A 57,671-nucleotide genomic window follows, 5' to 3' on the forward strand; every position below is an offset into this window, starting at 1 on the left:
AAAAATATAAAAAATAACATTCAAAAAAAAGGTGATATTATGCTACCAGTTGTCGCCATTGTAGGCAGACCAAACGTAGGCAAATCAACAATTTTTAATCGAATTGTTGGTGAAAGAATTGCCATAACTGACGATACTCCAGGAGTCACAAGAGATCGCATTTATGGAAAAGCTGATTGGCTTGGCAGAAAATTTAGTGTAATTGATACAGGGGGCATCGAGATTAGCGATGCACCTTTTTTGACTGAAATCAAAGCTCAAGCAGAAATCGCCATTGAAGAGAGTCATGTTATTGTATTTATTGTTGATGTAAGGACAGGTTTACTCTCAGATGATAGAGAAGTTATGCAAATGTTATATATGTCAAAAAAACCAGTGATTATTGCAGTTAATAAAGTTGATAATCAAAAGTTTTTAGAAAACATCTATGATTTTTATGAACTTGGAAGCGAAGACGTAGTATCCGTTTCAGGAACGCATGGAATAGGCATGGGAGATCTTTTAGATAAGATCGTCTCTAAACTACCACTAGATTTAGAAGACGATTATACGGAAGAATACTTGCGTTTATCCATTATTGGTAGACCCAATGTAGGAAAATCTTCTTTAACAAACGCTATATTAGGTTTTGAACGAGTCATCGTAAGCGATATTGTAGGTACCACAACTGATTCCATTGACACTGTTTTTATGAAAGATGGACAAAAGTATGTAGTAATTGATACAGCTGGTCTAAAAAAACGTGGAAAAATATTCGAATCTGTCGATAAGTATAGTGCATTAAGAGCCATGCAAGCAATTGAAAGAAGTGATGTTTGTTTACTTGTTATTGATGCACAATCAGGAATTCAAGAACAAGACAAACATGTGGCAGGTTATGCTTTAGAAAACGGAAAAGCCATGGTGATTGTCGTTAACAAATGGGATACTCTTGAAAAAGATGATAAAACCATGCAAGAATGGACAAAAAAAGTCAGACAAGAGTTTCAATTTATTACTTATATGCCAGTTGTTTTTCTTTCGGCAAAAACAAAAGCTAGAATTCATACGCTTTTTCCAATTGTTGAAAAAGCTTTTGAAAACTATCAAAGAAGAGTTTCGACAAGCGTTTTAAATGAAGTGATTTCAGAAGCTATGCTCTTAAATCCGCCAAAAGAACACAATCAAGCAAAAGTAAAAGTATACTATGCAACTCAAGTAAAAAGCAAGTGTCCAACCTTCATTTTGTTTGTCAATGATAGTGATTGTATGCACTTCAGTTACTACCGCTATTTGGAGAATCGACTACGTGAACGCTTTGATTTTGAAGGCACTCCAATCAAAATGATTCTTCGAAAAAGACAGTAATGGCTAAATATAGAAAAAAAAACGTTTTTTTTTAGCACATCCCTTGCAATTTATAAATAATGAACTTATAATAAAATTAATAATAAATAGGAGGATATAAGATATGAACAAATCTGAATTAGTAGCCCGTATTGCTGAATTAGCTGATTTAACAAAAAAAGATGCCGAAAAAGCTCTTAACTCTACAGTGTTTGCCGTTCAAGAAGCTTTGGTAAAAGGTGAAAAAGTTGTCTTAACTGGTTTTGGTACTTTCGAAGTTAAAGAACGCAAAGCTCGTTCTGGACATGACCCAAGAACTGGCGCAATTATCGCTATCCCTGCTTTAAAAGCACCTACTTTCAAAGCTGGTAAAGTCTTAAAAGATTCTGTACGTTAAATAATATTTATAAAAAAAACTGATTATTTTTCATAATCAGTTTTTTATTTGTATTTTTATTTATAAATTAAGAAAGCCAAATACCATTAATACATAGAGCGAGTAAGAAATAAAGTTATTTATAAAATGGACGGCAATTGGAACATAAATATTTTTATTTGCTCGAAAGTATATATAGCCAAATACTATGCCCATTCCAACATAAGGAATGGCCTGAATAAAATCACCATAAGAAATTACATGCATCAATCCAAAAATCACACCACTAGATATAATAGCTAAAATAGATCCAAATCTTTTTTCTACAAAATTAAATAGTACTTTTCGGAAGACCAACTCTTCAACAATCGGAGTAAAGACACAAAGCAATAAGAATAATAATACAAGATTTAGTATGTCCGTAGAAAACATAGAACCAATCATTACTTCGTTTTCTGATGTGGATGCTTGACCTAGAAATTCTAATAAATATTGTGAAGAAATGGAAACAGTATAGACAATGAGTATTCCTACGACAATTTGGAGGGTATACTTTTTAAGATTTAATTTAAAATTAGTCCAGTCTTTTTTAAAATTAGTTTTATCAATTACTAAAAAGATTATTCCAGTTATAAAAACTTGACTTAAATTAATTAAAATATAAAAAAGAGGTAGTTCATCAAACCCATAGGATAGTTCGTAAGAAATAGGGATATCATTTGAAGCGAATTCTCCAGTAAAAGTCCAAATTTCATTTTCAATTACATCTTCAGTTTCATCTGAAATAGAACCAATAAGGGTTTCGTTTCCGTCGTAAAAGTCGATGGTAGCCCACAAATAGGGAAGGGTGAATTGGTTTTCGTTTTTCATTACTACTGTGACTTCAGTCAAATAAGGAATTGAATTTAACCCTTGATCTGGTATTTCTGTCACAATGTATTCTGGCTCTGAAACTAATGTAATATTATCTAATATTATCTTTGTGTCAGGATATTTTACTGCAAAAAACAAAAATGAAAATATAGAGACAACCATTAATACAATAACATAGATTAAAATAAGATTTCGATTAATTATTTGTTGATTAATCGAATGAGATACCCAATCATTAGAGTCTTTTGGAGCAGGTGATTTGTCTAAATCATTTTTATTATCATCTTTAAATAAATCATCATATTCTGTCATAAATTCACCTCTTATTTAACTATTATACTAAAATTATACTAATTTCGATAAAATATTTTGATTTTTCTATAAAGAAATGCTAGTTAAGAGATACAACAATTGACAAATAGAGGATTTTAGGTATAATAATTGTATAGTATTTGACTGAAAGGAAGATTACAGATGGTAAAAAAGTCATTTGCAGTTATTGGTGTTGGCCGTTTTGGTCTTGCCTTAATTGAAGAATTAGTTAGTTTAGAAGCTGATGTTTTAGTTATAGATAAAAATTATGATAAAATTGAAAAAGTAGCAAAATTAGTTACAAATGCGATTTGTCTTGACTCTACTGATATTGAAGCACTACGAGAAATTGGCATCACAAATTATGACATCGTTATCGTTGCTACCGGAATTAATGTTGATAATTCAATTTTGACTACGTTAATTTTAAAAGATTTAGGTGTCAAAGAAGTATTTGTTAAAGTGCAAAGTGAATACCATGCAAAAGTAGTGGAAAAATTAGGCGTTGAATACGATCATTTAATTTGGCCAGAACAAGCTACTGGTAAACGTTTAGCAAAAATTCTCGTTTCAGGGAACTTTTTAGAATATTTAGAGCTCGACCAACAATATAGTTTTGTATCAATCACTGCAACAAAGAAAATAATTGGCAAGCATTTATTAGAACTTGAGATTCGATCTCGTTTTGGTGTAAATATTGTCGCAATCAGAAGAAACGATAAAATAATTATTCCCTCAAGTACAACCCCTTTTGAATTGTTAGATGAAATTTTATTAGTAGGACATAATGATTTTATTTCTAAGTTTACTTCTTGGTTAAAGAAATAAACATAATTACATTGAATTAAGTCATGAATTTCAATAAATTCTTGACTTTTTTTTATAGAAAAAATGCATGGAGTAAAAAATTATGATATACTTTATTTGGTGAAATAATGAAAAAAATTCTAATAGCCTCTAAAAATCAAGGTAAAATTAATGAGTACAAAGAAATGTTAAAACCACTTCAAATCGAGGTGATTTCTTTATTAGACTTAAATAGTTCCTTGGATGTAGAAGAAACGGGTACATCCTTCTTTGAAAATGCCTTGTTGAAGGCAAAATCTGCTTGGAATCAATATCATTTGCCTTGTATCGCAGATGATTCTGGACTTGAAGTAGAGGCTTTGCATGGAGAACCTGGCATCTATTCTCAAAGGTATTCTCCTCTTCAAACGGATGAAGCAAATAATCTGTTTTTACTTGAAAAATTAAAATATGTACGCAATCGAAATGCTAGATTTGTCTGTCAAATTGTATATTATAAAGATTTAAATCATTATTCAACTTACGAAGGGATTTTAAAAGGAAACATTCTTAAAAAAGGGATTTTTCAAAATGGTTTTGGATATGATCCTTATTTTTATATTCCAACTTTAGAGAAAACATTATCCCAATGTACGATAAAGGAAAAAAACGATGTAAGTCATAGAGGATTGGCTATGAAAAACCTATTAATAAATTTACAAAAGGAAACCGTATGAAACTTGTTGTATTTAGCGATAATCATCGCGATCGAAAAATCGTACAAAACATTTTGCTTTTAAATCCAAATGCAGATCGTTATATTTCTCTTGGAGATTCAGAAATGTCTGAAGCGGAGCTTTCAAGCATGAATGTGTTTGGTGTAAAAGGAAATTATCCATTTGAGCCAAAATTTCCCTATGATTTAATGTTTGAATTTGAAGGATGGAAAACATTACTTACTCACGGACACCGTTATTTTGTAAAAAATGGGCTCTATACGTTATATCAACATGCTGAGGAAAATCAATGTCAACTAGTTTTATTTGGTCACACGCATCAATGTTTTGTGGAAGAAAAAAACAATATTTTATTTGTAAACCCAGGTTCTGCAACTTTTCCAAAAGGTTCAGTTCATCCAACGTATGCTGTCCTTTCTATTTTAAGGGATAAAATAGATGTTCAAATTTTAGATTGTATAACAAATGAAATTCTTTTATCATTTATAAAAACGTCAAAAGGGTGATTACATGAATTATCGTGAAATGTATTTAGAATATCTAAACGAAGAACAAAACGAAGAACTAGTCAATAAATTAATTGAGCTACAAAACGATTCGAAATCAAGTGAAGACCCATCGGTTTTTTTAGATGTGACTCATTTACTTCTAAATACTTACTTATCATTACAAGATTTCGAAGCGTACATTAGTACCATTAAATCAATTTTGGAAAAACAAATTTATGAAGATTACAAAATTATTGTTGATTTTGTTGATAAATTGATTAGTGTTTTGTTAAAAATAGAAGACTTTTCTGAACTAGATGCAACCCTCAATTACCGAGATCGTTTTATCAGTCAAAATAAGCAACAAATCATGATGCAAAAGTTTTATAGGGCTGTATGTTATGAAGGATTAAAGGAAAATAAAAAAGCAATCTCTGCTTTGCTTGAAATACCTGATTCCATTTCCAATAATAATGTCATCAGTAAGTATTTAAAACTAGCTATGCTTTATCTAAAAGAAAACAACATTTTAGAAGCTAAAAGCATGTATAATCATGCCCTTATTTTTGATAAATCCGAGAAAAACACGATGTTTTCTTTGGTATGGTCTGACATTTTATTTCAAGAAGGGTTTTATCAACAATCCTTAGATAAATACCAAGAATATTTCATTAAATCAAAAATTAAAAATCGCTATTTAGACCGATATATCTATATAAACATTGCCTTAGGCCATTTAGAAGAGGCTTGGAAATTTTATTTAGAATACGAACCAAAGATTTCAGCATCTTTGTCTAAAAATTATCGTAAAGAATTTTATGATGCTTCCGTTCTTCTTGCAAACGAGTTAAGAAAATATGACGAAGCCGCTAAAATTCAGGAAAAAATAAATTTGCTTGATAACAAAGATATGCAAATAATCGATCAATTTGATGGGTTTTTCCATTTAATTTCTGAAATTGGAGATAAAAAAATTTTTATAAATCCAAGAGACATTGTGTTAGAAAGCTTCCGATCTCTTGATAAATTATGCAAGTTTCAACGAATAATATTTGTTAGTTTGACTGAGGATGGTTATAAAGTACAAACTTATAAAAAAGGGCTATTAATGGATAAACAATATTCTCATTTGGAAATCAAGGATTCCATTTTAGATCTTGTTTTTTTGTCAGAAGATAGTTACCAGGTCTATTCAAAAGAACAACTTCAATCCACATTTGATTATTTAAATCATCAAGAACTAAATTGTGAATTTGTTATCTCGCTGAAAGTTCAAAATAATCATTTTGGAATTCAGTTTGTTGTTGCTTTTTTGAGTAATGCCATCCATTTTGATTATGCGCATAAATTGCTTTTGGTAACGACAAAATTCATTTCTCAAAAGCAATCTGATTTAGTCTATTTAAAACTAGAAACCGACCATTATAAAATATATTCAACCTTTTTTGATAATGCCAATAGCGGCATTATGAAAATTGAAAAAGGCATCGTAACGCTTTTAGATAGTAATGTTAAATCATTACTTGATATGGAAAACGATATTTTTTCTTTTGAAGAATTGCAATCTAATTTTTCTCTTGAAAACAAATTATATTTAGACGATTTTTTAAAACAACAAACCATGGTGTTACTCTATCATTCTCCAAAACATGTTGATAAATGGCTTCAATTATCCGTTATTGTTCAAGAAACCATCATATTCCTTGCGGTTGAGGACGTCACATCATTGAAAAGACTTGATTTATTACATGATACTTCAATCCATTCACAAAATGTAAATTCTTTAGGAAATGTAAGCGCCTTAGAAACAGATTTTAATAAATTACTTGAAGCATCTACTTTAATTTACTTTCAGTTAATTGATCATGATACTTATCTTTCACATTACTCATTTGAAACGCTTGAACCATTATCGTACCAAATGAAAGAAGTGTTTGAAGAGATTTCAAAAGTTTATTTTATTAATCTCTATGAAGGAGATACTCAAGGATGGTATCTTTTACTTAAAACAATTGATAAACGCGTGATTTCTCGTATTTTAAACGATTTCTATGATAAGATTAACAAAAATAATATAATCGAAATTCCATTGCTTTTTCATTCTTTTGTACTTGTATTACAAAAAAAGCATCATTTCAATGAAGTGAAAAATCAAATCATTTCTCTTTTTTACAAAACAATGGATAAAGGAAATATTGTTTTCTATGATAAATCCATTACTTCAGAAACACATCTAATGAAAACGATCGAAATCAACATTGAAACACTTATATCCAAAGATGAATTGCTTCTTGAATATCATCCTATTGGTTTATGGAAAAATCAAGAAATTGATTTATATGAAGTAACTCTTCATCGCTCTTTGTTATTGGGAGAACCTCAATTATTTCAAAAGGCATTGCAAAATCACAATTTACAAAAAAAATGGGATGAGTTTTTTGTCAAAGCATTTATAAAGCAATGGAAATCAACTTTCTTAATCTCTACAAAAAGCCCGAAATTTGTTATTAATCTCTCTAGTGCATCTTTTTCGGATCAAACGTTTCTTTTTGAGTTGATAAAACGAATGAAGAAAGCGAAAATTCCTCTTCAAAAAATCGTATTTGTTTATGAATATGATTCTTGGCTTTATGAATTTGTACATACAAGCATTAAACGTTTTCAACAAATGGAGGTTTCTTTTGGAATCAAACATTGGTCTGAATTAGAATTAAGTAATTTAAATTCTTTGCAACTATACGATTATGCTTGGCTTTTCCCAAAAGAAATGGATTGTTTCACTTTATTTAGTATAAAGGATCTTGAATCAATAAATCGTTGTAATATCATTTACAATCACATGGATACAACTGTAACCAAATCCTTTTTAGAAGAAAAAGAAGTTTCTTACCTTGAAGGTTCCTTTTTTAAAACATGTGAATCCATTGAGGCGATTCATTCATCTTTAAATTAGTATTCATTAAACGGTTCCATAGTTGTTATATGAATAAAAACGTAAAGGATGTTATATAATGGATTTGATAAATGGAGGTTTGAAAAATGAAGAAAAAATGGTGGCAACAACAAAATATTTATCAAATCTATTTAAGAAGTTTTTTGGATACAAACAACGATGGAATAGGTGATATCAAAGGCATTACAAAAAAACTAACCTATTTAAAAGAATTAGGAATTGGAATTATATGGATTTCGCCTCACTATGATTCTCCAATGGATGATAATGGGTATGATGTAAGAGATTTCTATAAAATCAGTCCTGATTATGGCACCATTGAAGACTTTAAACAATTACTTTTTGAAGCTCATAAGCTTCAAATGCATGTAATAACTGATTTAGTATTAAATCACACTTCGGACGAACATGAGTGGTTTAAAGCTGCTAAAAATCCAAACGATGCTTTTCATCAAAAATATCATGATTATTATATTTGGCAAAATCCTATTATTGATAATCAAGGCAACAAACAAAAACCTACTCGTTGGATTGGCTGGTTCGGTAGTTCAACTTGGGAATATAACCTAGCAACAAATGAATATTACCTTCATATCTTTAGCAAGAAAATGCCGGATTTAAATTGGCGAAACCCGAATCTAAGGTCCGATATGAAAAAAATGATTAAATGGTGGTTGGATTTAGGAATAGATGGATTTAGAGTAGATGCTTCTAATCATTTAGAGAAAAACTGGGACTTCCCTGATACTTTTCCTGGATACGAAAATTTTTCTTCCCTTCCAAAGCATCATGAATATTTGAAAGAATTAGGAACTGATATTTTTGTTCCTTACGATATTTTGACCATAGGAGAATCAGGTGGAGCCACAAAAGAAGAAGCTCTTCAATACGTAGGATATGATTCAAATGAATTTAATATGTTAATTCAATTTGGTCATTGTTGGGCAGATATTGATGATTCTCATTCAAAATTAATGGGAAAATGGGCGCAGGGAAATTTGCATGTTTCTAAAATTAAACAAAGTTTTTGTCATTGGTATGAACTTTTAGATGAAAAAGGCTGGAATGTAATCTATTGGCATAATCATGATCAGCCTCGAATTGTAAGTCATTATGGTAATGATCAAGAATTTCATGAACGTTCCGCCAAAATGTTGGCTATTACATTGTATTTTATGCCGGGTACCGTCATTTGTTACCAAGGTGAAGAAATAGGTATGACCAATGTGAAATATGATTCTATTCAAGATTTTCGTGATGTAGAAGTGTTTACTGAATATAAAAACTTTCTTAATTTGGGATATAGTGAAGACGAATCCTTATCAGTCATTAAAGCAAGATGCAGAGATAATGCTCGGACACCTATGCAATGGAATGATAAACCATTTGCTGGTTTTTCTAAATACGATCCTTGGATGAAAGTAAATAGTGATTATTTACAAATCAATGTTTTAAAAGAACAATCCGATAATCATTCCATTTATCAAATGTATAAAACCATTTTGAATCTTAGACTTACAGATTTAAGTATTATAAATGGTAAAATCGAATTTATTGATATCTTAAGTGATGAATCCTTTTGTTATATTAATCGTTACCAAAATAGTGCATATTTAGTTGTAGCAAATTTTAAGTCATTAAAAATCGAAGTCGACTTATCGAAAATAGAACATCTTGAATCATTTCATCCTTTTATATCAAATATAACAAGCTTTCCAACACTTTCTCAAATCATCACTTTAAATGCATATGAAGCGTTTGTCTATAAAAAAGAATCATAGAAATTTATTTTGAATTTTTCTATAAAAAAAGTCGAATTCTTTCTAAGATAATTTGGTAAAAACCTTTATCCTTAGAACTTCGACCTTTTTATTTGTTTTCAAGTATACAAGACTGATTGAAAGAACAAATATATTCCTTTATATTTTATGAAAAACGTGATAAAATAATAGGGTATTTTAAAGAGATTAGGAGATATTATGACTCGAACAAAAGAAAGAGAAACAATTGTATCTTTGCTCTATTTAATTGAAATGGATGGAGAATATGATCGTTTTAAAACCAATCAATCTATTTTAAAAAAAATTGACCATGTTTTTGAAAACATTCAATCCATTGATAAAGTAATTATTGATAATCTTCAAAACTGGACAATTGATCGATTAAATTACGTCGATAAAGCCATCATCCGTTATGCAGTTTATGAACTGCTTTATACAAATACTCCGTATGAGATTGTTATTAATGAAGCTATTGATTTAACCAAACAATATTCTAATCTTGATGATGATTTAGCAAAAAGTTTCAACAATAAGCTTTTGGATAATATCAAAAATAATCTCAAAAAATGAAATGAGTGATGTTTTATGGAACGCAAATATTTAACTGTTACTGCATTAAATCGATATTTAAAATTTAAATTTGATAACGATACTAATTTGCAATCCGTTTTATTAAAAGCAGAAATTTCTAATTTTAAACGTCATAGCCGAGGTCATTTTTATTTCACGTTAAAAGATGATCAATCTCAAATATCTGCAGTGATGTTTTTTAATAACACAAAATCAGTTACTTTTTCTCCAAAAGATGGATCAAAAGTAATTGTCGAAGGGTATATTTCAATCTATGAAAACTATGGAACCTATCAAGTTTATGTTACTCATTTAAGCGAAGATGGCGTTGGAGATTTATTTCAAGCATTTGAAAAATTAAAGATTAAACTTGAAGCAGAGGGTATGTTCGAAGATAAAAACAAAAAACCAATCCCTTCTTTTCCAAAATCTATTGGTGTAATTACTTCACCTACTGGAGCTGCGGTGAGAGATATCATTCATGTGATTAACAGACGATATCCTCTTGTAAAAATAATAATCTACCCCGCACTAGTTCAAGGAGAACAAGCAAAACAATCAATAGTAACTCAAATTGAAAAAGCAAATATTGATAACTTAGTTGATACATTAATTATTGGGCGAGGTGGAGGTTCGATTGAGGATTTATGGGCATTTAATGAAGAAGCAGTTGCACGTTCCATTTTTGCATCAAGAATTCCTATCATTTCAGCTGTAGGCCATGAAACTGACTTTACCATCGCAGATTTTGTTTCTGATATGAGGGCGCCAACACCTAGTGCAGCTGCAGAAATTGCTGTACCAGAAAAGAAAAATATACTTTTAGAGTTGTTTTCACAAAAACAAAAATTGAATTTTGTCATGAAAAATATGCTTGAATCAAAGTTAAAGCATTTTAATCAAATTAAAACATCCTATGTGTTTTCTCAACCGAAACGACTTTTTGAAACACGAGAATTACGATTTAGCAATTCAATAGATCGACTTTTTCAACAAAACCCAGAAAAAACTCTTATTTTTCATCAAGAAGCTGTTTTAAAGTTAGAACAAGATTTACACAATCGTTTTTCGACTTTAATTAAAACTTCAGAGTATCAATATATTAATTTGATTGAAAAATTAGAATTAGTCAATCCCTTGTCGATTATGAAAAAAGGATTTTCTATTATTAAAAAAGATCAAAAAATCATTAAAAATATAACGAATGTAGCTATTAATGATTCTATTGATGTCTATATGAGTGATGGACAATTAAATTGTCAAATATTATCGATAAGGAAGGATGAAAATTAATGGAAAAGAAACGTTCTTTTGAAGAAGCGTTAAATCAACTTGAAACAATCGTGAAGGAATTAGAAACTGGCGATTTATCTTTAGAAGCATCTGTAAGCAAATACAACGAAGGTATTTTGCTTGCTAAATTTTGTCATGAACAATTAAAGAGTGCACAAGATATTATTGTTAAAATGATGAAAGATGATAAACTAGAAGACTTTATAGAACCAGAAGAATAAATGGTGAGAATATGATTGACCTACTTAAAATTGAAGGACCTGAATTTTTAAAAGATTTAAAAATAGATGAATTAAACGAACTCTCTCAAGAGGTTCGTTCTTTTATCATTGATAAAGTATCTAAAACAGGAGGTCATTTATCTTCAAATTTAGGAGTTGTAGAACTCACAATTGCTGTTCACAAGGTCTTTTCATCTCCAAAGGATAAAATTATATTTGACGTTGGACACCAAGCCTACACCCATAAAATATTGACAGGAAGAGCAAAGGATTTTGATAAATTAAGAAAATTAGATGGATTATCTGGTTATTTAAAAAGAGAAGAATCAATTCATGATGTTTGGGAAGCAGGGCATTCCTCAACTGCAATCGCAGCACTAGCTGGTTTCGAGTATGCTAAATCAATGGATCATTTATCCCATAAAGTTGTAGCAGTAGTCGGAGATGGATCGTTAAATAGTGGGCTTAGTTTTGAAGCGTTAAATTTTCTAGGCCATAAACCAGGACTTTCACCCATTATCATACTAAATGATAATGAAATGAGCATTTCTAAAAACGTTGGCACATTAGCAAAACTATTAAATTCAATGCGTTCTTCTAAACCTTATGTAAAAGCTACGAAATCCGGAAGAAAATTTCCTAAAATATTTCATGAATTAAAAGTAAGAATTGGAAATATGCTTCGAGGTTTTGCGAAAAACATGACTATATTTGATGAATTTGGACTACAGTATTATGGACCAATTGATGGTCATGATTTTAAAACATTACTGAAATATTTAACTTTAGTAAAAAACTCGAAACAACCTTGTGTATTACATGTAATCACTAAAAAAGGTAAAGGATATTCTCCTGCAGAAAACGACGTAGAAGGATCGTGGCATGGAGTTTCTTCTTTTGATATTCAAACGGGACTGCCTTTAGTTAAAAATAAAGAAAACCTTCACTCTTGGAGTAATATTATTAGTGACTACATTTTAAAATATACAAAAACTCATAAGGATTTTCGTATTATTATCCCTGCTATGATTAACGGTTCAGGTCTTAGGGAGGTTCAACACCAATTTCCAAATCAAATCATAGATGTAGGAATTTGTGAATCGTTTGCTGTCTGTTTTTCAGGAGCTTTAGCGATAAACAATAAACAAGTTTTTGTTCCTATCTATTCTTCGTTTTTACAAAGAGCTTATGATCAAGTTTCTCATGATGTTGCAAGACAAGATTTGCATGTTGTTTTTGGAATAGATCGTTCTGGATTAGTAGGAGATGATGGGGAAACTCATCAAGGGATTTATGATATTGCATATTTAAGACATATTCCAAATATGGAAATCATTCAACCAAAAGATCCAATCGAAGCTTTTCAATTGCTTGACTATGCATTTAATGTTTCCTCACATCCTGTTGCTATAAGATACTCAAGAAGCAAACTTGTCTTTGAATTTCAAGATCATTATACTTATTCTGAAATTAAATATCCTTCTTGGGAACAATTAACGTTTGATGGAACGATAAATTTAATTACCTACGGAGATAACGTGCTGAGAATGAAACAATTAATTGAAAGTGAAAAACTATCGATTAATCTTTATAATGCCCGTTTTATTAAACCGATGGATGAAAAAATACTTATTTCTATCTTATCAAATGAATTACCTATTTTTGTGTTAGAAGATGTAACTGTAGTTTCCGGACTTGGCAGTGCAATCTTAGAATATGCTCAAAGTAAAAATCTTTTATGTAATCAATTATCGATTTTAGGATTGCCAGATCAATTCATAGAACAAGGCAGTCTTGAAGAACTGTATTTAAAGTATGAATTAGATAATATTACTTTAATTAAACTTTTTAAGAAAAATTCTCAAAAATAGTACTTTAAGGATGATTTTCTATGTTAAAACGATTAAGAGTATCCGATTTTGCAATCATTGAACAAATAGAATTATACTTTTTTTCAGGGATGACGGTTCTCACAGGTGAAACAGGAGCCGGAAAAAGCATCTTAATTGATGCTATTTCTTTATTGCTTGGAGATAGAGCAAGTCAAGACATGATTCGTACTGGAAAAGAAAAAGCCGTGTTAGAAGCAGTTTTTGAAGTAGATCATGAGCAAGTACATTTGCTTTTGCGTCAATTTCAAATTGAGATTGAAAATGATGAATTAACGATTTATCGTGAAATCACACAACAAAACAAAAATATCATTAAATTAAATGGAAACATTGTCACTCTTCAACAGTTAAAAGAAATCACGAAATATTTAGCGGACGTTCATTCTCAGTTTGACACTCAACGATTAATTAATCCTTCTACTTATATGGAATTAATTGATGGGTTTAACCCCGATATTTTATCGGATTATTTCATAAATTATCATAAATCTTTGTCGATATATAAAGAGAAATTTATGAATTATCAAGCCTTAATTAAACGAAAAAACGATTTAAATGATAAATTGGAAATGTATAAGTATCAATTGAAGGAGTTATCTTCGTATGAACTTGTTAGCGAAGAAGAACAACGTTTAATAGATGAAGAAAGTATTTTAGAAAATTTCGATAAAATCTATTTGAATTTACAATCCATGAAAGAAATATTTGAAAACGAACGAATTTTAGATCATCTGTACGATCTTAAAAACATTTATGAGAAATTGACAGATGTATCTAAAGATTTTTCAACGAACCATGATAGATTAAATGAAATGTATTATGACTTAGAAGATATTTCTTCACAAATCACTGATAAAATTCATCGTCTTAATTTTGACCCAGACGTATTAAGTCAAATTCAAGAACGATTGCATATTCTTGATAAACTTAAAACCAAGTATAAAAAAACGATTCCTGAATTAATGGAATACTCTACTCTTCTACAAACTTCCATATCTGAGGCAGAAAATTATGAAGATTATGTTTTAACCTCTCAAAATGATGTAAAAAAAGCGTTTGATACTTGTCTGTTAGAAGCAAAAAAAATCAGTCAAGTTCGAAAACAAATTGCTGAAAAGATTATTAAAGAATTGAAGATGGTTCTAAAAGATTTGGTATTACCTCATACTGAATTTGATATTATCTTTTATTATGACGAACCCGCTTCATTTTTAGATATCACTAAATTTAAAGAGATGGGTCTTGATGAAGTAGATTTCTTATTATCTACCAATCTTGGAGAACCTTTAAAGCCTATTTCAAAAACAGCTTCAGGCGGAGAAATGAGCCGTATTATGTTAGCTTTTAAAACGATATTTATCAGAAGCCAACAATTATCCACCATTATATTCGATGAAATTGATACAGGAATTAGTGGTTTCATTGCAAAACAAATTGCAAAAAAAATCAAAGAGATTTCTCTTACTTGCCAAGTAATCTCCATTACCCATATTCCACAAGTAGTAGCCATTGGAAATCATCATTTAAAAGTTCAAAAAATCGAAGAATCAAATCGAACAAAGGCTTTGGCTACTTATTTAGATTTTAATGGAAGAATTCAAGAAATTGCGGAAATGATATCAGGTGAAACCTCAACAGAATCAAGTATTCAAAGTGCAAAAGAATTATTATTAAATGCCTAAAGAAAAGGACTGCAAAGTTTGGCTTTACAGTCCTTTTAATTTTGGAATTTAATTTTATTTTAAAACGCTAATCATTCCATAAATGGCAGCAATAACCGTAGCTAAAAACATTCCTGCAGCAAGAATTACGATAATGACTTTTCCAACTTTACTTTTAGTAGGATTATACGTTTTAATTTCTTTTTCTACGACAGTTAAATTAGGTTTCTTTTGATTGTTTGGCATTTTCTCACCTCTTATTTATCATTTCACTTCACTTATTATAAACTATAAACCTATAAAAATAAAGTTTTTTTTAAAAGAAACTTCATTAATTTTTGATTTTCCAAGTGAGTGGATTAAACTCATCAAATTGTTCTAAATAATTTATGACTTGACTTGTCGTTTCTGTAGGGGTAGATGCTCCACTTGACACGCTTATTATCATATCATTCTTTAGTAGCTTATGATAAATATCATGAGCGGTTTCAATTAAAATAGTTTTTGTATTTGTAATGGTTTCACTTACTCTTGCAAGATTTTTGGAATTATTACTCCGTAAATCTCCTACAATAAAACATAAATCAACATTTTTGTTCGTTTCTACTATGGCTTCTTGTCTAATCCTAGTAGAATCACAGATTTCTTCAGAAATAAAAGCAAAAGGAAATTTGTCAATTAATTTTTGTTTGATTTCTTCGAAATCGAATACACTCAATGTTGTTTGATTTGTCACAAAAATCAATTTCGAGTCGAGTTGAAGCAAATCTATATCTTCTGTTTTTTCAATTGAAATAATCGAAGAGTCAATTCCTAAAACCCCGACTGTTTCAGGATGATGTTTTTTACCAATGTACAAAATTTGATAATTTTTCGCTAAATATTGTCGAATTAAATCATGAGTTTTATATACATCTTTGCAAGTGGCGTCTACTAAGGTTAGGCCTTTAGACTTGATTTCTTTCAATACATCTTCAGAAGTTCCATGAGCGGTTATAATGATTGTCCCTGTTTGAACTTGTTTCAATAAATCTAATTTTGAACGATTTGGCTCATCAAGAGTTATAACTCCTTTCGAAGTAAAATCATTGACTACTTGTTTGTTATGTACAATCATCCCAAGAATATATATAGGCCTTGGAAGATTAGGATTTTGAATTGCGTTATTTACTAAACTTATAGCTCTTACAACTCCTGGGCAAAACCCTCTTGGAGTAATTCGAATCACTTTCATCGTATCACACTCTTATCGTTTTACATTACACTACATCTATTATATAATATAGTTAGTGATTTATCAAAAGAAAGCACGGTGTTCCACATGAATTTTACAAAAAAAGAAATCGAAAACGCTTTAAAGCAACTGAATTTTACTTCTTTAACAGAAGTTCAAGAAAAAGTAATCCCCTTAATCTTTCAAAAACGAAATCTGATTGTGGAAGCAAAGACTGGATCTGGAAAAACCCATGCCTATTTACTTCCCATTTTTGATATGTTAGATGAATCGAATCACGAACTTCAAATCTTAATCAGTGCTCCTACAAGAGAACTTGCAAGGCAAATCTTTGACTTTGCGAAACAAATTGCCTCTTTTTTTAAAAATCCAATTGATATCCGATTATTTACAGGCGGAACCAATCGAGATGATGAGATTAAAAAACTTGAAAAATCTCAACCTCAAATCGCAATTGGAACTCCAGGAAAATTATTTGATTTAATTCGTAAGATGAATATTTTAAAAAGTCATACTGCTAAAACATTTATCGTTGATGAGGCTGATATGACGATGGATGAAGGCTTTTTAGACACTATGGATGGTATTGCATCCACCATGTCAAAAGACTTGCAAATGCTTGTTTTTTCAGCAACCATCCCCGAATCGATTCAACCGTTTTTAAAGAAGTATTTACAAAATCCTATTTCGATTCAAGTAAATCCTCAAGAAATATCTAGTTTAAACATTTCTCATTTTTTTATTAAGACAAAAGAACAAGATCGTTTTATTTTACTTGACAAAATTATTGATTCGATTCAGCCATATTTAGCAATTATCTTTTGTAATGAAAAAGAAAGTGCAGAAAAAGTATATTCTCATCTAGTTGAAAGAAAATTGAATGTTACTTTAATTCATGGAGATTTACAAGCTAGAAAAAGAAAACAATTGATGAGTCGGATCCATTCACTTGATTTTCAATATATCGTCGCAACCGATATCATAAGTCGTGGAATTGATATTGAAGGTATTTCGCATATCATCAATTATGAATTACCAAGAGACGTTGAATTTTACATCCATAGAAGCGGAAGAACTGGAAGAATGTTTTTAGATGGTATCGCAATCTCTTTGTACGAATTTAATGATAATACTTATATGGACAAATTAGAAAAAAAAGGATTAACATGCAAATACAAAGAAATTGTTAATCATCAATTTGTTGATGCTAAAATTAGAAACCAACGTCAAAAACGTTACAAACAACCTGGTAAAGTAGAATCAATTGCCCAACAATTGGTTAAAAAATCTTCTACAGTTAAACCAGGTTATAAGAAAAAATACCAAATGAAAGTGGATAAAGTTAAAAAAACTTTAAATCGCAAAGGAGTTAAATAATGCTGTTAATTGGTTCTCACGTATCCTTGGGTGGCTTGAAACAATTTCTAGGAAGCGTTGAAGAGGCTATTTCTTATGATGCAAATGCCCTTATGGTTTATACGGGCCCACCACAAAATACAATACGAAATTCATTAAGCAAAATGAAAATAACTGAAGCTAAAACATTGATGAAAGAACATTTAATAGATCCTAATCATGTAATTATACATGCCCCTTATATTGTGAACTTAGCTAATCCATCAAAGGAAAAAAGACAATTTTCTATCGATTTTTTGACAGAAGAAGTCAAAAGAACTGCAGCGATGGGTTCGAAGATTATCGTTTTACATCCAGGTGCACACTTAAACCAAGGTGTTGAAATAGGAATTAAGCTTATCAGTGAAGGCATTAATCAAATCATTGAAAACACTTTTGATTTAAATGTAGTGATTGCACTAGAAGGAATGGCTGGTAAAGGTACTGAAATCGGAAGAAATTTTTGGGAATTAGCTTCTTTGATTCAAACAATACATTCTAAAAATCGTGTTGGAATTTGCCTTGATACATGCCATTTAAATGATGCAGGATATGATATCTTACATCATTTTGATGAAGTGATGATGGAATTTGACCAAATTGTAGGAAAAAGCTATTTAAAAGTCTTTCATATAAATGATAGTAAAAATGAAAGAGATACTCATAAAGATCGACATGAAAATATTGGTTTTGGAACCATTGGATTTGATGCTTTAAATTACATTGTAAATCATCCATCACTAGAACATATTATTAAAATATTAGAAACACCTTATGTTCGGTCATTTCTGTTAGATAACAAATCATATCCTCCTTATAAGCATGAAATTATGATGCTTAAAACTCAAACATTCAATGACTCACTTATATCTGATGTAATAAAAGAATATGAATATGAGGTAAACAAATGAGTTTAAATATTGTGCTATATTCCCCTGAAATCCCACAAAATACGGGTAATATCATGCGTACGTGCGCAGGAACCAATACTCGCCTTCATATTATTGAACCAATTGGATTTAAATTAGATCCTAAATATTTAAAACGAAGTGGTGTAAACTATTTAGATAATGTCACCTATCTTGTTTATAAAGATTGGAACGATTTTAAAACTCAAAACCAAGGAATCTATGTTTTTTCTACAAGATATGGGAAAAAATCGCCTGATCAATTTGATTTTTCCAAAGAAGACGAAGATTATTATTTGATTTTCGGAAGAGAATCGACAGGAATTCCAAAAGAAATATTACGATCTAATTTAGAAAATTGCCTTCGACTACCAATGAACGACAAGATTCGCAGTTTAAATCTATCAAATGTTGTGTGTACAATTTTGTATGAAGCGTTACGTCAAAGAAAATATGATAATTTGTTTCAAGAAGAACCAATTTCTTTAAAAGGCCCAGATTGGTTGGAAAAATAATAAAGACAAAACAAATGTCTTATAAATATATTTTATATATTAACGAATGGTTTGTTTGCAAAACAAACCATTCGTTTTTGTTAAATAAGAATAAGACTTAATATTTTGCTTGTTTCAGAAAAAAATCTGTTATAATAATAAGTAAGTTATTCATAAAGGAATGATATTTATGAAATTATCAGTCGGTAGCAAAGTCATGCTTCAAAGTTACAAACACGATCATTCTCTCCATCGAATTTGGGAAAAAGCAACTATATTAACTGAAAATGATGAATTTATCGTTGTCGCAAATAAAAGAACAAAAGTAATTGAATCAAACGGAAGGTTTTGGTATACCAAAGAACCTTCCGTTTCGTATTTTTTTAAAGATCATTGGTACAACGTCATTGGAATTATTAAGCCTACAGGGATATCGTATTATTGTAATTTAAGTTCTCCAATTTTGTATGATGAAGAAGCTTTAAAATATATTGATTATGATCTTGATGTTCGAGTTTTAGCTGATGGTTCTTTAACTGTCCTTGACCGAAACGAGTACAAGAAACATCAATGTTTGATGCAATACCCTAAAACGATATGTGAAATTTTAGAAGCAGAACTAGATGATTTAAAAAATCGAATTCACACACACAAAGAACCGTTTTTACCTGAATACATTTCACAGTGGTATAAAAATTTTTTAGAGATGAAGGAGCAATAAACATGTTAAAAGATCCACGCTTAGAAAAACTCGCAAGTACTTTAGTAAACTATTCCGTTCAAATGCAAGAAAACGAAACCGTTATGATTTATTCTTCTATTAAAGCAAAACCTTTAATTCTGGCTTTATTGAAAGAAATTAGATCCAAAAAAGGAAATCCAATTGTCGAACTTTCAGATGATGAAATTTCAAGAGAACTATTATTTTCAAGCACTGAAAAATCTTTTGATAGAAGTTACAGATGGTTGGATCATAAATTAGATGATATCGATTGTATTATCCATATCATCGCAACAGAATCTGATTATACATCACAAGATGTACCTATGGAAATTAAATTAAATTATTCAAAAAAAATGAATCCTTTGACTCCAAAACGTTTAGGAAAAAAATGGGTTTTACTAAATTATCCAACTGAAGGCGCAAGCCATAAAGCAAAAATGAGTTTTGAAAAATATTTTGATTTTATCATCGATGTTTCAAGTGTCGATTATTCGAAAATGAATGAAGCCTTTATTCCATTAAAAGAATTGATGGAGAAAACGGATAAAGTAAGAATTGTTGGAAAAAATACTGATTTATCTTTTTCAATAAAAGGAATGACAGCTATTCCTTGTGCAGGAAACTATAACATTCCTGACGGAGAGATTTTTACTGCTCCAGTTAAAAATTCTGTGAATGGAACCATAGCATATAATGCTCCCTCTCCTCAAAGAGGTTCTGTATTTACAAACGTAAAATTAACCTTTGAAAACGGAAAAATTATCCACGCAACTGCAGATCAAGAACTAGAATTATTGGAATCTATTTTTAATACTGATGAAGGCGCAAGATATGTAGGAGAATTTGCAATTGGCGTTAATCCTTTGGTAACAAAACCGATGGGAGATATATTGTTTGATGAGAAGATTGCAGGATCCATTCACTTTACTCCTGGAAGATGCTATGAAGAAGCCCCAAATGGAAATGATTCTGCAATTCATTGGGATTTAGTCATGCTTCAAACTGAAGAGTATGGCGGTGGTGAAATCTATTTTGATGATCGATTAATTCGCAAAAATGGAAGATTTGTTATTTCGGAACTTCAAGGGTTAAATCCTGAAAATTTAATATAAGAATTGTTTTTACAAAGAAGAGAGATTAGTTTTGCGATTAATCTCTTTTTATGTTATAATTATCAACAAGGAAGTGGTGCAAATGGAACTCATTTACAAAATTAAAAAACCGGAAACAATTACTAGATTTATGCATGAAAATAATATTCCTTTAAAGTTAGTTCAAATAGAAAATGGAATTTCTCAAATCATGATTAATCATGATTTAAAAACTAAAAATGATACAATTAAAAAAGGCGATACTTTACGGATTATGATTTTGGATGAACAAATTGACAAAACCATTGTAAAACAAAACATTCCTTTGAATATTTTATATGAAGATGAATATGTTTTGATTGTAAATAAACCAGCAGATATGCAAATTATGGTTTCAAAAGCACATCCTGAAGGAACTTTAGCAAATGGAATCAATTACTATTATGAAAAGAATAAAATTAATAGCAAAATATATCTAGTAAATCGTTTAGACAAAGAAACATCTGGACTGGTTATGATAGCTAAAAATCGATTTATTAAATTTTTATTTAGTGAAAAAACAGATTCGACTATTAACCGTGAATATTATGCTATTTTAGATGGCATCTTAGATGCAAAGAAAAATTGTATCGATTTACCTATAAATCGGGTTGATGGCTCAATAAAAAGAGAAGTAGTTTTAAACGGTGAAGATTGTGTAACAAATTACCAAGTTATTAAAGAATTTAAAGGGTATTCGCTCGTAAAAGTTTTAATTGAAACAGGAAAAACTCATCAAATCCGAGTTCATTTTTCTCATTTTAGTTATCCAATCGTTGGAGATGATTTGTACAATCAAAAACGTTATCAAGTAGAACAAATGCTTTTATTTAGTTATAAAATATCTTTCCATCATCCTATCAAAGATCAATTAGTTGAAGTAGAACTTGATTTACCTGAAAGTTTTACCCATTTCATGAAAAAAAACGGAGCATAATTCAATGATTAAAAAAACATTTGTGTTCTTTACGTTGATACTGTTTTTATTGCTAGTAGGATGTAATTTTAATACTATTTCAGATACGAAAATTACAGGTGATTCAACTACATCTACCACCTCAAGCACTATTACAACTGAAACCGCCGATGCTTTAGCCTACAGTCAATTATTTGACAATACAATCTATAAAAAATTTGTTATCACATTTTCACGTGATAACTTTCTTAAATTAATCGATGATATGGAAAATTATAACGATCTATATGGTAGTTATAGAGACAATACTATTCAAGAAGTTGATCTTTACTATGAAGATGGATATGGAAATCAAGAAACGTATTATGAAGTTGGTTTTCGAACCAAAGGAAATATTTTTTCTCGTGTTTTACCAGTTATAAAAGATGAATTTGGTGAGATTATTGGCTACCAACAAGTATCCTTTCAATTGGAATTTGATGCAACGTTTGATTATCTTGAAAATTCTACTGAGTGGAAAGCATTACAAGACCGGGAAGTTTTTGATTTAGAACAATTAAATTTTAAACGAATTAATCCACAAGATTCTGGTGTTGTAACCGAACTTGTAGCTTATGACTTATATAAAAGTGCAGGAATTATTACTTCTAACACTTCACTTGGAGTCGTATATTTTCAAATTGAAGATGAATTAATTGCATATGGCCTTTATTTAATTCAAGAACCAATTGATTCTGAATTAATTAAACGTACTTTTGATACAAATCAAGATGGAACCATTGGTGATTTATATAAATGCGTTTGGCAAGGTGCTCAACCTGCTACTTTGAAAACAAACTATTTACAAGACAGTTTGGGAGTTTCAGATTATAATGATGGATACCGAAAAAGTTATCAATTAAAGACAAATAAGGAAACCTCTAATTTTAGCTCTTTTACAACATTTGTAACTAAACTAAATGATACATCTGCAGAGAATTATCAAAACATCTTAGAATCTAGTTTAGATATTGATTCTTTATTAAAAGCCTTTGCAATTGGATTTTTAATTGGAAGTCCCGATGACTATAGAAGTGATGCCAATAATTATTATTTGTATTTTTATGAGGGAAAAGCTGTATATATTCCGTTTGACATGGACCAATCTTTAGGTTATGGCTGGGATCCATACGGTAATCACGGACTTGATTTAGATGTTTTGAATTATCCTTATGCACAAAGTTACTTAGGAGATATCAATGATTTACCACTTTCTACCAATATTTTAAGTTTTGAAACATATCGAAATCAATACTTAAACTATTTACTAGAATATGCCAACCAAGAAACTGGAATCTTTCAGTCTTCGTTTTATGAAGCGGAATTTTTAATGGCGAAAAGTCTTTATGAAGTTGAATTATTAAATCAAAATCATTTAGGAGTTTCTTACTTTTCTACTACAGAAAGATGGATGTCTGTCAGCGACTATTATCAACAAAAAAGTAGTTATGCCATTGAAAGAGCAAACTTTTATTTAAATCCTTAGGAGTGATAACGTATGAGTTTTCTAACCCTTAAAAGAATACTTTTAATGTTTTTACTTATAACTTCCATTTTTGGTATAACATATTACCAACTGATTCATGCAAATCAAGATATTACTTCAATATCCGATTTAACAGTGAATCGAAAACAAAAAACGGACTATAAAAATCTATTTGATAATGGAAACTTTAAATCCATTACAATTGAATTTTCAGAAATTATTTTTCAAGAATTATTATCCTCTATGCAAGATTACTTTGATCAATATGGAACTTATCAAGATAATTCAATGCATAAAATAACCATGAAATATTCCGATGGTTTAGGCAATTCCTTTACTGTAAACGAGGTTGGATTTAGAACCAAAAGTAATACTTCTAGAAATTTACCTTTAACTTATGATTGGATGGAAAGAAAAAATTATCATCAAACATCCTTTCAACTTCAATTTGATGCAACATTTGACTATGACAATCATTCAAATGAATACGCTGTTTTAAACTCAAGAGAAGTTTTTAATGTTGACCAATTAAATTTTGAATATTGCAAATCTTTTGATAGTCAATACGATGAAGCAATGATTTCGGAAGCTTTTGCCTATTATTTATATGAACAGGCAGGAGTAACGGTTTCGAACGCCAGTTATGGACTTGTTTATTTTCAAATAGGAGAAGAATTAATTCCTTTTGGTTTTTATACCATTATTGAACCCATAGATCAAGAATTTATAAAAAAGAATTTTGATGGGAATTTAATAGGTGAATATGGCGATTTATATAAAGCAACTGATGTAATGGAACCTGCTACTTTAGATTTAAATTTTGATGGATTAATTGGAATCGATGAAAACGAAGACAATGTTCGTTTTACTTACTCTTTAAAAAACAATTCTTTAGATGGAACAAGAAAAATCTTTAACGACCTTACAAATTTTATTGAAGGAATCAACAATTTTTCTTATTATGAAAATCATTTTACTTCTTTACTTGACGTTGATATGTTTATCAGAACACTAGCTATGGGATTTTTAATTGGAAATACTGATGATTACAGATATAACTATAATAATTTTTATCTATATTTTGATGTGTATACCAATCAAGTATCTTTTATCCCTTTTGATCTTGATAGTTCACTTGGGTTTGGAAAACATCAAGATTTATCTGGAAATTATGGAGTTTATTACGACTTATATTCCGCAACAGATGAAACCGCAATTCTAATTAATAATTTGTTAGCTATCCCTGTTTATAATCAACTTTATCTTCAATATTTAGAAGAGTTTATTCAAGATGTGTTTCGTTATGATATCTTTTACCTTGAATTTCTTGATGCAAAAGAATTATACGAATCCATTTTAGTTTCAGAAAATCATCTTGGAAACCAAGTGTTTCATGAACGAAATGCATCATGGTACTTTACGACAAAAGCAGAATACTCTTTAAATTTAATCGAGAATTACCACAGTTCATAGAGTATTCCTTTACTAAAACGTTTTCATTACCATGATTGAAAAAAAACAAACTTATTGTATTGACAAATCGATTTAATCCTTTATAATTGGGGACAAGCAAAAAAACTTCATATTAGTTTAGAGGTAGCGTTGTAAATGAGTAAGTTGTGGTGCCGGTAGGTGATGAAGCAATTGAAAGGTAATCAACGCCGAATGAAAAAGTAGACATATTTTTTCATGGGGTTATAGGAAACACCTATAACACTCCTATCTTCATTTAGAAAGATAGAGGCGCTATAACCAAACAAATAGTTTCTAATTATTTGATTTGAAGCGTCTGATATGACGCTTCTTTTTTTTGTTAAAAAATCAGATAGAGGAGAAATTAGAATGAAAAGAGCAATGATGATTTTATTAATTATTTTAAGTTTTACAGTATTGGTAGGATGTCAAAATGCAAGTGGTATTCAAGTGGATCAAGATAACTACAACTACATTCTTGATCAACAAGAAATTGTTGTTGGTTTAGAATGTCAATATGCCCCGTTTAATTGGACTGTAGAAGAGAGCAACGCGTCTGTGATTGCTGTTCAAATCGATGGATCACAAAATTATTGTGATGGTTATGATGTGCAAGTTGCATTAGCAATTGCAAGTGAATTAAATGTAAATTTAGTATTAAAAGCCATCGAATGGGATGGATTAATTGCATCTCTTGCCGATTCTGGTCAAATCGATCTAATTATAGCTGGTATGAGTCCAACTTCCGATAGAGCTCAAACAGTAAGTTTTACCAATGAATATTACCATTCTACTCATGTGGTTGTTTTAAGAAGTGATTCCATCTATAACACTGCTACATCAATAGACGATTTTGAAGACGCAACGATTGTTGGTCAATTATCAACAATCTATGATAGTTTAATTGATCAAATGACAAATGCAGTTCATGAGAATCCATTAACCGATGTTCCAACCATCATTACCGCAATCAAAACAGGAACCATTGATGCAACGATTCTAGAGTTACCTGTAGCTATCGCTGTTTGTGAGGCGAATTCTGATCTGATGTATATTGAATTTACATCAGATAATGGATTTGATGTTAGTTATGAAGATAGTGCAGTTGCCATTGCATTAAGACAAGGTGATGTACTTCTTTTAGAACGAATTAATGAAATTCTCGCGTCGATTTCTATAGAACAGAGAGAAGTTTGGATGATAGCAGCTATTGATAGACAACCTTAAATCATGTAAAATTCAAAAGAGAGAACTATCTCTCTTTTGTTCTTCAAGGAGAAGATATTTGTGAAAAAATATGTACCATTATTTAAAAAATTACTTGTATTTATAACAGTGTTTACAATGCTGAATTTAGTGCTACCTGACAGTTTTTCGCTTTTTGCAAAAGAGGAAACACTGTCTTCTTTTCAATTGATAGGTAATTCATCGGATGTTTTAGATGATGCAAGCGAAAATCTTGTGATATATAGCTCTTTTTATTATCAGAATGTTACTTCTGCAAAATTATCTCAAATATCTACTGACTTTTTACTTCCTTCAAAATATGGAGATGTTTTAATTGAGTGGCAAATAAATACCAGTAGAATTCTCATTTGTGACGAAACATCTTCGATTATAATTCAAACCATTACAGGTCCTACAGAAATCGATGTTTATTATGCCTCTATCGTTTCATTTCCTACTGTTTTTCAAGGAAATGAAACGTTTGAACTTCAAGCCATTTTATCTTACGATGGTTTAGAAATTACAAAAACTTATATTGGAGGAATCTCTCCTGTTATTCCCGATGATTTTTGGGGAGGAGTAGTCTTTACATTTGTTAGGTATCTATCCTTGTTTTTAGAAGGTGTCCTCACAACGCTTGGGTTATCTTTAATTGGAACGATTATTGGCTTTGTTTTTGCATTGTTTTTAGTATTTATGCGAACTCAAACGCCTCATTCTAGGGACTCAAAAATGACAATAGTTGGTAAAAAAGTAGTTAATAGATTTAGTAAGATATACATTACAATTTTCAGAGGAACACCTATGATTGTTCAAGCATCCTTTTTTTGGTATGGATTAGGTTTGTTTGGAAACGCAATGGTTTGCGGATTATTCGTGGTATCCATTAACACAGCAGCTTACATTGCAGAAATTTTAAGAGGTGGAATTACTTCCGTCGATTTGGGCCAAATTGAAGCGGCTAGAAGTTTAGGCTTTACAAACATACAAACCATGCGGTATATTGTATTTCCACAAGCAATTAAAAATTCCATGCCAGCAATTGGAAATGAATTCGTAATTAATATTAAAGATACATCCGTTTTATCCGTTATTGGTATTTTTGAGTTGTTTAATCAAACGAGGCGAATTGCAGGAATGCATTACCGACAGCTAGAGGCCTATTTTGTTGTGGCATTAATCTATTTATTTCTAACTTACTTTGTTACAAAAATACTGCAAACCATAGAAAAAAAATTGGATATGCCAATCAAAGAATTGACAAGTTCCAATTAAGAGGTGAATATGAATAAAATTATAGAGATAAAAAACTTAGAAAAATCCTTTGGAACCAATAATGTTTTAAAAGGAATTAACCTAACCATTAATGAAGGCGAAGTTGTTTGTATTATTGGATCAAGTGGTTCTGGAAAATCGACATTGTTAAGATGCATTAATTTACTTGAAGAACCAAATCTAGGTGAAATTTGGTTTGAAAACACAAATTTACTTGAGAATTCTGTAGATATCAATCTGTTAAGAACAAAAATAGGAATGGTTTTTCAATCGTTTAATTTATTTCAAAATCTTAATGTGATAGAAAATGTAATGATTTCTTTAATAAAAGTAATGAAAAAAAATAAAATTCAAGCGTTCGATAAAGCAATGATCTATTTAGAACAAGTCGGTATGAAAGATTTTGCCTATCAAAATCCAAAATCTCTTTCAGGAGGACAAAAACAAAGAGTAGCCATTGCAAGAGCATTAGCGATGAATCCGAAAATTATGCTTTTTGATGAGCCAACATCTGCTTTAGATCCTGAAATGGTAGGAGAAGTATTAGAGGTTATGAAAGACTTAGCTATAAAAGGAATGACAATGATTGTTGTTACACATGAAATGGGATTTGCAAAAGATGTCGCAAGTCAAGTAATCTTCATGGATCAAGGGATTGTTTTAGAAGAAAATACACCAGATATTATCTTTTCAAATCCGAAAGAAGATAGAACCAAAGAATTTTTAAAAAGAGTCCTTTAATTTTTTTAAATTAAAGGTATCCTTCCAAAAAAAAAGCAAGCTCGAAAGCTTGCATTTTTTTTAGATTGTAGTTACGATATTAACGATTTGATCTCTTACTTCAGGGAAGAAGCTAAAGATTACTACGAAAGCTAATAAAATAAAATAGATTAAAGCAAGCAATTTTTTACCTGTTACAAATTCAAGTCCAGCTAATCCACAAACAACAAATATTGCGTATGTTTTCACTGTTTCAAGAATTCCTAAAATTGATCCATCGACATTGAAATTAAAAATAGTGTTCGCAAATAAGAATGCATAAAGTGCAATCGTTAAGAACCCAAATAATTGACCTAAAACATTATAAACTTTTTTCATTGTACCCTCCTGTTAAATTTTAAACTATATTCATTATAAAAGAAGATTTTTATTTTGACAAGAGGAAAAACGATTATTTTATTTTTGAATGTACGCAAGTAGTAGTTTAAGGGTGTTTTCAACTGCAGATTGGTGTGTTCTTTCCATACCATGAGATGCATGCACTCCAGGTCCAATTAAACCGCCCTTTATGTCTTGACCGCCTCTTAGTGCTGCGGATACATCACTTCCGTAAAACGGATAGATATCCGTAGCATATTGAAGGTTTCCTTTTTTTGCAAGGGATACAAGATCTGATGTGATTTGATAATCATAAGGACCAGAAGAATCTTTACAACAAATCGAAACCATTTCTTCTGTACAAGAAAGGTCATCTCCAATGCACCCCATATCAACAGCGATAAGTTCATCTAGTAAGGGAAGATTCGATGCACCATGTCCGACTTCTTCATAAGTAGAAATGATAATTTTAATGGTAGGGTTGAGCTTGAGATGATTGCTCTTAATATATTTAAGCAATCCAAATAAAATAGCAACACTCATTTTATCATCTAAAAATCGACTTTTTATAAAACCAGAATCCGTAATGGTTGTTTTTGGATCAAAAAAGATATAATCTCCTGCTTGAATTCCAAGTTTTAATACATCTTCTTTCGTATGAACAACTTCGTCAATTCGTACAATCATTGTTTCAGGAGTTCTATCTTTTGATGAAGCATCTTTGTAAACGTGAACAGAAGGAGAAGTCGACAAGAATGTTCCTGTGTATTCTAAATGATCTCTTGTGTGAACTGTGCAGTACTCTCCATCTAAAGTCGGCCAAATTGGTCCACCAATGGTTGTGAATTTAAGATTTCCATCACTTGTAATACTCTTGACCATGGCTCCTAGCGTATCAACGTGTCCCGAAAGTCCAAGCATATAATTTGTTTTACCAGGAATCGTAATGATGGCATTTCCTTTTTTAGATTTTTCGATATAAAATCCTAATGTGATAGCTTCTTGTTCAATTCGAGAGATAACTGTTTGACAGTATCCACTAGGAGAAGGTATTTCAAGAATTTCTTTTGCAAAATTTAAGATATAATTTATTGTTTCTTTCATTTTATCACCCTAAAATATTATACCATATCTTTAGAAATGATAAAATTGATATTTGCTTTTATTTAACCTATTTCTATGGTAAAATATAGATAGAATAGATAACAGAAAAAGGAGTGATGAAAGTGATTGTAATTTTTGGTGGTGCATTCAACCCTCCTACGATTGCTCATAAAGAAATATACTACCATGTCCTAAAATTTATTCCATTTACAGAATTCGTTTTTTTACCAGTTAGTAGTTTGTATACGAAACGCTCTCTTGCTAGTAACTTCCATCGATTACAAATGTTAAATTTATTAATAAAAGATTTGCCAAATTCATCTATTTCAACGCTTGAATTTGACGATTCGGATTATATAGGAACGTATCAAAGTTTACTTCGCATACAAGAAAAGTACCCTAATCAAGAATTAAGTTTTATCATTGGTGCCGATAACTTAATTAAAATCCATAAATGGATTAATGCAAAAGCTTTATTAACGGATTTTAAATTTATTGTGATTAATCGAAGCCTTACCGATATGAAAAATTATATTCAAAATGATTTGTTTTTAAAAGAATATTCTTCGAGATTTGTCCTATTACCGGACTTTAATTTGGATATCTCATCGACTGCTTTTCGTGAAACATTTGACCAAAAAATTGTTACAAAAGAAATTTATCAATACATCCAAATCCAAGGACTTTATAGAGGCTAAATTATGATTAAAAACGGATTCGTTAAAATTAGTTTGATATCTCCACAATTAGAGGTTGGAAACCCGCTTTTTAATGTGATAGAAATGGTAAAAGCTTTAGAGAAAAATCAAAGCGCCATTGCCGTATTTCCCGAACTTGGAATTAGTGCTTACACTTGCAATGACCTATTTTTTCAAAAAGCTCTTTTTGATGACGTTTTATCAGCATTATCTTACCTAATTGAACATAATCCATTTGAAGGAATCGTTGTATGTGGAATGCCTTTTATCGTTGAAGAAATGGTTCTAAACGTCGCTCTTGTTTTTCAAGGTAAAAAAATCTTGGGAATGGTTCCTAAATTTTATCTTCCTAACACAAAAGAATATTATGAAAAAAGATGGTTTAAAACCGGTTTTGATGTAGTAGAACATATTAAGAAAGTAACCATTTTAAATCAAGTAATTCCTTTTGGAAATTTAATATTTTCGTTTGAAGATATTCATTTTGGCATTGAAATTTGTGAAGATATGTGGGCAACCATTACTCCTGGGAATTTACTAAGTGTTAATGGAGCAAATGTAATTATCAATATTAGTGCTTCAAATGAAACACTTGGAAAAGACCAAATTCGGAAAAATGCTGTTTTAGAACATTCTCGTAAAAACTGTGGTATTTACGTTTATTGCTCTGCAGGAGCTTCTGAATCTTCAAGTGAAACAGTATTTTCAGGACATAACATTGTCGCTTGTAATGGTAATTTAGTGGTTGAGACAGAGCGTTTCTCTTTAGAAACAGAAATGGTTTACGCAGATCTTGATTTACTACGTCTTGGATACGATAGAAGAAACAATTCTTCTTTTAGAGATTCAATTTTAAAGTATCGATATGTTTATCAAAATGTGCCTTTTACTTTAATAGAATCAAAATCGTATCAATTTAGTCAACCTCTTAATCCTTTACCTTTTGTGCCAAAAACGAATCTCATCAATGATTTTAATAAAATTTCTTCTATTCAAGAATATGGATTAGCAAAAAGAATGAAACATTTACAATTAAGTCATATTATCATTGGTGTCTCGGGAGGGCTAGATTCTTCTTTAGCTCTTTTAATTGCATGCCGTGTTTTTGATGCACTGCATTTAGATTTAAAAGGTGTTATAGCTGTTACAATGCCCGCTTTAGCTACAAGTGATCGCACCAATAAAAACGCCAATAAATTAATGAAACTTCTTGGTGTTACGGCTTTAGAAATCGATTTGAAAAATCATGTGTTAGATCATTTAAATTTAATCGATCACGATGGTGTCACTGAAGACGTGACCTATGAGAATACACAAGCAAGAGCTAGAACAATGGTTCTAATGAATCTTGCAAATAAATATCAAGGAATTGTTTTAGGTACTGGAGATTTATCTGAAATTGCATTGGGTTGGTCTACATACAATGGCGATCAAATGAGCATGTACAATGTAAATGGTGGAATTCCTAAAACTTTGGTCCGCTTTATGATAAAAAGTTATGCCGATAGAGTTTTTGATTCTAGCATAAAAGATTGTTTATATGATATTTTAGACACACCGATTACTCCCGAATTAAAGACAAATCAAACAACAGAGTCTTTAATTGGCAAATATGAAATTAATGATTTTATTTTGTATCGATTTTTAATTTGTGGTGACGATGAAGCCAGAATTCAATTCTTATTAAAAATCGTTTTCCAATTAGATGATACTTCATCTTTAAACTACACGACTCATTTCTTTCAACGTTTCTATTCACAACAATTTAAACGACAAGCAAGCCCAGATTCCCCCAAAGTTCTCGATTATGCTCTTTCTCCTCGGAGTGATTATCGTTTACCTTCAGATGTAAAAAGATAGGTGATTATATGCCAAAAGTAATTATTGGACTTAGTGGTGGCGTGGATTCAAGCGTTGCCGCTTTACTTTTAAAAGAACAAGGCTATGAAGTTGAAGCTCTTTTTATGCGAAATTGGGATTCGGCAATGAATCAAGACCTTCTTGGAAATCCAGATATTAATCAAAACATCTGTCCTCAAGAAGAAGATTATTTAGATGCAGTAGCTGTAGCAGAAAAATTAAATATTCCTTTGCATCGCCATGACTTTATCAAAGAATATTGGGATAATGTTTTTACTTATTTTTTAGATGAGTATAAAAGAGGGAGAACCCCAAATCCAGATATTTTATGCAATAAATACATTAAATTTAAAGCCTTTCTTGATGTGGCAAATGACTTAGGAGCCGATTTCATAGCAATGGGTCATTATGCTAGAACAAGAGAAGAAAACGGTGAGACGTTGCTTCTAAGAGGGGTAGATGACAATAAGGACCAAACGTATTTCCTTTGTCAATTAAATCAATCACAAATTGCAAAAACATTGTTTCCCATTGGCCATATGTTAAAAAAAGAAGTTCGTGAGATTGCATTAAAACATCATTTGGTTACAGCGAAAAAAAAGGACTCTACTGGAATTTGTTTTATTGGAGAAAGAAATTTTTCTTTATTCTTAAGTAATTATTTACCTGCTAAACCTGGTAAAATTATAGCCGATGATGGTACGATTCTTGGAAATCATGATGGATTAATGTATTATACCATTGGCCAAAGAAAAGGATTAAGAATCGGTGGAAATCAAAAATATGAAAATAATCCTTGGTTTGTAATTGGAAAAGATCTTGAAAAAAACGAATTATACGTGGGTCAAGGCCTCAATCATCCTATGTTATATTCGGATAGTTGTATTGTAGAAGATGTCAATTGGTTTTCAAAAAAGAAAATGCCTCATCAATTTGAATGTAGTGCTAAATTTAGATATCGTCAACAAGATACACCTGTTCGTATTTTATTTATCGATTCCACAACAATTAAAGTATCATACCCTGACTTAGTACGAGCTGTTACTCCTGGTCAAGCAGCGGTTTTTTATGATAAAGAGATTTGTCTTGGTGGTGGAACCATACAAAAAGTATTTATGCAAGACTTGCCAAGAAATTATTAAGATAAGGAGATTTCTCTATGAATAAAATTGGACTTTGTTTAACTGGAGGCGGCTCAAGAGGAGCCTATCAAGTAGGTGCTGCGAAAGCACTCGAAGAATTAGGCATCTTATCTAAAGTATCTGTGTTTTCAGGAACAAGCATTGGTGCAGTAAATTGTTCTTTACTTTCTACCAAAACTCCAAGTGAAGTAAAGAATTTATGGTTAAGCGTTTCTCCTGATCAATTAAAATCTACACAAAATCTCTTTAAAAGACTTGTGAAAGAACGTTTGGAATTTGCAGCAAAAGGAGCTTATGAGATTAAACCATTAGAAGAATTATTAAAACAAAATCTAGATTTAAAAAAACTTAAAAAACAATCTGTTTTTGTGACATTATCTGAGGGTGGACAAGTTAATGAAGGAATCTTTGGTTTGTTGAAATCGTCTTATAGTCATTACATCAAGAAAGACACTCATGTGATATATAGTCCTTTGCATGAGCAATCTGAAAAAAACATCATTAAACAAATATTAGCTTCTTGTTCGATACCCATTATCTTTCCTCCATTAAAAGTTGGAGAAAAACAATATTTTGATGGGGGACTTTATGACAACGTTCCCGTTAGACCTTTAATTGATTCAGACTGTGATACGGTAATCATTATTCATTTAAATCGCATTTATTTTCTCGATAAGTCTAAATATCCTGGAATTCATTTTATCGAAATCAAACATGGTAAGGGCTTAGGTGGAATTTTAAACTTTGATCCCCTACAATCAGAAATCACTTTTAACTCTGGGTATCAAGATACATTGGCTTATTTTGAAAAAAATCCTTTCAATTTGTAATTTATAAAGAATATAACCTCCTTTGTCGTAATATGTTTACGAAAGCAAAGGAGGTTTTTTTATGAAAAAAATAATTTTATTAGGGATTTGTTTTACTATGTTGCTTTCACAAATGATCTTTATTGTGAAAGCAGAAGAATATTTAAGTTATCAAGAGATTATCTTTGAAGAAGATACTGCTACTCTTTTAAAAGAATTCAGTGAGAAAGAATACACCAATTATTTAAAAGAAATCACAAAGAAAAAATTTATGGGTTGGAAGATTGAAGTAGTAAATTTGAATGAAAAAGTTGAATTCGTTTCAGAAACAAAATTAAAAATATATAACAACGGATATAGCACCATTAAACATGATATTACGTTAACTTCAAAAGAAGAAACGAAGTACCAAATTAGTGTGTCAGGATCGATGGATATTAGTATAAAAGGTGATATCAAAAAATTCAAAGGATCTCTTGATGCAGACATAAAAGCTTCTATTTCTTACTCCAAAACATCTACGACTTCTGAAAATTATGAGTTTAAAATCATTGTGGATCCGGGAACATACGTTTCCATTATTACAAGAGGAAAAGGAGAAGTAAATAATGGCGTTGGAAAATATTATTTCTTTTGGATTCAAACAAAAAAAGGAGGCTGGGAAACTTTTACCATTACAACAGAATACTATGAAATTGTAAAAGAAAAAATATAAATGAAAAAAGTTGTTTTTTTACTTCTAATTAGTTATATCCTTTTTTCTGTCACACTATTTATTACTCATAAACAAGAAGCCACTTCTGTATCAATTCTTTCACTAAAAGAACAACATTCTAGAGTCATTACAAGTCAGGAAGAATTGTTTGATGTTTTCATTTATTTCGATCAAACAAATAGTTTTTTTACAGATATTCAAAATGTTGAAAATTGTGAACTCGTGGATGAATTTGAATTGATAACGGTAAAATTGTTTTCAATCGTCGACACAAATGAAATCGTTACTTATGAAAACAAAAATTATACTACTTATCAATTTAATCTATCCTTTGAACAGTTGTATTCAGAAAACGCATCTTTTGAGTTCGAAAATGCTTCTCTAAATATCTATTATTCCAATGATGTCCTTGTCACTTTGGAAATAGGAAACGTCAATTTATTGTTTGATGAGGTATCGAATTTCATGCATTTAGATATTCAAAGATTATATGGAGTATTTAATGAGATAGAACAAGTAGAATATCTGATGGGAATCGTCCTAAATTTGGAAGCAATCTCACCTGGAATTATTGAAATCAAGAAAATAGAATGCAATGTAATATCAATTCATTTGGATTTAGAGCATATTGTCTTTTTAGATCAGACAATTGATGCTTTTTCTAAGATAGATGAAATTATACTTTTAAGTGATTATTCAAATATTACAGAAGAATTTATAAGTCAATCGTCTTCTATCGTTTTAAATTCTTCTAAGTTAATATTTATTCCATTGTTATACAAATCTACGCTTTTGCACATATCTAGATTTCCTTTAATTATTACATACATGTATTTAGGAAATGAGTATGTCTATGTCATGGATGATTTTCTGTTTTATCATAAAAATTCATTTTCGGAGGTTTCGCCTAGTGATATCAAAAGAATTGAATATCATTATTGAAAATGTAAGTAAAAAATATTTTAATAAATTAGGAATTTCAAATATCTCAACAACCTTTGAAGCGGGATATTTAAATTTGCTTGTTGGTCCTAACGGTAGCGGTAAATCCACTTTGCTTAAGTGTATAATGGGTTTAATAAAATATGATGGAATCATTAAAAAAAATACTTACAAAATCGGATACGCACCCGAAGAGTATGTGATGCCTTCCTTTATGACCATTCAAGATTTTTTAGTTAGCATTGGTAGGGTAAAAAATCTTGAAATTGTCTATTTAAAAGAAACAATGAAGAAGTATTTGTTAATCTTCGATCTTTTGCAAGAGGAATCCCGTTTAATCGGAAAATTATCAAATGGAATGAAGCAAAAAGTTAATTTGATGCAAGCGTTCATTCATCAACCAAGAATTATTTTGCTAGATGAACCTTTAGTCTCTCTTGATTTAGTTTCTCAAGAAAAAATTCTTTCTATGATTAAAGAAAGATGCAAAGATTCTTTAATCATTATTTCGACGCATCAACCAGAGAAATTTAAAGTGAGAAAAAAAAGAATTTATCATATAGAAAATGGGTGTCTAAAGGATGAATTCATTAATTAAATTGCATTTATATTATTTGATTAATCGAATTTCTTTATTTCTAATTCTCTTTTTTTCTTTAATTGTTTTTATCGTTTTACTGTATAATAGCAATTTCGAAATGGGTTACACTGTTTTAGATGCAAGTAGAACAGAATACGCCTTAAATTACTATCAGGAGTCAATTTTAATCATAACTCTTATTTCAATTTTATTTAGTGTTTTCTTGCATTTGAATGCTTTTTCACAGCAAACAAATCGTTTTGCATTTTATATTGTTGATTCCAAAAAAGCTAAACTTAATTATGTTGTTAGCAAACAAATCGCTTTAATGATTATAAATTTTATCTTTATTTTAAATCAATTTTTTCTGTTTTTAATCATTGGAGAAGTACTAACACCCTTTTTTATGGATTGGAATCAAATTTTTTCTCTTTTTTGGATGGTATTTATTCAAGCTAGCCTATTTGGTTTGCTACAAGTCTATTTAATGTACTTAATTCATCATATATTTACAGGGATTATCCCGATTCTTCTTTTTTGGTTAATTGAAGCCATTTCTAGTTTTGATTCTCTTCAAACTCAAAAATTGTTTTCAACTTTTCAGATTGTTTTTCCTCATATTAGTTATATCAATAATCAATATAATTTAGCGCATTCAATGCTTTACTATATTATCGTTTTATGTATCTTCATTGTGTTTGAATTTGCTTTGTATTTATCCAAAGATATCAATTAATTATCACAAATAAAAAATCAGAAAGATTAAATTTAATTTAATTTTTCTTTTTTTGTTATATTGTGTATTAATTGTCGTCTTCATTCATTTAAAAAGAAATACTATTTGAAAGAACTAGGCAAGAGTGATATAATCTATATATATAAAATTTTAATGGGTTAAGTTATGGAGGACAATATGTGTGGAATTGTTGGGTATTTAGGAGTTCATAAAGCCTCAGATGTTATATTGTCTGGTTTAGAAAAATTAGAATATCGTGGATATGATTCCTGTGGAATTTGTTTTTTTGATAACGAAGCAAATCAATTCGTTTTTTATAAAGATAAAGGTAGAGTTAATCATTTAATTTCTGATTATGATTATTCTGCAAATAACAATTTGGCGATAGGCCATACTAGATGGGCGACTCATGGCAAACCAAATCAAACCAATTCTCATCCTCATTTTTCTCTTTCAAACCGTTTTTCTATCGTTCACAATGGTGTGATTGAGAATTATAAAGAATTGACGGCTAAATTTTTACCAGAAATTAAATTCATTAGCGAAACGGACACAGAAGTAGTTGCAAATTTAATTGAACATTTTTCCATCGAGTTATCGGTTGAAGAATCGATTCGAAAAACATTATCTTTGATTGAAGGATCTTATGCTCTTTTAATTATCGACACTTCTTTCCCAAATGTAATGTATGCAGCTAAAAACAAAAGCCCTCTTCTAATTGGAACTGCAGAAGACGGAATAACGCTTGCAAGCGACGTTATGGCGCTTGTTGGTCACTCCGATTTTTATTTTCCAATTGAAGACAAAACATTTACTGTGGTGAAAAGAGAAAACAACGAATTTCATTTTGAAATGTTTGATATCATTGGCAAACCAGTTGAAGTTCATTTAACTAAAATGGATATTGTATTAGAGGAAATTGGAAAACAAGGGTACTCACACTATATGTTAAAAGAGATTTGTGAACAGCCCTCTGTTGTTCGTAAAATCATGTCAAAATATATGGTTGAAGATGATTTTTCTCTTGATAAAGAAATTGTTTCTTTGTTTAAAAGAGCTAAAAGAATCTATATTATAGCTGCAGGAACTAGTATGCATGCAGGTTTTATCGGGAAATATTATTTTGAGAATCTAGCATTTATTCCTACAGAAGTATTTATTGCTAGTGAATTTGCTTATAATATTCCTCTTTTAGTAGAGGATCCTCTTTTCGTGCTGATTTCTCAATCTGGTGAGACAGCGGATTTAAGAGCATGTCTTCTTAATATTAAAAAGATGGGTTACCCATCTATCACAATAACAAACGTTGCTACATCTACCCTTGCAAGAGAAGCCACTCATTTCTTAGAAATATTTGCAGGTCCTGAAATAGCAGTTGCTTCTACAAAGGCTTATGTTGGTCAAGTTACACTACTTGCAATTATTTCTTATGTTCTTTCTGAAAAAAAGACGTTTGATTTAAAAACAGAATTATCAAAAGTAGCTGTTGCAATGGACGCTATTATTGATAAGCGAGAATACATTCACAGTTTAATCAAAGAGAATATTACAAAACGTAATTGTTTTTATATTGGACGAGGAATTGATTACTATACTTGTCTTGAAGCTGCTTTAAAACTAAAAGAAATTTCATATATTCAAACAGAGGGATTTGCGGCTGGAGAATTAAAACACGGTACTATCGCTTTAATTGAAGAAGGAATTCCTGTTATAGCAATTATTTCTCAAAGTGCAATCAAGAATAACACAAGATCGAATATAAGAGAAGTTACCTCAAGAGGGGCTAATGTATTAGTCATTTCATTAAATAAAGTAAGCGATCCGACAGATGAAATTATTTTAATGGACGTATATGAAGTGTTCTCACCTTTACTTACAGTCATTCCAACTCAACTGATTGCTTATTATACTGCACTAGATTTAAACAAAGATATTGATAAACCAAGAAATCTTGCAAAATCAGTAACCGTAGAATAAGGAGTTGAATTTTATGGGTCATTATTTTGGAACCGATGGAATAAGAGGAAAAGCATATGATTATTTAAATTTTGATCTTGCATTTCGTGTAGGTCGAAGTTTAAAATTATTATCACTTGAGACTCTTGTCATTGGAAGAGATACAAGAGAATCCGGCGAAATGTTAGTAGATGCCATTAAACAGGGTGCTAAGATCAGCGGTATTGATGTTTTAGACATTGGAATTGTTTCAACTCCAGTTCTTTCTTATATTAGTCAAATTCAAAAAAGTCTTGGAGTAATGATAACCGCAAGTCATAATCCTTATCATGATAATGGAATCAAAGTCTTTCTACAAGGAAAAAAACTTTTTGAAGAAGAAGAAAATGTAATCGAACTTTTTTTAGATGGCAAGAAAGATTTACCTCTTTCTACTAAAGTGGGCCATGATTTAGAATCTATTGATGTATTAAATCTATACAAAGAATTATTCAATGATGTTTTGGTGAAAACAAACTTTAAAATTGGTCTAGATTTAGCAAATGGTGCTACTATTTTTTCCGCTCCTTTTATTTTCCAACAAATGACAGATAATCTGTTTTTAATTGGAAATCATCCCGATGGAAGAAATATCAATCAATCCGTTGGATCCACTCATATTGAAACAATTCTCCAATTTGTTCAATCAAATCAATTAGATTTTGGAATTTCTTTTGATGGAGATGGAGATCGTTTAATCGTGGTGGATTCACATTCAAATGTTTACGATGGAGATTATTTGCTTTATGTTATGGCTCTTTATCTTGAAAATCAAAATTTATTAAAACATCACAAAGTTGCATTGACAAAAATGAGCAATCTTGGTATCATTAAAGCTCTTGAAAAACATGGAATTGAAGTAATTCAAACCAATATTGGTGATAAATATATCTTTGAAGCTCTTGAAAAAAATAACATCATTCTTGGCGGTGAAAACTCTGGCCATATTATCAATAAAATCTTGTTAAATACTGGTGATGGTGTTTTAAATGCTGCCTTTTTAATAAAAATTCTTTTCGAAACCAATCAAAGTTTACAAGAAATAACTTCTTCTATTAAAATGTATCCAGATAAACTTGTAAACCTTCATCATGTAAATCGAGATTTAGTTCAGCATGAAGAAGTTTTATTTAAAGTAAATGAAATCAAAGAAATTTTAGGGTCTGACGGAAAAATATTAGTTCGAGCAAGCGGTACTGAACCTCTGATTCGAATTTCTGTTAGCGCTAAAACAGAAAAAGAAGTAGACAATTATATTCAATTAATTGTATCAATAATCGATCGTTTAAATCATTAATGATTCAAAAGGAGGAACATTTGCAATGAAAAAGTATGCTGTGATATTAGCTGCAGGTAAGGGCACTCGAATGAAAACTGAATTACCAAAATGCGCTTATTCTTTACTTAGAAAACCTATGATTGCTTATATTGTTGAAAATATCCGCAATAGTCTTGTCGCAGATGAGATTATTGTCGTTGTAGGCCATAAAAGAGAGGTTATTAAAGATATTTTAGGTAATACCGTCTCTTATGCTGTTCAAGAAGAACAACTTGGTACAGGGCACGCAGTGATGGTTACAGAAGACTTTATTACTGATATGGAAGGCGATACGATGATTCTTCCAGGAGATATGCCTTTAATTGATGATTTAGTAATCAAACAAGCTTTTCAAGAACACTACGAAAAAAAGAATGACTTGACAATCGTTACGACAAACTTGCTTACCCCTGAAGGATATGGAAGAATTGTTAGAAACACGTTTGGTCAACTTGAAGCTATTATTGAAGAACAAGAAGCTACTTCTGCACAGAAATCGATTAACGAAATTAATACTGGTATTTATATTGTAAAAAACAATGTTTTATTTCATGCTTTAAAACAAATTGACAATCACAACTCAAAGAATGAATATTATTTAACAGATATCGTTACCATTTCAAAGAAAAACAATCAACTGATTGGGTCTTATTTATTAAAAGAATCTTTCAAAGCATTAGGCGTAAATGATTTGTATGCTTTAAGTATTGCTGAAGCACAACTGCGATTAAAGATTAATAAAGCATTAATGTTAAATGGCGTGGCAATGATTAATCCTGAAACCATAACAATAGGCCATAATGTTAAGATTGAAGAAAATGTATTAATTCACCCTAATACCTATATTACTGGAAATTCAGTTATAAAAAAAGGTGCTCAAATAGGTCCTAATACTGAAATTCATGAAAGTATCATTGGCGAAAGAGTCGTATGTAGACATTCACTTGTTTACAATTCTGTTGTACAAGAAGATAGCACCATAGGTCCATTTGCCCATTTACGTGATGGCGCAAATATTGGCCCTAAAAACAGAATTGGAAACTTTGTTGAAGTGAAGAAATCTTCAACAGGAGTTAATACAAAAGCATCACATTTAGCTTATATTGGCGATGCAACCTTTGGTTCTAATGTCAATTTTGGATGTGGTGCCATTACGGTGAATTACGATGGCGTAAATAAATATCAAACTTTTATTGGTGATGACGTGTTCATTGGTTGTAATGTAAACTTAATTGCTCCAATTCGTATTGAAGATAATTCTTTGATTGCTGCTGGTTCAACTTTAAATAAAAATGTTCCAAAAGGTTCTCTTGCAATTGCGAGAGCTTATCAAGTAAATAAAGAAAATTATTTAAATGAAAAGCGAAAAATTCCTAAAAAAGATTTGTAAGTTTTTTTGTTGACAAAATAGTGCAATTATACTATAATGTAAGAGGTTAAAAAAACCGTAGAAAGAAGAAGTACCCACTTCTCACCTGATTGATGAATCAATAGGTTGCTAGCTACTAAGGATAACTTAGATTTGTAAGCATTGTGGGTGCCATTCTGGTATCCACTTTTTTAATTATATGGAGGTGTTGAATATTTTATATAACAACAGTAAACCGGTCAAAAGAGATGACACGTTAATTAACGAAGAAATTCGTGTAAGAGAAGTGTTGTTAATTGGTGCTGATGGTACACAATTTGGTGTAAAATCAACCAGAGAAGCAATGTATATAGCTTCTCAAGAAGGCCTTGACTTAGTCATGGTCGCACCAGGAGCAAAACCACCGGTCTGCAAATTAATGGATTACTCAAAATTTCGTTACGAACAACAACGTAAAGCAAGAGAAGCAAGAAAAAATCAAAAAGTTGTTGAACTGAAAGAAATACGCTTAACTGCAGTAATCGATACACATGATTTTGAAACCAAAATAAGAAATGCCATTAAATTTCTTGAAAAAGGCGATAAATTAAAAGTTTCCGTACGATTGCCATATCGTGCTGGTCAAATGCTAGTTTTACAAGGTAAGGAAGTTTTGGAGAAATTCAAAATCAGGTGCTTTGAAGTTGGCGAATTAGAAAAAGATATCATGCATGAAGGAAGATATATTACGATGACTTTAGGTTCTAAGAAAAAATAACAGAGGAGTGTTTGAATATGCCAAAAATGAAATCCCATTCGGGAACCAAAAAAAGAATTAAGAAAACAGGTTCGGGAAAATTAAAAAGAAGTAGTACGTTCCACGGTCATTTGATGGGCCATAAATCACCAAAACAAAATCGTCAAGGTAGATCTACTGAAATTGTGTCCGCATCAGATGTAAAGAGAATTAAGCATCAAATACCGTACTTGTAAGGTTTAGGAGGAAGAAAAATGCCAAGAGTAAAAGGTGGATATACCACTAGAAGAAGACATAAAAGAATATTAAAATTAGCTAAAGGTTATTATGGTGCAAAGCATTTATTATACAAAACAGCTAAAGAACAAGTAATGAATTCACTTGCATATGCATTTCGTGATCGTAGAAGAAGAAAACGTGATTTTCGCAAACTATGGATTACTAGAATAAATGCAGCTGCTAGATTAAATGGATTATCTTATTCTAAATTGATTAACGGGTTAAATCTTGCTAATGTAGAAGTAAACCGTAAAATGTTAGCAGACATCGCTGTAACTGATTCTCAAGGATTTAGTTCTATTTGCGACCAAGCTAAAAAAGCAATCGATAAAAACTCTAAATAAAGCAAAAAGTCTAGAAATAGACTTTTTTCTTTATTACTTTTTAAATTAAAATAATATAAATTATATATTAATCAAAGAAACGTAAAATAAGTCAAAAAAACTTATTTTTTTTGAGAACTTCAGATTAATCTAAATCAACTCCATTTTTGATTGTAAAAATATCGTTTTTTTGGTAATATGAGTATGACATAAGTACTGGAGGGTCTATGGAAGCAATTGTAAAAGTAGAACACATATCTAAAACATTTAAACTATCAAAAAAACAACAAAAAATTGAGAAAACAAACGATAAATATAAAGTAGCTGTTAACGACTTGTCTTTTGAAGCATATAAGGGCGAAATTTACGGTTTATTAGGACCAAATGGAGCAGGGAAAACGACTGCCTTGCGTTGTATTTCAACCTTAATAAAACCAGATAAAGGCGATATTTTTATAAATGGATATAGTGTTTTATCTTCTGAAGACGAAGTAAGAAAAACCATTGGTTTTTTAACAAGTGATTTAAAACTCGAAGATTTCTTTACCCCTAATTACTTGTTTAATTATTTTTCGCGTTTACATGGCATTGATGAGGCTACCATTTTGACAAGAAGAGCCTTGCTTTTTTCTAAATTCCAAATTGATAAATTTGCAGAAGTAAAAGTGGGCGAATTATCTACAGGAATGAGACAAAAAGTACAAATTGCAATCTCGCTTGTACATGACCCTGATGTAATTGTTTTTGATGAACCAACGAATGGGCTTGATGTCTTAACAGCAAAAGTAGTCACGGATTATTTATTAAGTTTAAAATCGTTGGGGAAAACAATACTTGTTTCAACCCATATTTTTAGTTTAGTCGAAAAAATATGTGATCGCGTCGGAATTATTATAAATGGAAAATTAAAAACATCATCTTTACTATCTGAATTACTACAAGATGGAAACAGTCTTGAAGATTACTTTTTTAAACTAGTTGAAGAGGAGGAAATCCTTTTATGAAAAATATATGGACTATTTTTAAAAAAGAATGGGATAGAGTCATAAAAGACAAACGTTTGGTCATAACCATTATGATTTTACCAGGGCTTATGATCTTTTTGATTTACTCTTTTATCGGTGGTGCTATTACTTCACAGACTTCGGATACTGTTTCTAATATTGCTGTTATTAATGTGCCTGTTGATTTTCAAGGTATATATGAAACTTATGAGGATAGTGAGTTCTTAAACATAAAAGAAATCACAACACCCGAGATCGATACGTATAAAGATATGATAGATTCAGAAGATTGGGACTTAATTCTTGCTTTTGATGAAGATTTTTCAGAATATGATAAAACAGGAGATAAACCAATCGTTTTCATTTATTCCAATTTAAATAATCTTAATTCTAGTTCAATAACCAATCGTTTCAAATCGTATTTACAAATCTATCAATCTCAATTAAGCATTGAATTGTATGGAGATACTGATTATTTTGTATACGATATAGGGGGTACTTTGGTTGATAACAATCAAATTGCAGGGCAAATTATGGCTACCCTTTTGCCGATGCTTGTGGTGATGTTTTTGTTTTCTGGTGCGATGTCGGTAGGACCTGAATCCATTGCTGGAGAAAAAGAAAGAGGTACCATTTCAACACTATTAATTACGCCAATCAAACGCAGTGAAATTGCAATTGGAAAAATTCTTAGTTTGTCTGTTTTATCGCTCATTTCTGCCATTTCATCCTTTATAGGTATTCTTGCATCTTTACCAAAATTATTGCAAATGGAAAATTTTAACACTTCAATATATAGCATCCAAGACTACTTAATGATTTTAGTATTACTTTTTTCAACAGTATTCGTTATTGTTGGAATTATTTCAGTTATTTCTGCTTATTCAAGAAGTTTAAAAGAAGCTGGAACATTGATTATGCCTGTGTACTTTATTTCTATTATTGTAGGACTTTCTTCGATGTTTGGAAATGGAGCAACTACAAATTATTTTTTATACCTTTTACCTATTTATAATACCGTTCAAACTATGACAGCAATTTTAACGTTTGATTCAAATCAAGTAATATATTTGCTTATTTCTGTTGGCGCAAACCTATTTTATCTCATTTTATTTGTATACATTCTAAATAAAATGTTTAAAAGCGAAAAAATTATGTTTCAAAAATAAGGGTGATGACGTTGCAAAATCGAAAAACAATACATATTTTTGGCGCTTCGGGTTCTGGAGCTACTACTTTAGCAAAAGCAATTTCTGAAAAATATAATTATCATTTTATTGACACTGATGATGCATTATGGGAAAATACGGATCCTCCTTTTACTGTGAAAAAAAAGGAATATGAATCCATTAAAATTGTTCAAAATCAATTGAATGCTTATACAAACAACGTGATTTCTGGAGCCTTTGTTGGATGGGGAGATTCTTTTAAAACCCAAATTGATTTATTTATCTATTTGCATTTGCCTTTAGAAACTCGTTTAAAACGAATTCAAACTCGGGAAGAAAATCGTTTTAAAGAAAGAGTTCTTCCTGGTGGAGATTTATATTCTCAACATCAAGAATTTTTGGCTTGGGTAAGTCAATATGAAATTTTAGATGAATCAGTCCGAAGCCAAAAACAACATGAAAAATGGCTTAAAAATGTTAAAACCACTACATTGGTGATAAAAGAAGTTTTGCCACTTGATGATTTACTAAATCGTGTAAAACCTTTTATAGAACTGTTATAAAATTATCAATTCATGATATAATAAAGATAAGGTGATTACTTAGATGGAACATTATTATGATATCGTTTTACGTTTTTTACTTTCTGTTTTAATCCTATATTACAGTGTTAATATTATTTTTCGTTATCACGCGTCTATAGATAGAATAGATTTTTTACTGTTTATTTTAATGGGTCTTCTTTTTCTCAATTATATTGGCACTTATAAAATAATTGAACCACTCTATTTGTTACTAATAATACTCCTTACATTTCTTGGAGCAAAATTGTACTTTAGAAAACGACAAATTTACGGTTATTTGCTTTTTAATATCTCAAAAAAAGATTATAAAGACATTAAATCTTCTTTAGATGCTCAAATGAAGGACAATCTATTATCTGAAAACCAATTTTGTTATCAAGACAAAAAACCATTTCTTCTTGTAATAAAAAACATTCCATGGAATACTACTAAAAAATTAATGAAAGAATTCGATCTTTTCTTACAAAAAAGACCCAAAACAATTACATTCATAAGTTATATTCAAATAATAATATCACTTTTGCTTCTAGCAATTCTTTGGCGCTTTTAAGGAGGAAAGAATAAATGAAAGAACTAAGCGATGGCCATGTAAAACAAATTCTAGTTCCAAATAAAAATCCGCATCGATTTTTTGGAATTGATTTTTTTGCAAGTCTTTATCAAGGCTCTAACCCAATCTTTCAATATTTTGGAACTCCTATGGATTCTTTTCAAGTTTTTGATTCATCCACCATCACTCCAAAACAAAATGGAATTGAAGTATTCACTCTTGAAATTAGGTCTAAAATTCCAGGAATGGTTATTGGTTTTTATCAAAACCCAGATCCCTATCATGCTTTAGAAGAAGAATTTCATTTGATGTCTAAGGCTTTAGAAATCCTTTCTAAACAAGAAATTGGTGTTTATATTGAAACGACAAACGATTTAATACTTAGAGATTTACCTATCTTACAAAAAATTAATGAAAAAGCACCTGTAGTCGTTGTCATCCCTTTTGGACAAATCAATGATTTGATATTACATAAAATTGAACCAAATTCCCCAACATTTTCACAAAGACTTAAATTATTACATAAACTTTCAAGTTCAGGAATCACAACTGGAATTTTACTTAAACCCATTATCCCTTTTATCAATGATTCAGATGAAAATATTACAACTATTATTGAAAAAGGCAGAGATGCTGGAGCGAGTTTTATTTATCCTTCTTTTGGAATTTCACTTGAAAAGAATCAAAGAAAAGATTTTTATAATCTAATCGATCATGAATTCCCAGGTTTAAAAAACGTATGTATGGATGTTTTTGGATCAAAAAAGATTTGGATTTCAACAAATGCATCTCAATTAAAAAAGACTTTTGTCTTTGAATGTAAGAAAAAAAGAATGTTCTATGGTATGAAGGATATTGTTGAATTAATCAAGCCTTCTTCTACAGTACAAATTAAACTCTTTTAGAAAGGATGAATTAAATGACTTTTGCCTCTAATTTTTTAAGTGAATATTGGTTGTTTTTTGTCATTGTAGGAAGCATAATTATGTTTCTTATCGTGGGATATACTCTTTACAATGTGATTACTAGAAGAGTTGCAAATCCTTCAAGAAACAAAAAAGCGCCATCAAACACAGAAGAAATGAAGGATAACACACATTCATCCAATGAAAATGATGAATTTTCTTCATTACAAAATATAAATAAAGAAGAAGATTCTTCTTCAGTAGAAAAGGAAACCGATGAAGAAGAAGAAATAGATTTGCCAGATTCCAAGATTGAAGATGAAAATATAGATTCTTTATTAGGTAAAAATATTGAATCTTCCTTAATAGAAAAACCTCTTGAACAACTAAATCCTAAAAATGATTCTAATTCTGATACCATTATTGAAGATTTATCAACATCAAAGCCTCAAGCTTCTATTACAGAACCCGAAAAACCTAAACCAATTGAAAAACCACCGGTTGTTTTCTGGTCTGAAAAAAAGGAAAAGGAAGAAGCCCTAAAATCCGCTGAGAAAGATCCATCTGAAAAACCTCCAGTTGTCTTCTGGTCTGAGAAAAAAGAAAAAGAAGATGCATTAAAATCTTCCGAGAAAGAAGCCTCTGCTAAACCACCTGTTGCCTTTTGGTCTGAGAAAAGAGAAAAGGAAGATGCACAGAAATCTGCTGAGAAAGAGTCGTCTGCTAAACCACCTGTTGCTTTCTGGTCTGAAAAAAAAGAAAAAGAAAAATCACAAGAAATTCTTGAAGATGAATCTGATGAATCTAATAATAACTCTCATGATTCAAATGAAGAGAATGATGAAACTGAAAATTCTGAAAAGGGTGAAAAAAAGAAACTAGGGAAGTATCATGTATTATTTCAAAAGAATGAACAAAATTGGTGCGTGAAAAGAGAAGGTTCTACTAAAATACTTCGAGTCTTAGAAACACAAAACGAAGCAATTGCTTGGGCAACAATTAAATCTATTGGTCAAAATACTACTTTTATCGTTCATCGAAAAGATGGTAAAATTAGAAAACAAAATTATTCTAAATAAAAAAAAGACTGCGAAGTCTTTTTTCTTTTTACCAACAAAACACATAAGTTATTTGTTTATATAAGTGAAGAATAATTTATTGTCTTCTAACCCTATATAATGTACAATATGAGTAAGAGTGAGGTGACATTATGGGAGAAGACTTAAATAAATTAGTAAAACTTCTTCAAGAAGGTAATCTAACTGTCTTTGACGAAATTTATCATCAAACATACCGTAGTGTCTTTTTTTCTGTTTTACCTATTTTAAAAGACGAAAGTTTAACAGAAGACATCATTCAAGATACTTATATGAAAATGTTAGAAAATATTCAAAAATATAAGGAAAAGAATTTTTTCGCTTATTTGATAACAATTGCTAGAAATACAGCAATTAATGAATATAATAAAAGAAAAAAAACTACCTATACTGATGATAATATTGATTTGTTTGTAACGTATCCACTAATCAATCATTTAGAAATTTCTTTGGAAAACGAACAAATCATTAAAGATAGTTTATCGGTATTAGACGAAGTCGAAAAAAATGTATTTTTACTTTATAACGTTGAAAATATGACTCACAAAGAAATTTCTTCCGTATTTAACAAACCAATTGGAACAATAACTTGGATTTATGCAAAAGCAATTAAAAAAATTCGTAAACACTTAAAGGAGGCAGAAGATGAAATATAGTGAATTTAAAAATTTAATCAAACAACACTCTTCTTTTGCAATTCCAAAAGAAAAAGATATTTCTTTTATAGTGGAAAATCATTATCAAGAGAAAGAAATGAGCATACCTTCTAAACCATATTTTAAAAAACTCATTTATTCCTTGTCTTTGGTTTCTGTCATGATTTTTAGTTTGGTCATAATAGGAATCTATATTACACCATCTATTTCTGTTACGCTTGACATTAATCCTTCCGTAGAACTTCAAATCAATCGTTTCGGAAAAGTAATTGGAGTTGAGTCGTTAAATGAGGATTCTATTGTATTAATTGATGGTTTATCTTATCGAAATCAAAACTTAGAAATTGTTTTACAGCAACTTTATGACATAAGTATTTTAGAAGGTTATAGTTCAACCGAACAATCCTATTTCCTTTTTGGAGTTCAAGGCTCTTCTTATGAAAAAGAATCAGAAATTGAACAAATCATTTTGTCTTCATTTGACTCAGAATCAGTATCTTTGTTAGTTATGAACAAACATAACGAATCAACTGACACCATATATTCTGGATTTGTTTCAGAATCGATACCCTATCGAGAATTTTTTGTGTCTTCTTCAGAAAACACGATTTTAACTACCACAGCGTATTCTGGCGAACAAGACAGTTCTAACCTACCAAGTGATACTTATGATTATACTTATATTGGTTCATTACTCTCTCAAGTTGCTTTTTCAGATCTTGCATTGTCACTACATATAACAGAAGCAAAATTACAATTAATTCTAAACATCGTGCAAGCCTATCCTGAATACAATACTTTTACAAAGATTACTGAATTTTCGAATTTTTCTATACAAGAATTGTTCGCATTATATCAAGGTATTTCTTAAACAAATAACTACTAAAAAAGCTCTATCCCAAAAGGTTAGAGCTTTTTTAATGTAAGTGTGTGTTTTTCATAAAATTTATTGAATAATCCTGCTAGAAAATAGACAAGTAAAAAACCTAGAAAAACTAAAATAAAAAGCATAATTACGTGCCATCCATTTGGAATGACATTTAATAATAATACTGGGCCCCCATAAAAAGGATTTGTCATTAAATACATATTATTTGCAGATTGATCAACAAACAAATTACCATACATAGCCCACGATGTCATAAGTGTTGCGCCAACAAGTGTGTATTTCCAGCGTTTTTTATCTAGTTTAAAATCACCAATGGCTATCATATAACACGGTAAGAAAACCAAAATAAAATGAACAATTAGACTTCTTAGCATTGGAAAGGTAACAACAAAAGGATCACCAAATAATACTCCTGCAGGATAAATCATTACAGCTAATCCGCCAATAATTGAAGTAGAAAAAACAAAATCTTTCATAGGCTTAATATTAAACCAAATCACAAAAGGGAGTAATACATTATTTACACCACACATTTGAAACGAAAAAAATGTTCGATAATCTAAAAAAGGATGTGAATAAGAAGAAATACCGTCTCCATAACGAATCCATTCAAGAACAAAAATGAGTTCGCCTCCATATTTTAATACCAGTAATAAAATTAGACAAACATTAATAATGATTTTTTGAATATTTTTATTTTGGTAACTACAAAATCGAATTAATAGATAGAACACTATTGCGGCAGATAGCAAATAACAGAAATGAATCCAACCAAAAAGATATTCAGTTGGTAAACTATCCATGCCAGAACTAGTAAAAAAAGTTGATAGTAACATGCTTATTCCTCACAATTCATTTACAATATGTTTTATTATACAATAAAATTAAAAATTAAAAACCGACTTCACAAATTTTATACAAGATTAATTGCATGAAAAAGGTGTTGCAAAATAGTCTAAAAGTAGTAAAATAGAAATACAACCGTTTTCATTGGAGGTAAAAACATGTTTAAAATTAAAGTAGGAAACGATCATTACTCGTTTGAAGATAAAATAAGATTAGAAACGTTAAGCCAAAATTATGAGGGTTCTTTTTTTGCGGCCAAGGTCAACAATCGTTTGAGGGAACTGACCTATGAAGTTGGTTTTGACGCTGATGTAGAATTTTTGGATTATACTTATTATGATTCAACAAGAATGTATGCGACTTCCATGCGTTATTTGATTTGCATGGCCTTTTATCGTATTTTTCCAGAATTGCAAATCAAGTTTTCAAACAGTATTTCCATGGGTATTTATGGAAGAGCCATTAATGGTGTGTTAACTCCAGACATGATTCAAAAAATTATTGAAGAAATGAAACGAATCATTCAAGCAGATTATCCTATCATTAGAAAAAAGAATCCATCAATAAAATACAAAAATATTATGCTTCAAAAGGATATATTGATAAAGTCGAAACTTTAAAATATCGAAAAGAAAAAGTAAATATTTATGAGTGTGATGGTTACATTAACTATATGTATGGTTATATGATTCCATCCACTAGATATTTAAATGAATTTGAGCTTTTTTATTATAGCCCAGGTTTTTTAGTTCGATATCCTAGAATAGAAGAAAAAGGACAAATTCCAGAATTCTCAGATTCACCCGGATTTTTGAGAGTTTTAAACAAAGCAGAACAATGGGCAATGACTTGTGATGCCGATATGATTTACAAGATGAACCGTAAAATTGAAAACAATAAATCCGTAGAATTTGTTAATATGTGTGAAACCAAACATAATAATCAACTTTGTGAGTTGGGTGAAATTATCTCAAAAGATACCGACAACATTCGTTTAATTGCAATTGCTGGTCCTTCTTCCTCTGGGAAAACTACTTTTTCTAAACGACTCGAAATCGAATTATTAACAAGAGGCATAAAACCATTAATGATTTCCATTGATAATTATTATATGCCAATTGATAAAGCACCGATTGATGAATTTGGAGAAGCAGATTTGGAACACGTTGAAGCTTTAGATTTAATGTTGTTTAATCAAAATATTACAGATTTAATCAATGGTATTCCTGTAAGTTTACCTACTTTTGATTTTAAAGATAAAATTAGAAGATTTGCAGATCCTATTTGCATATCAACTCATAATCCAATCATTATTGAAGGAATTCATGCTTTAAATGATGTTTTAACAGAATTTATTCCTTCAAATCAAAAATTTAAAATATACATCTCTCCCTTTGCTCAAATAAACATTGATTACAATAATCCTATTAATTTAACCGATATTCGTTTATTAAGGAGAATTGTAAGAGATTTACAATTTAGAAATACCACTCCTGAGAAAACGCTTAGTATGTGGCCTTCTGTTAGAAGAGGAGAATACAAATGGATTTATCCTTTTATTGAAAGCGCAAATTATATTTACAATTCGGAATTAACATATGAACTTTGTGTGTTAAAAAGATATGCCTTAAATGCTCTAAAACATATTCCAAATGATTCAGAGTATTATCTTCAAGCAAATCGGCTAATCAAGTTTTTAAAATACTTTAAAGAAATCGATCAATACTTGGTTCCTTGCAACTCATTACTAAGAGAATTTATAGGTAAAAGCGTTTTTGAACACTAAATTTTTAGTGTTCTTTTTCTTAAAATATGGGCTTTATAACTAGAAATTAATTCATTGTTATTTAAAGCCATTTTTGATATAATTAATAAATGATTAGGTGGTGTTGCACTTGAAAAAAGAAACGTACATTCCTTTTGGATTGAATATAGATGAAGTTAATCAAAGGATAATGGACAATAAAACAAATAAACATCCTAAATCAAATTTAAAATCCATTAGAAAAATCATTAGTGAAAATGTTTTTTCCTATTTTAATTTGATTTTAGCTGTTCTTGCTTTGTTGTTAATTTCTATTAAGAGTTACGAAAATATGTTTTTTGTCCTTATTGCATTTTTGAATACCCTTCTTGGAATTTTACAAGAATTTAAAGCAAGAAACACTATTCAAAAATTATCGCTTCTTTCTCAACCAACTGCAATTGTTAGAAGACAAAATTTTGATATTGAAATCGATGTAGAAGCCATTGTTATTGATGATATATATCTCTTATCTCCAGGAAAACAGATTGTAAGTGATGGGGTTGTTTTATCTGGTCATATAATGGTAAATGAAGCGAATTTAACAGGAGAGTCTGATGCCATACTAAAAGAAGAAGAAAGTCGAGTTTTATCTGGTAGTTTTGTTGTATCAGGCAATGCATTTGTAAGAGTAGAAGCCGTTGGAAAAGATAATTATATTGAGAAATTAGCCTCTAAAGTTAGAACTCTTGGAAAGCCTACTTCACAGATATTATCTTCTTTAAGAAATTTACTCAAATTAATCGGAATTATCATTGTTCCTTTAGGCCTTCTTACTTTTTATAATGCTTTTTTAAGATCAGAAATGGATTTTTTGCTTGATTTTATGAGAACAACAGATTTGTATCAAAACGCATTAAAGAAAATGGCTGGTGCAATGGTTGCAATGGTTCCATCAGGCTTATTTTTATTAACAACAATGACCTTTTCAACTTCAGTAATAAAACTAGCTAAGAAAAAAACATTAGTTCAAGAAATTTATTCCATTGAAACTTTAGCTCGAATTGATACCGTTTGTCTTGATAAGACTGGTACGATTACTGATGGTTCTATGGTAGTGGATAGTGTAGTTCCAATCCAAACAGAACTTATAGAAATAGCAGAAGAAATTTCAGCTTATGATAATGCAAATATTATTTCTAGTATGATTTACGCTTTAAATGATAACAACCAAACCTCAAAAGCAATGGAAAAATATTTTGGAAGAAAAAGAAAATTTCGAGTCAAAGAACTTCTCAATTTTGATTCGATAAACAAATACAGTGCTTGTACTTTTGAAATAGGTTCTTTTGCAATTGGAGCACCAGAAATGGTATATAAAGGTAAATATACTCTTATAAAAAAAGAAGTAGAAAAATATGCCAAAACAGGAAAAAGAGTTCTTTTATTTGCGAAAATCAACAAACTCAAGGATGGCAAAATTCAAGGCCCAGTTGAACCGATTTCTTTAATTTTAATCAATGACCATATTCGAGAGAGCGCAAAAGCTACTTTAGATGAATTTCAAGAATCAGGAGTAAATATTAAAGTAATTAGTGGAGATAACGCCTTAACCGTTTCTGAAGTTGCTTTAAGAGCTGGCGTTCCCAACGCAAAGAAATATTTATCTCTTGAAAGAATTTCAGATCAAACTTTAATTAATACGTGTAATAATTATACTGTTTTTGGACGAGTGAGCCCTCAGCAAAAAAAGATATTAATTGAAACATTCCAAAAGAACAATCACAAAGTCGCGATGATTGGCGATGGCGTAAATGATATTTTGGCTTTAAAAGCTTCCAATTGTTCTATTGCATTAGCAAGTGGAGCAGAAGCTGCAAGAAATATTAGTCATTTGGTTTTATTAGATAATAATTTTGCATCGTTACCAAAAGTAGTAAAAGAAGGAAGACAAATCGTAAATAACATGCAAAATGCATCAGTTTTATATTTAGTAAAAACGATGTATACTATTTTACTTACGGTGATTTTACTTCTAACTTCGAATATATATCCTTTTGAACCTGTACAAATGGTAGTGATTGAAACTTTCATCATAGGCATTCCATCCTTTATCATTGCTTTAGAACCCAATAATAAAATGTTTAAAGGTAATTTCTTAAAGAATGTATTTAAACAAGTAATTCCGGGAACGATTCTTGTGATTGCCAATTTACTTGGTGTTTATCTTTTTGCTAGTTTTTGGCCAGGTGTAACCGAAGGTGAAATATCAACCGTTGGAATCATTGCTGCAACATTTGCCTATTTATTAGTGCTAGTAAACGTCTGTATGCCTTTAAATAAGCTTCGTTCCATTATTGTCGTTTCTGCTTTAGTCATTTCGGCTTTTTGCTTTATTGTCCTTGGAAACAACTTCTTTAAACTTGAAACTTTATCTTTGCCAAGTTTCCTATTATTGCTTTTACTGATGGAATCTACCTATATTATTATGTCTATTTATAAACATGATTTAATTAAATTTTGGGCTTGATTTTAAGACAAGACATAGTATAGTTAGTAAAATATGATATAATAAAACTAAATATAGCCTTTGAAAGGAGATGCTTTTATGAATGTATTGCATGTTTCTGCAGAATGTTATCCCTTTATTAAAATTGGCGGTTTAGCCGATGTTGTAGGATCATTACCTAGTGAATTAAAACGCTTAAGAAATACAGAAGTAAGAGTAATGATGCCTAAATATAAAGCGATTCCTACTAAATACAAAAAAAATATGAAACACCTAACAAATTTTAATATCGAATTAAACGAAAAAGAAAAGGTGTATGTAGGCATTGATACATTAAAACTTGGAAACATTCTTTATTATTTTGTTGACAACAATTACTCTTTTGGTTCTAGAGATCAAGTTTACAATTATGGCGATGAATCGGAACGTTTTTCCTTTTTTCAAAAAGCTGTTTTAGAATCTCTTGAATACATTGATTTTTTACCCGATATCATTCATGTCCATGATTGGCACACTGCAATGATTCCTTTGCTTATTAAAACAAAATACAAGAACCTTTCACACATAAAATCAGTTTTAAGTATTCATAATTTGGCTTATCAAGGGATTTTCCCAGTTAACGATTATCTTTACTTCAACATGGAATATGATCCAAGATTTGAATTTGAAGGTTTTTTAAATTTCTTAAAATCTGGAATTGTTTGTGCAGATTATATCACGACCGTTTCAAAAACATATGCCGAAGAAATACTTACGGATTACTTTGGTTATGGACTTCAAAAATTATTAAAATCTCGTAAAGAATCCTTACAAGGAATTTTGAATGGGGTTAGTTATAAAGATTTTAATCCTATGACTGACACATTCATCGCAAAAAATTATGATGTCGATACGGTTAAAAAAGGCAAAAGAGAAAACAAACTAAAATTATATGAAGAACTAAACGTAGATTTTAAATTAGATAAGCCACTTATTTCAATCATTTCAAGACTTGTGAGTCAAAAAGGAATTGATTTAATCAAACGGGTATTTGATGAAATGCTTGAAGTCGATGATTTTTGCTTTGTGCTTCTTGGAGATGGAGAATCTGAATACGTTGATTATTTTAAAAATCTTGAACAAAGATTTCCTAGTAAAGTAAAATGTTTTATTGGCTATTCGAATCCGTTAGCTCATTTAATTTATAGTAGTTCTGATTTCTTTTTAATGCCTTCTAAATTTGAACCATGTGGATTAGGTCAAATCATCGCTTTGAAATATGGTACCATTCCTATCGTAAGAGAAACGGGAGGACTTGTAGATACCGTAATTCCTTACAACCAATATAATAATACCGGAAATGGCTTTAGTTTTACCCATTTCAATGCTCATGATATGATGCATGTCATTCGGTATGCTCTTGAAATTTATCATAAAGACAAAAAAGCGATGAACATATTAATTCAACACGCTATGGCTTCAGATTTTAGCTGGACTCAATCTGCTAAAGCCTATAGAAGTGTTTATAAATCAATTTTAAAAATAAAGGAAGAGGTGAAATAATGGATGTTTTAGCGTTAATTTTAGCAGGAGGACGAGGATCAAGGCTTGATATCTTATCTGAAAATAGAGTAAAACCAAGTGTTCCTTTTGCAGGAAAATATCGTATTATTGACTTTACTTTAAGTAATTGTTCAAATTCAGGGATTTACAATATTGCTATCTTAACACAATACCTACCTTTTTCACTAAACGATCACATTGGTTCAGGAAAACCTTGGGATTTAGATAGAAGGGACTCAAAAGTCACTTTATTACAACCTCATAGTGACTGGTACAATGGAACAGCAGATGCAGTTAGAAAAAACATTCATTATATAGAACAATCCCATGCGAAATATGTGTTAATTTTATCAGGAGATCATATTTACAAAATGGATTATCGTAAAATGATTGAAAAACATATCCAAACTGGAGCGGATTTAACGGTTGGATGTAAAGTAGTTGAATTAGAAGAAGCAAGTCGTTTCGGCGTTTTGGAAGCAGATGAAATGGATCGAATCGTTAAATTTGTGGAAAAACCTAAAATTCCAAAATCAAACTTAGCCTCTATGGGAATTTACGTTTTTAATACTGATATTCTACTTGAAAAGTTAAATAATAAAGACATTCCTGATTTGGATTTTGGGAAACATATTATCCCTTCCATGATTTCGGAAAAGAAAGTAGTCGCTTTTAAGTTTTATGATTATTGGAAAGACGTTGGAACCTATGATTCTTACTTAGAAGCTAATTTAGAATTAATAGAAACAGTTGATAAAATACCTCTTGATATGTATGATCTCAAATGGAAAATATATACAAAATCAGAGGAACTTCCTGCGGTTAAAGTAGGCTCAAAAGCGATGATTCATCAAGCATTATTATCAAATGGATCGATTGTAGCTGGAAATGTTTTAAGAAGT

The 57,671-nt window shown here is 30.3% G+C and carries 56 protein-coding genes and 1 other annotated feature (1 of these 57 running past the window's edge); of the genes, 50 read left to right on the forward strand and 6 right to left on the reverse strand.

The features are described 5' to 3' along the window. Positions 1-36: 36 nt before the first annotated feature. Both der and KJ971_00065 read left to right on the forward strand, forming a co-directional pair. The gene (gene der, locus KJ971_00060; GenBank protein ID MBU1144235.1) at positions 37-1,347 is read left to right on the forward strand and encodes a ribosome biogenesis GTPase Der; all 1,311 of its coding nucleotides are present in this window, start codon (positions 37-39) and stop codon (positions 1,345-1,347) included. Positions 1,348-1,450: 103 nt separating this feature from the next. Further along, the gene (locus KJ971_00065) at positions 1,451-1,723 is read left to right on the forward strand and encodes an HU family DNA-binding protein (protein ID MBU1144236.1); all 273 of its coding nucleotides are present in this window, start codon (positions 1,451-1,453) and stop codon (positions 1,721-1,723) included. A gap of 60 nt (positions 1,724-1,783) precedes the next feature. On the opposite strand, the gene KJ971_00070 is transcribed toward KJ971_00065, so the two are convergent. Beyond that, entirely contained in the window at positions 1,784-2,887 is a 1,104-nt protein-coding gene (locus tag KJ971_00070; protein ID MBU1144237.1) for a CPBP family intramembrane metalloprotease, read from the reverse strand. A 162-nt stretch (positions 2,888-3,049) separates the two neighbouring features. Here KJ971_00070 and KJ971_00075 point away from each other — a divergent pair, with 162 nt between their 5' ends. The 10 genes from KJ971_00075 to recN all read left to right on the forward strand — a co-directional run bounded on the left by KJ971_00075 (position 3,050) and on the right by recN (position 15,290). Next, complete coding sequence (locus KJ971_00075) at positions 3,050-3,715, forward strand: TrkA family potassium uptake protein (protein ID MBU1144238.1); 666 nt, start codon at positions 3,050-3,052, stop codon at positions 3,713-3,715. A 107-nt stretch (positions 3,716-3,822) separates the two neighbouring features. Continuing rightward, a complete protein-coding gene (rdgB, locus tag KJ971_00080) occupies positions 3,823-4,410 on the forward strand; it encodes an RdgB/HAM1 family non-canonical purine NTP pyrophosphatase (GenBank protein MBU1144239.1) in 588 nt (195 codons plus the stop codon). Beyond that, entirely contained in the window at positions 4,407-4,916 is a 510-nt protein-coding gene (locus KJ971_00085) for a metallophosphoesterase (GenBank protein ID MBU1144240.1), read from the forward strand. The genes rdgB and KJ971_00085 overlap by 4 nt, the downstream gene beginning before the upstream one ends. A gap of 4 nt (positions 4,917-4,920) precedes the next feature. Further along, a complete protein-coding gene (locus KJ971_00090) occupies positions 4,921-7,851 on the forward strand; it encodes an EAL domain-containing protein (GenBank protein MBU1144241.1) in 2,931 nt (976 codons plus the stop codon). Between the two features lie 86 nt (positions 7,852-7,937). Next, entirely contained in the window at positions 7,938-9,632 is a 1,695-nt protein-coding gene (locus tag KJ971_00095; protein ID MBU1144242.1) for an alpha-glucosidase, read from the forward strand. Positions 9,633-9,830: 198 nt separating this feature from the next. Continuing rightward, complete coding sequence (locus tag KJ971_00100; protein ID MBU1144243.1) at positions 9,831-10,202, forward strand: transcription antitermination protein NusB; 372 nt, start codon at positions 9,831-9,833, stop codon at positions 10,200-10,202. 15 nt (positions 10,203-10,217) lie between these two features. Continuing rightward, complete coding sequence (locus KJ971_00105; protein MBU1144244.1) at positions 10,218-11,495, forward strand: exodeoxyribonuclease VII large subunit; 1,278 nt, start codon at positions 10,218-10,220, stop codon at positions 11,493-11,495. After that, positions 11,495-11,716 carry an exodeoxyribonuclease VII small subunit gene (xseB, locus tag KJ971_00110; protein ID MBU1144245.1) on the forward strand — a complete coding sequence of 74 codons (222 nt, stop codon included), beginning with the start codon at positions 11,495-11,497 and terminating at the stop codon, positions 11,714-11,716. The genes KJ971_00105 and xseB overlap by 1 nt, the downstream gene beginning before the upstream one ends. 11 nt (positions 11,717-11,727) lie before the next feature. Next, positions 11,728-13,587, forward strand: coding sequence for a 1-deoxy-D-xylulose-5-phosphate synthase (gene dxs / locus KJ971_00115; protein ID MBU1144246.1), 1,860 nt, complete (start codon positions 11,728-11,730; stop codon positions 13,585-13,587). Between the two features lie 20 nt (positions 13,588-13,607). Further along, positions 13,608-15,290, forward strand: coding sequence for a DNA repair protein RecN (recN, locus tag KJ971_00120; GenBank protein MBU1144247.1), 1,683 nt, complete (start codon positions 13,608-13,610; stop codon positions 15,288-15,290). A 54-nt stretch (positions 15,291-15,344) separates the two neighbouring features. On the opposite strand, the gene KJ971_00125 is transcribed toward recN, so the two are convergent. Both KJ971_00125 and ispH read right to left on the reverse strand, forming a co-directional pair. Beyond that, the gene (locus KJ971_00125; GenBank protein ID MBU1144248.1) at positions 15,345-15,515 is read right to left on the reverse strand and encodes a hypothetical protein; all 171 of its coding nucleotides are present in this window, start codon (positions 15,513-15,515) and stop codon (positions 15,345-15,347) included. Positions 15,516-15,600: 85 nt separating this feature from the next. Beyond that, the gene (gene ispH / locus KJ971_00130; GenBank protein ID MBU1144249.1) at positions 15,601-16,503 is read right to left on the reverse strand and encodes a 4-hydroxy-3-methylbut-2-enyl diphosphate reductase; all 903 of its coding nucleotides are present in this window, start codon (positions 16,501-16,503) and stop codon (positions 15,601-15,603) included. Between the two features lie 87 nt (positions 16,504-16,590). Between ispH and KJ971_00135 the strand changes: the two genes are divergently transcribed. The 11 genes from KJ971_00135 (at position 16,591) to KJ971_00185 (ending at position 28,311) form a co-directional block, all read left to right on the forward strand. After that, positions 16,591-17,880 (forward strand): DEAD/DEAH box helicase, encoded by a 1,290-nt coding sequence (locus KJ971_00135; GenBank protein ID MBU1144250.1) that lies wholly within the window; start codon positions 16,591-16,593, stop codon positions 17,878-17,880. Between the two features lie 2 nt (positions 17,881-17,882). Then, positions 17,883-18,809: a deoxyribonuclease IV gene (locus KJ971_00140; protein ID MBU1144251.1), complete on the forward strand. Its 927-nt coding sequence runs from the start codon at positions 17,883-17,885 to the stop codon at positions 18,807-18,809. Continuing rightward, entirely contained in the window at positions 18,806-19,321 is a 516-nt protein-coding gene (locus KJ971_00145; protein ID MBU1144252.1) for a tRNA (cytidine(34)-2'-O)-methyltransferase, read from the forward strand. Before KJ971_00140 ends, KJ971_00145 begins: the two co-directional genes overlap by 4 nt. 169 nt (positions 19,322-19,490) lie before the next feature. Further along, on the forward strand, positions 19,491-20,021 hold the full coding sequence (locus KJ971_00150; GenBank protein ID MBU1144253.1) for a DUF402 domain-containing protein: 531 nt from the start codon (positions 19,491-19,493) through the stop codon (positions 20,019-20,021). Between the two features lie 2 nt (positions 20,022-20,023). Next, positions 20,024-21,136: an aminopeptidase gene (locus KJ971_00155; protein MBU1144254.1), complete on the forward strand. Its 1,113-nt coding sequence runs from the start codon at positions 20,024-20,026 to the stop codon at positions 21,134-21,136. Positions 21,137-21,218: 82 nt separating this feature from the next. Then, positions 21,219-22,091, forward strand: a complete 873-nt coding sequence (locus tag KJ971_00160; GenBank protein MBU1144255.1) for an RluA family pseudouridine synthase — start codon at positions 21,219-21,221, stop codon at positions 22,089-22,091. A 4-nt stretch (positions 22,092-22,095) separates the two neighbouring features. Beyond that, complete coding sequence (locus KJ971_00165; protein MBU1144256.1) at positions 22,096-23,595, forward strand: CotH kinase family protein; 1,500 nt, start codon at positions 22,096-22,098, stop codon at positions 23,593-23,595. A 12-nt stretch (positions 23,596-23,607) separates the two neighbouring features. Then, complete coding sequence (locus KJ971_00170) at positions 23,608-25,068, forward strand: CotH kinase family protein (protein MBU1144257.1); 1,461 nt, start codon at positions 23,608-23,610, stop codon at positions 25,066-25,068. Positions 25,069-25,437: 369 nt separating this feature from the next. After that, the gene (locus tag KJ971_00175) at positions 25,438-26,295 is read left to right on the forward strand and encodes a transporter substrate-binding domain-containing protein (GenBank protein MBU1144258.1); all 858 of its coding nucleotides are present in this window, start codon (positions 25,438-25,440) and stop codon (positions 26,293-26,295) included. Positions 26,296-26,355: 60 nt separating this feature from the next. After that, positions 26,356-27,570 carry an amino acid ABC transporter permease gene (locus tag KJ971_00180; protein MBU1144259.1) on the forward strand — a complete coding sequence of 405 codons (1,215 nt, stop codon included), beginning with the start codon at positions 26,356-26,358 and terminating at the stop codon, positions 27,568-27,570. Positions 27,571-27,588: 18 nt separating this feature from the next. Next, positions 27,589-28,311, forward strand: coding sequence for an amino acid ABC transporter ATP-binding protein (locus tag KJ971_00185; protein ID MBU1144260.1), 723 nt, complete (start codon positions 27,589-27,591; stop codon positions 28,309-28,311). Positions 28,312-28,371: 60 nt separating this feature from the next. On the opposite strand, the gene KJ971_00190 is transcribed toward KJ971_00185, so the two are convergent. Together KJ971_00190 and KJ971_00195 are read right to left on the reverse strand one after the other, a co-directional pair. Further along, complete coding sequence (locus KJ971_00190) at positions 28,372-28,668, reverse strand: hypothetical protein (protein ID MBU1144261.1); 297 nt, start codon at positions 28,666-28,668, stop codon at positions 28,372-28,374. Between the two features lie 78 nt (positions 28,669-28,746). Further along, entirely contained in the window at positions 28,747-29,772 is a 1,026-nt protein-coding gene (locus KJ971_00195; GenBank protein ID MBU1144262.1) for a M42 family metallopeptidase, read from the reverse strand. Between the two features lie 116 nt (positions 29,773-29,888). Here KJ971_00195 and nadD point away from each other — a divergent pair, with 116 nt between their 5' ends. From nadD to KJ971_00305, 22 genes are all read left to right on the forward strand, one after another. Further along, a complete protein-coding gene (nadD, locus tag KJ971_00200) occupies positions 29,889-30,470 on the forward strand; it encodes a nicotinate (nicotinamide) nucleotide adenylyltransferase (protein ID MBU1144263.1) in 582 nt (193 codons plus the stop codon). 3 nt (positions 30,471-30,473) lie between these two features. Beyond that, positions 30,474-32,330 carry an NAD(+) synthase gene (locus tag KJ971_00205; protein MBU1144264.1) on the forward strand — a complete coding sequence of 619 codons (1,857 nt, stop codon included), beginning with the start codon at positions 30,474-30,476 and terminating at the stop codon, positions 32,328-32,330. Between the two features lie 8 nt (positions 32,331-32,338). Next, on the forward strand, positions 32,339-33,472 hold the full coding sequence (gene mnmA / locus KJ971_00210) for a tRNA 2-thiouridine(34) synthase MnmA (protein MBU1144265.1): 1,134 nt from the start codon (positions 32,339-32,341) through the stop codon (positions 33,470-33,472). A 17-nt stretch (positions 33,473-33,489) separates the two neighbouring features. Beyond that, entirely contained in the window at positions 33,490-34,302 is an 813-nt protein-coding gene (locus KJ971_00215; GenBank protein MBU1144266.1) for a patatin-like phospholipase family protein, read from the forward strand. 61 nt (positions 34,303-34,363) lie between these two features. After that, positions 34,364-34,996, forward strand: coding sequence for a hypothetical protein (locus tag KJ971_00220; GenBank protein ID MBU1144267.1), 633 nt, complete (start codon positions 34,364-34,366; stop codon positions 34,994-34,996). Further along, entirely contained in the window at positions 34,997-35,938 is a 942-nt protein-coding gene (locus KJ971_00225) for a hypothetical protein (GenBank protein MBU1144268.1), read from the forward strand. After that, positions 35,907-36,536 carry an ABC transporter ATP-binding protein gene (locus KJ971_00230; protein ID MBU1144269.1) on the forward strand — a complete coding sequence of 210 codons (630 nt, stop codon included), beginning with the start codon at positions 35,907-35,909 and terminating at the stop codon, positions 36,534-36,536. The genes KJ971_00225 and KJ971_00230 overlap by 32 nt, the downstream gene beginning before the upstream one ends. Then, positions 36,520-37,254, forward strand: coding sequence for a hypothetical protein (locus tag KJ971_00235; GenBank protein ID MBU1144270.1), 735 nt, complete (start codon positions 36,520-36,522; stop codon positions 37,252-37,254). The genes KJ971_00230 and KJ971_00235 overlap by 17 nt, the downstream gene beginning before the upstream one ends. Before the next feature lie 177 nt (positions 37,255-37,431). Beyond that, positions 37,432-39,231: a glutamine--fructose-6-phosphate transaminase (isomerizing) gene (glmS, locus tag KJ971_00240; protein MBU1144271.1), complete on the forward strand. Its 1,800-nt coding sequence runs from the start codon at positions 37,432-37,434 to the stop codon at positions 39,229-39,231. Positions 39,232-39,244: 13 nt separating this feature from the next. Then, positions 39,245-40,546: a phosphoglucosamine mutase gene (locus KJ971_00245; protein MBU1144272.1), complete on the forward strand. Its 1,302-nt coding sequence runs from the start codon at positions 39,245-39,247 to the stop codon at positions 40,544-40,546. Between the two features lie 25 nt (positions 40,547-40,571). Continuing rightward, the gene (glmU, locus tag KJ971_00250) at positions 40,572-41,957 is read left to right on the forward strand and encodes a bifunctional UDP-N-acetylglucosamine diphosphorylase/glucosamine-1-phosphate N-acetyltransferase GlmU (protein MBU1144273.1); all 1,386 of its coding nucleotides are present in this window, start codon (positions 40,572-40,574) and stop codon (positions 41,955-41,957) included. Between the two features lie 56 nt (positions 41,958-42,013). Next, positions 42,014-42,137: a sequence feature (ribosomal protein L20 leader region), on the forward strand. Continuing rightward, a complete protein-coding gene (gene infC, locus KJ971_00255; GenBank protein ID MBU1144274.1) occupies positions 42,136-42,693 on the forward strand; it encodes a translation initiation factor IF-3 in 558 nt (185 codons plus the stop codon). It overlaps the preceding feature by 2 nt. A gap of 17 nt (positions 42,694-42,710) precedes the next feature. Beyond that, positions 42,711-42,908 carry a 50S ribosomal protein L35 gene (gene rpmI, locus KJ971_00260; GenBank protein MBU1144275.1) on the forward strand — a complete coding sequence of 66 codons (198 nt, stop codon included), beginning with the start codon at positions 42,711-42,713 and terminating at the stop codon, positions 42,906-42,908. An 18-nt stretch (positions 42,909-42,926) separates the two neighbouring features. Beyond that, positions 42,927-43,295 (forward strand): 50S ribosomal protein L20, encoded by a 369-nt coding sequence (gene rplT / locus KJ971_00265; GenBank protein MBU1144276.1) that lies wholly within the window; start codon positions 42,927-42,929, stop codon positions 43,293-43,295. Positions 43,296-43,501: 206 nt separating this feature from the next. Beyond that, the gene (locus KJ971_00270) at positions 43,502-44,278 is read left to right on the forward strand and encodes an ATP-binding cassette domain-containing protein (GenBank protein ID MBU1144277.1); all 777 of its coding nucleotides are present in this window, start codon (positions 43,502-43,504) and stop codon (positions 44,276-44,278) included. Next, the gene (locus tag KJ971_00275) at positions 44,275-45,447 is read left to right on the forward strand and encodes an ABC transporter permease subunit (protein MBU1144278.1); all 1,173 of its coding nucleotides are present in this window, start codon (positions 44,275-44,277) and stop codon (positions 45,445-45,447) included. Before KJ971_00270 ends, KJ971_00275 begins: the two co-directional genes overlap by 4 nt. A gap of 11 nt (positions 45,448-45,458) precedes the next feature. Further along, positions 45,459-46,010, forward strand: a complete 552-nt coding sequence (locus KJ971_00280) for an AAA family ATPase (GenBank protein ID MBU1144279.1) — start codon at positions 45,459-45,461, stop codon at positions 46,008-46,010. Between the two features lie 43 nt (positions 46,011-46,053). Beyond that, complete coding sequence (locus KJ971_00285; GenBank protein MBU1144280.1) at positions 46,054-46,581, forward strand: hypothetical protein; 528 nt, start codon at positions 46,054-46,056, stop codon at positions 46,579-46,581. Between the two features lie 14 nt (positions 46,582-46,595). Beyond that, positions 46,596-47,486, forward strand: coding sequence for a hypothetical protein (locus KJ971_00290; GenBank protein ID MBU1144281.1), 891 nt, complete (start codon positions 46,596-46,598; stop codon positions 47,484-47,486). A 14-nt stretch (positions 47,487-47,500) separates the two neighbouring features. Beyond that, positions 47,501-48,565 (forward strand): DUF2188 domain-containing protein, encoded by a 1,065-nt coding sequence (locus KJ971_00295; GenBank protein ID MBU1144282.1) that lies wholly within the window; start codon positions 47,501-47,503, stop codon positions 48,563-48,565. A 131-nt stretch (positions 48,566-48,696) separates the two neighbouring features. Next, a complete protein-coding gene (locus KJ971_00300) occupies positions 48,697-49,239 on the forward strand; it encodes a sigma-70 family RNA polymerase sigma factor (protein ID MBU1144283.1) in 543 nt (180 codons plus the stop codon). Then, the gene (locus KJ971_00305) at positions 49,229-50,110 is read left to right on the forward strand and encodes a hypothetical protein (GenBank protein MBU1144284.1); all 882 of its coding nucleotides are present in this window, start codon (positions 49,229-49,231) and stop codon (positions 50,108-50,110) included. The genes KJ971_00300 and KJ971_00305 overlap by 11 nt, the downstream gene beginning before the upstream one ends. A gap of 35 nt (positions 50,111-50,145) precedes the next feature. Here the strand turns inward: KJ971_00305 and KJ971_00310 are convergent, their stop codons facing one another. Next, positions 50,146-50,964: a YwaF family protein gene (locus KJ971_00310; GenBank protein ID MBU1144285.1), complete on the reverse strand. Its 819-nt coding sequence runs from the start codon at positions 50,962-50,964 to the stop codon at positions 50,146-50,148. A gap of 168 nt (positions 50,965-51,132) precedes the next feature. Between KJ971_00310 and KJ971_00315 the strand changes: the two genes are divergently transcribed. From KJ971_00315 to KJ971_00335, 5 genes are all read left to right on the forward strand, one after another. Then, complete coding sequence (locus KJ971_00315; protein ID MBU1144286.1) at positions 51,133-51,594, forward strand: hypothetical protein; 462 nt, start codon at positions 51,133-51,135, stop codon at positions 51,592-51,594. Between the two features lie 53 nt (positions 51,595-51,647). After that, entirely contained in the window at positions 51,648-52,760 is a 1,113-nt protein-coding gene (locus KJ971_00320; protein MBU1144287.1) for a nucleoside kinase, read from the forward strand. A gap of 109 nt (positions 52,761-52,869) precedes the next feature. Further along, positions 52,870-55,248 (forward strand): HAD-IC family P-type ATPase, encoded by a 2,379-nt coding sequence (locus KJ971_00325; GenBank protein ID MBU1144288.1) that lies wholly within the window; start codon positions 52,870-52,872, stop codon positions 55,246-55,248. Positions 55,249-55,326: 78 nt separating this feature from the next. Further along, positions 55,327-56,769 (forward strand): glycogen synthase, encoded by a 1,443-nt coding sequence (locus KJ971_00330; protein ID MBU1144289.1) that lies wholly within the window; start codon positions 55,327-55,329, stop codon positions 56,767-56,769. Beyond that, on the forward strand, positions 56,769-57,671 hold the 5' portion of the coding sequence (locus tag KJ971_00335) for an NTP transferase domain-containing protein (protein ID MBU1144290.1). Its footprint extends 333 nt past the window's final position; the window shows 903 of its 1,236 coding nt (coding positions 1-903); it begins with the start codon at positions 56,769-56,771; the stop codon falls past the right edge of the window. The genes KJ971_00330 and KJ971_00335 overlap by 1 nt, the downstream gene beginning before the upstream one ends.

It is taken from the genome of Bacillota bacterium, from assembly GCA_018818595.1.
Taxonomy (GTDB): Bacteria; Bacillota_I; Bacilli_A; order Izemoplasmatales; family Hujiaoplasmataceae; genus JAHIRM01.

Coding starts and splice junctions, on each gene's coding strand:
- KJ971_00065 (MBU1144236.1), top strand. CDS start 1,451: ATGAACAAATCTGAATTAGTAGCCCGTATTGCTGAATTAGCTGATTTA.
- KJ971_00070 (MBU1144237.1), bottom strand. CDS start 2,887: ATGACAGAATATGATGATTTATTTAAAGATGATAATAAAAATGATTTA.
- KJ971_00075 (MBU1144238.1), top strand. CDS start 3,050: ATGGTAAAAAAGTCATTTGCAGTTATTGGTGTTGGCCGTTTTGGTCTT.
- rdgB (MBU1144239.1), top strand. CDS start 3,823: ATGAAAAAAATTCTAATAGCCTCTAAAAATCAAGGTAAAATTAATGAG.
- KJ971_00085 (MBU1144240.1), top strand. CDS start 4,407: ATGAAACTTGTTGTATTTAGCGATAATCATCGCGATCGAAAAATCGTA.
- KJ971_00090 (MBU1144241.1), top strand. CDS start 4,921: ATGAATTATCGTGAAATGTATTTAGAATATCTAAACGAAGAACAAAAC.
- KJ971_00095 (MBU1144242.1), top strand. CDS start 7,938: ATGAAGAAAAAATGGTGGCAACAACAAAATATTTATCAAATCTATTTA.
- KJ971_00100 (MBU1144243.1), top strand. CDS start 9,831: ATGACTCGAACAAAAGAAAGAGAAACAATTGTATCTTTGCTCTATTTA.
- KJ971_00105 (MBU1144244.1), top strand. CDS start 10,218: ATGGAACGCAAATATTTAACTGTTACTGCATTAAATCGATATTTAAAA.
- xseB (MBU1144245.1), top strand. CDS start 11,495: ATGGAAAAGAAACGTTCTTTTGAAGAAGCGTTAAATCAACTTGAAACA.
- dxs (MBU1144246.1), top strand. CDS start 11,728: ATGATTGACCTACTTAAAATTGAAGGACCTGAATTTTTAAAAGATTTA.
- recN (MBU1144247.1), top strand. CDS start 13,608: ATGTTAAAACGATTAAGAGTATCCGATTTTGCAATCATTGAACAAATA.
- KJ971_00125 (MBU1144248.1), bottom strand. CDS start 15,515: ATGCCAAACAATCAAAAGAAACCTAATTTAACTGTCGTAGAAAAAGAA.
- ispH (MBU1144249.1), bottom strand. CDS start 16,503: ATGAAAGTGATTCGAATTACTCCAAGAGGGTTTTGCCCAGGAGTTGTA.
- KJ971_00135 (MBU1144250.1), top strand. CDS start 16,591: ATGAATTTTACAAAAAAAGAAATCGAAAACGCTTTAAAGCAACTGAAT.
- KJ971_00145 (MBU1144252.1), top strand. CDS start 18,806: ATGAGTTTAAATATTGTGCTATATTCCCCTGAAATCCCACAAAATACG.
- KJ971_00150 (MBU1144253.1), top strand. CDS start 19,491: ATGAAATTATCAGTCGGTAGCAAAGTCATGCTTCAAAGTTACAAACAC.
- KJ971_00155 (MBU1144254.1), top strand. CDS start 20,024: ATGTTAAAAGATCCACGCTTAGAAAAACTCGCAAGTACTTTAGTAAAC.
- KJ971_00160 (MBU1144255.1), top strand. CDS start 21,219: ATGGAACTCATTTACAAAATTAAAAAACCGGAAACAATTACTAGATTT.
- KJ971_00165 (MBU1144256.1), top strand. CDS start 22,096: ATGATTAAAAAAACATTTGTGTTCTTTACGTTGATACTGTTTTTATTG.
- KJ971_00170 (MBU1144257.1), top strand. CDS start 23,608: ATGAGTTTTCTAACCCTTAAAAGAATACTTTTAATGTTTTTACTTATA.
- KJ971_00175 (MBU1144258.1), top strand. CDS start 25,438: ATGAAAAGAGCAATGATGATTTTATTAATTATTTTAAGTTTTACAGTA.
- KJ971_00190 (MBU1144261.1), bottom strand. CDS start 28,668: ATGAAAAAAGTTTATAATGTTTTAGGTCAATTATTTGGGTTCTTAACG.
- KJ971_00195 (MBU1144262.1), bottom strand. CDS start 29,772: ATGAAAGAAACAATAAATTATATCTTAAATTTTGCAAAAGAAATTCTT.
- nadD (MBU1144263.1), top strand. CDS start 29,889: ATGAAAGTGATTGTAATTTTTGGTGGTGCATTCAACCCTCCTACGATT.
- KJ971_00205 (MBU1144264.1), top strand. CDS start 30,474: ATGATTAAAAACGGATTCGTTAAAATTAGTTTGATATCTCCACAATTA.
- mnmA (MBU1144265.1), top strand. CDS start 32,339: ATGCCAAAAGTAATTATTGGACTTAGTGGTGGCGTGGATTCAAGCGTT.
- KJ971_00215 (MBU1144266.1), top strand. CDS start 33,490: ATGAATAAAATTGGACTTTGTTTAACTGGAGGCGGCTCAAGAGGAGCC.
- KJ971_00220 (MBU1144267.1), top strand. CDS start 34,364: ATGAAAAAAATAATTTTATTAGGGATTTGTTTTACTATGTTGCTTTCA.
- KJ971_00225 (MBU1144268.1), top strand. CDS start 34,997: ATGAAAAAAGTTGTTTTTTTACTTCTAATTAGTTATATCCTTTTTTCT.
- KJ971_00235 (MBU1144270.1), top strand. CDS start 36,520: ATGAATTCATTAATTAAATTGCATTTATATTATTTGATTAATCGAATT.
- glmS (MBU1144271.1), top strand. CDS start 37,432: ATGTGTGGAATTGTTGGGTATTTAGGAGTTCATAAAGCCTCAGATGTT.
- KJ971_00245 (MBU1144272.1), top strand. CDS start 39,245: ATGGGTCATTATTTTGGAACCGATGGAATAAGAGGAAAAGCATATGAT.
- glmU (MBU1144273.1), top strand. CDS start 40,572: ATGAAAAAGTATGCTGTGATATTAGCTGCAGGTAAGGGCACTCGAATG.
- infC (MBU1144274.1), top strand. CDS start 42,136: ATGGAGGTGTTGAATATTTTATATAACAACAGTAAACCGGTCAAAAGA.
- rpmI (MBU1144275.1), top strand. CDS start 42,711: ATGCCAAAAATGAAATCCCATTCGGGAACCAAAAAAAGAATTAAGAAA.
- rplT (MBU1144276.1), top strand. CDS start 42,927: ATGCCAAGAGTAAAAGGTGGATATACCACTAGAAGAAGACATAAAAGA.
- KJ971_00270 (MBU1144277.1), top strand. CDS start 43,502: ATGGAAGCAATTGTAAAAGTAGAACACATATCTAAAACATTTAAACTA.
- KJ971_00275 (MBU1144278.1), top strand. CDS start 44,275: ATGAAAAATATATGGACTATTTTTAAAAAAGAATGGGATAGAGTCATA.
- KJ971_00285 (MBU1144280.1), top strand. CDS start 46,054: ATGGAACATTATTATGATATCGTTTTACGTTTTTTACTTTCTGTTTTA.
- KJ971_00290 (MBU1144281.1), top strand. CDS start 46,596: ATGAAAGAACTAAGCGATGGCCATGTAAAACAAATTCTAGTTCCAAAT.
- KJ971_00295 (MBU1144282.1), top strand. CDS start 47,501: ATGACTTTTGCCTCTAATTTTTTAAGTGAATATTGGTTGTTTTTTGTC.
- KJ971_00300 (MBU1144283.1), top strand. CDS start 48,697: ATGGGAGAAGACTTAAATAAATTAGTAAAACTTCTTCAAGAAGGTAAT.
- KJ971_00305 (MBU1144284.1), top strand. CDS start 49,229: ATGAAATATAGTGAATTTAAAAATTTAATCAAACAACACTCTTCTTTT.
- KJ971_00310 (MBU1144285.1), bottom strand. CDS start 50,964: ATGTTACTATCAACTTTTTTTACTAGTTCTGGCATGGATAGTTTACCA.
- KJ971_00315 (MBU1144286.1), top strand. CDS start 51,133: ATGTTTAAAATTAAAGTAGGAAACGATCATTACTCGTTTGAAGATAAA.
- KJ971_00320 (MBU1144287.1), top strand. CDS start 51,648: ATGTATGGTTATATGATTCCATCCACTAGATATTTAAATGAATTTGAG.
- KJ971_00330 (MBU1144289.1), top strand. CDS start 55,327: ATGAATGTATTGCATGTTTCTGCAGAATGTTATCCCTTTATTAAAATT.